The 57,671-nt window shown below is 54.1% G+C and carries 49 protein-coding genes and 2 pseudogenes (1 of these 51 running past the window's edge); 20 read left to right on the top strand and 31 right to left on the bottom strand.

What is annotated here, in order from left to right; all coding sequences use genetic code 11:
* From OGV80_RS20645 to csiE, 6 genes are all read left to right on the top strand, one after another.
* Positions 1 to 1,256: the 3' portion of a sugar ABC transporter ATP-binding protein gene (locus OGV80_RS20645; protein ID WP_047409499.1), read on the top strand. It extends 253 nt beyond the left edge of the window; only the last 1,256 of its 1,509 coding nucleotides appear in the window; the start codon falls outside the window, past its left edge; its stop codon occupies positions 1,254 to 1,256.
* A complete protein-coding gene (locus OGV80_RS20640) occupies positions 1,249 to 2,238 on the top strand; it encodes an ABC transporter permease (RefSeq protein WP_008785467.1) in 990 nt (329 codons plus the stop codon). Before OGV80_RS20645 ends, OGV80_RS20640 begins: the two co-directional genes overlap by 8 nt.
* Before the next feature lies 1 nt (position 2,239).
* The gene (locus OGV80_RS20635; RefSeq protein WP_047409495.1) at positions 2,240 to 3,193 is read left to right on the top strand and encodes an ABC transporter permease; all 954 of its coding nucleotides are present in this window, start codon (positions 2,240 to 2,242) and stop codon (positions 3,191 to 3,193) included.
* Positions 3,194 to 3,210: 17 nt separating this feature from the next.
* Positions 3,211 to 4,848, top strand: a complete 1,638-nt coding sequence (locus OGV80_RS20630) for an FGGY-family carbohydrate kinase (RefSeq protein WP_286515663.1) — start codon at positions 3,211 to 3,213, stop codon at positions 4,846 to 4,848.
* Complete coding sequence (locus OGV80_RS20625; RefSeq protein WP_213733272.1) at positions 4,845 to 5,447, top strand: KpsF/GutQ family sugar-phosphate isomerase; 603 nt, start codon at positions 4,845 to 4,847, stop codon at positions 5,445 to 5,447. Before OGV80_RS20630 ends, OGV80_RS20625 begins: the two co-directional genes overlap by 4 nt.
* 650 nt (positions 5,448 to 6,097) lie before the next feature.
* On the top strand, positions 6,098 to 7,375 hold the full coding sequence (gene csiE, locus OGV80_RS20620; protein WP_047409489.1) for a stationary phase inducible protein CsiE: 1,278 nt from the start codon (positions 6,098 to 6,100) through the stop codon (positions 7,373 to 7,375).
* On the opposite strand, the gene OGV80_RS20615 is transcribed toward csiE, so the two are convergent.
* From OGV80_RS20615 to OGV80_RS20600, 4 genes are all read right to left on the bottom strand, one after another.
* Positions 7,370 to 8,518: a 3-phenylpropionate MFS transporter gene (locus tag OGV80_RS20615; protein ID WP_043017203.1), complete on the bottom strand. Its 1,149-nt coding sequence runs from the start codon at positions 8,516 to 8,518 to the stop codon at positions 7,370 to 7,372. The genes csiE and OGV80_RS20615 overlap by 6 nt on opposite strands.
* A gap of 88 nt (positions 8,519 to 8,606) precedes the next feature.
* A complete protein-coding gene (locus tag OGV80_RS20610) occupies positions 8,607 to 9,449 on the bottom strand; it encodes an aldose 1-epimerase (RefSeq protein WP_286515661.1) in 843 nt (280 codons plus the stop codon).
* Positions 9,449 to 10,888, bottom strand: a complete 1,440-nt coding sequence (locus OGV80_RS20605; RefSeq protein WP_075145820.1) for a sugar porter family MFS transporter — start codon at positions 10,886 to 10,888, stop codon at positions 9,449 to 9,451. The genes OGV80_RS20610 and OGV80_RS20605 overlap by 1 nt, the downstream gene beginning before the upstream one ends.
* A gap of 72 nt (positions 10,889 to 10,960) precedes the next feature.
* Entirely contained in the window at positions 10,961 to 14,227 is a 3,267-nt protein-coding gene (locus OGV80_RS20600; protein WP_286515660.1) for a DUF5107 domain-containing protein, read from the bottom strand.
* A gap of 114 nt (positions 14,228 to 14,341) precedes the next feature.
* Here OGV80_RS20600 and OGV80_RS20595 point away from each other — a divergent pair, with 114 nt between their 5' ends.
* Positions 14,342 to 15,535, top strand: coding sequence for an ROK family transcriptional regulator (locus OGV80_RS20595; RefSeq protein ID WP_047409478.1), 1,194 nt, complete (start codon positions 14,342 to 14,344; stop codon positions 15,533 to 15,535).
* A gap of 3 nt (positions 15,536 to 15,538) precedes the next feature.
* On the opposite strand, the pseudogene OGV80_RS20590 reads toward OGV80_RS20595, so the two are convergent.
* Positions 15,539 to 15,730, bottom strand: a pseudogene (locus tag OGV80_RS20590) (transcriptional regulator); the annotation flags it as partial.
* A 5-nt stretch (positions 15,731 to 15,735) separates the two neighbouring features.
* On the opposite strand from OGV80_RS20590, the pseudogene OGV80_RS20585 reads away from it, so the two are divergent.
* Positions 15,736 to 15,957: pseudogene (locus OGV80_RS20585) on the top strand (oxidoreductase C-terminal domain-containing protein); the annotation flags it as partial.
* On the opposite strand, the gene glyA reads toward OGV80_RS20585, so the two are convergent.
* Positions 15,948 to 17,201: a serine hydroxymethyltransferase gene (glyA, locus tag OGV80_RS20580; RefSeq protein ID WP_043017209.1), complete on the bottom strand. Its 1,254-nt coding sequence runs from the start codon at positions 17,199 to 17,201 to the stop codon at positions 15,948 to 15,950. The pseudogene OGV80_RS20585 and the gene glyA overlap by 10 nt on opposite strands.
* Positions 17,202 to 17,527: 326 nt before the next feature.
* Between glyA and hmpA the strand changes: the two genes are divergently transcribed.
* Positions 17,528 to 18,718, top strand: a complete 1,191-nt coding sequence (hmpA, locus tag OGV80_RS20575; RefSeq protein ID WP_286515659.1) for an NO-inducible flavohemoprotein — start codon at positions 17,528 to 17,530, stop codon at positions 18,716 to 18,718.
* Positions 18,719 to 18,819: 101 nt separating this feature from the next.
* Here hmpA and glnB read toward each other — a convergent pair whose 3' ends face one another.
* From glnB to purL, 5 genes are all read right to left on the bottom strand, one after another.
* Positions 18,820 to 19,158 (bottom strand): nitrogen regulatory protein P-II, encoded by a 339-nt coding sequence (gene glnB, locus OGV80_RS20570; RefSeq protein WP_002914032.1) that lies wholly within the window; start codon positions 19,156 to 19,158, stop codon positions 18,820 to 18,822.
* A 68-nt stretch (positions 19,159 to 19,226) separates the two neighbouring features.
* Positions 19,227 to 20,561 carry a two-component system response regulator GlrR gene (gene glrR / locus OGV80_RS20565; protein ID WP_304502307.1) on the bottom strand — a complete coding sequence of 445 codons (1,335 nt, stop codon included), beginning with the start codon at positions 20,559 to 20,561 and terminating at the stop codon, positions 19,227 to 19,229.
* Entirely contained in the window at positions 20,561 to 21,304 is a 744-nt protein-coding gene (gene qseG, locus OGV80_RS20560) for a two-component system QseEF-associated lipoprotein QseG (RefSeq protein WP_200001016.1), read from the bottom strand. The genes glrR and qseG overlap by 1 nt, the downstream gene beginning before the upstream one ends.
* A 22-nt stretch (positions 21,305 to 21,326) precedes the next feature.
* On the bottom strand, positions 21,327 to 22,757 hold the full coding sequence (gene qseE, locus OGV80_RS20555; protein WP_105179687.1) for a two component system sensor histidine kinase QseE/GlrK: 1,431 nt from the start codon (positions 22,755 to 22,757) through the stop codon (positions 21,327 to 21,329).
* A gap of 589 nt (positions 22,758 to 23,346) precedes the next feature.
* The gene (gene purL / locus OGV80_RS20550) at positions 23,347 to 27,234 is read right to left on the bottom strand and encodes a phosphoribosylformylglycinamidine synthase (RefSeq protein WP_043017213.1); all 3,888 of its coding nucleotides are present in this window, start codon (positions 27,232 to 27,234) and stop codon (positions 23,347 to 23,349) included.
* Positions 27,235 to 27,490: 256 nt separating this feature from the next.
* Here purL and mltF point away from each other — a divergent pair, with 256 nt between their 5' ends.
* Positions 27,491 to 29,041, top strand: a complete 1,551-nt coding sequence (gene mltF, locus OGV80_RS20545) for a membrane-bound lytic murein transglycosylase MltF (RefSeq protein WP_043017214.1) — start codon at positions 27,491 to 27,493, stop codon at positions 29,039 to 29,041.
* 49 nt (positions 29,042 to 29,090) lie between these two features.
* Here the strand turns inward: mltF and tadA are convergent, their stop codons facing one another.
* Genes tadA through murQ form a run of 4 tightly spaced genes read right to left on the bottom strand, consistent with a single transcriptional unit; the run spans position 29,091 to position 32,564 of the window.
* Complete coding sequence (gene tadA, locus OGV80_RS20540) at positions 29,091 to 29,606, bottom strand: tRNA adenosine(34) deaminase TadA (protein WP_072033356.1); 516 nt, start codon at positions 29,604 to 29,606, stop codon at positions 29,091 to 29,093.
* Between the two features lie 51 nt (positions 29,607 to 29,657).
* The gene (yfhb, locus tag OGV80_RS20535) at positions 29,658 to 30,293 is read right to left on the bottom strand and encodes a phosphatidylglycerophosphatase C (protein WP_286515657.1); all 636 of its coding nucleotides are present in this window, start codon (positions 30,291 to 30,293) and stop codon (positions 29,658 to 29,660) included.
* Between the two features lie 3 nt (positions 30,294 to 30,296).
* Positions 30,297 to 31,661, bottom strand: a complete 1,365-nt coding sequence (locus tag OGV80_RS20530; RefSeq protein ID WP_087052425.1) for a PTS transporter subunit EIIC — start codon at positions 31,659 to 31,661, stop codon at positions 30,297 to 30,299.
* A gap of 9 nt (positions 31,662 to 31,670) precedes the next feature.
* Positions 31,671 to 32,564, bottom strand: coding sequence for an N-acetylmuramic acid 6-phosphate etherase (gene murQ / locus OGV80_RS20525; RefSeq protein WP_181231184.1), 894 nt, complete (start codon positions 32,562 to 32,564; stop codon positions 31,671 to 31,673).
* A gap of 116 nt (positions 32,565 to 32,680) precedes the next feature.
* On the opposite strand from murQ, the gene OGV80_RS20520 reads away from it, so the two are divergent.
* Together OGV80_RS20520 and OGV80_RS20515 are read left to right on the top strand one after the other, a co-directional pair.
* Positions 32,681 to 33,529, top strand: a complete 849-nt coding sequence (locus OGV80_RS20520) for a MurR/RpiR family transcriptional regulator (RefSeq protein ID WP_043017218.1) — start codon at positions 32,681 to 32,683, stop codon at positions 33,527 to 33,529.
* A gap of 55 nt (positions 33,530 to 33,584) precedes the next feature.
* Positions 33,585 to 33,845: a YfhL family 4Fe-4S dicluster ferredoxin gene (locus OGV80_RS20515; RefSeq protein WP_003037590.1), complete on the top strand. Its 261-nt coding sequence runs from the start codon at positions 33,585 to 33,587 to the stop codon at positions 33,843 to 33,845.
* 29 nt (positions 33,846 to 33,874) lie between these two features.
* Here OGV80_RS20515 and acpS read toward each other — a convergent pair whose 3' ends face one another.
* From acpS to rseD, 12 genes are all read right to left on the bottom strand, one after another.
* A complete protein-coding gene (gene acpS, locus OGV80_RS20510) occupies positions 33,875 to 34,255 on the bottom strand; it encodes a holo-ACP synthase (RefSeq protein ID WP_003037588.1) in 381 nt (126 codons plus the stop codon).
* On the bottom strand, positions 34,255 to 34,986 hold the full coding sequence (gene pdxJ, locus OGV80_RS20505) for a pyridoxine 5'-phosphate synthase (RefSeq protein WP_043017219.1): 732 nt from the start codon (positions 34,984 to 34,986) through the stop codon (positions 34,255 to 34,257). The genes acpS and pdxJ overlap by 1 nt, the downstream gene beginning before the upstream one ends.
* 15 nt (positions 34,987 to 35,001) lie before the next feature.
* On the bottom strand, positions 35,002 to 35,712 hold the full coding sequence (gene recO, locus OGV80_RS20500; RefSeq protein ID WP_043017220.1) for a DNA repair protein RecO: 711 nt from the start codon (positions 35,710 to 35,712) through the stop codon (positions 35,002 to 35,004).
* Positions 35,713 to 35,723: 11 nt separating this feature from the next.
* Positions 35,724 to 36,629, bottom strand: a complete 906-nt coding sequence (era, locus tag OGV80_RS20495) for a GTPase Era (protein ID WP_080626223.1) — start codon at positions 36,627 to 36,629, stop codon at positions 35,724 to 35,726.
* Positions 36,626 to 37,306 (bottom strand): ribonuclease III, encoded by a 681-nt coding sequence (gene rnc, locus OGV80_RS20490; RefSeq protein WP_003037579.1) that lies wholly within the window; start codon positions 37,304 to 37,306, stop codon positions 36,626 to 36,628. The genes era and rnc overlap by 4 nt, the downstream gene beginning before the upstream one ends.
* A gap of 269 nt (positions 37,307 to 37,575) precedes the next feature.
* On the bottom strand, positions 37,576 to 38,550 hold the full coding sequence (gene lepB / locus OGV80_RS20485) for a signal peptidase I (protein WP_042306654.1): 975 nt from the start codon (positions 38,548 to 38,550) through the stop codon (positions 37,576 to 37,578).
* Between the two features lie 15 nt (positions 38,551 to 38,565).
* A complete protein-coding gene (gene lepA, locus OGV80_RS20480) occupies positions 38,566 to 40,365 on the bottom strand; it encodes a translation elongation factor 4 (protein ID WP_043017221.1) in 1,800 nt (599 codons plus the stop codon).
* Positions 40,366 to 40,635: 270 nt separating this feature from the next.
* A complete protein-coding gene (rseC, locus tag OGV80_RS20475) occupies positions 40,636 to 41,100 on the bottom strand; it encodes a SoxR-reducing system protein RseC (protein WP_286515655.1) in 465 nt (154 codons plus the stop codon).
* The gene (gene rseB / locus OGV80_RS20470; RefSeq protein WP_043017223.1) at positions 41,097 to 42,053 is read right to left on the bottom strand and encodes a sigma-E factor regulatory protein RseB; all 957 of its coding nucleotides are present in this window, start codon (positions 42,051 to 42,053) and stop codon (positions 41,097 to 41,099) included. Before rseB ends, rseC begins: the two co-directional genes overlap by 4 nt.
* The gene (gene rseA / locus OGV80_RS20465) at positions 42,053 to 42,703 is read right to left on the bottom strand and encodes an anti-sigma-E factor RseA (RefSeq protein WP_003037574.1); all 651 of its coding nucleotides are present in this window, start codon (positions 42,701 to 42,703) and stop codon (positions 42,053 to 42,055) included. Before rseA ends, rseB begins: the two co-directional genes overlap by 1 nt.
* A gap of 31 nt (positions 42,704 to 42,734) precedes the next feature.
* Complete coding sequence (gene rpoE, locus OGV80_RS20460) at positions 42,735 to 43,310, bottom strand: RNA polymerase sigma factor RpoE (protein ID WP_003037573.1); 576 nt, start codon at positions 43,308 to 43,310, stop codon at positions 42,735 to 42,737.
* On the bottom strand, positions 43,307 to 43,429 hold the full coding sequence (gene rseD, locus OGV80_RS20455; protein ID WP_223306697.1) for a rpoE leader peptide RseD: 123 nt from the start codon (positions 43,427 to 43,429) through the stop codon (positions 43,307 to 43,309). Before rseD ends, rpoE begins: the two co-directional genes overlap by 4 nt.
* A 305-nt stretch (positions 43,430 to 43,734) precedes the next feature.
* On the opposite strand from rseD, the gene nadB reads away from it, so the two are divergent.
* Positions 43,735 to 45,357: an L-aspartate oxidase gene (nadB, locus tag OGV80_RS20450; protein WP_047409429.1), complete on the top strand. Its 1,623-nt coding sequence runs from the start codon at positions 43,735 to 43,737 to the stop codon at positions 45,355 to 45,357.
* Here the strand turns inward: nadB and trmN are convergent.
* The gene (gene trmN, locus OGV80_RS20445) at positions 45,342 to 46,079 is read right to left on the bottom strand and encodes a tRNA(1)(Val) (adenine(37)-N(6))-methyltransferase TrmN (RefSeq protein ID WP_087050931.1); all 738 of its coding nucleotides are present in this window, start codon (positions 46,077 to 46,079) and stop codon (positions 45,342 to 45,344) included. The two genes, nadB and trmN, sit on opposite strands and share 16 nt — an antisense overlap.
* Positions 46,080 to 46,209: 130 nt before the next feature.
* Here trmN and srmB point away from each other — a divergent pair, with 130 nt between their 5' ends.
* Positions 46,210 to 47,538: an ATP-dependent RNA helicase SrmB gene (srmB, locus tag OGV80_RS20440; RefSeq protein ID WP_003835340.1), complete on the top strand. Its 1,329-nt coding sequence runs from the start codon at positions 46,210 to 46,212 to the stop codon at positions 47,536 to 47,538.
* A 113-nt stretch (positions 47,539 to 47,651) separates the two neighbouring features.
* Here the strand turns inward: srmB and grcA are convergent, their stop codons facing one another.
* Positions 47,652 to 48,035, bottom strand: a complete 384-nt coding sequence (gene grcA / locus OGV80_RS20435; RefSeq protein WP_003037563.1) for an autonomous glycyl radical cofactor GrcA — start codon at positions 48,033 to 48,035, stop codon at positions 47,652 to 47,654.
* Between the two features lie 317 nt (positions 48,036 to 48,352).
* Between grcA and ung the strand changes: the two genes are divergently transcribed.
* Positions 48,353 to 49,042, top strand: coding sequence for a uracil-DNA glycosylase (ung, locus tag OGV80_RS20430; RefSeq protein WP_080626221.1), 690 nt, complete (start codon positions 48,353 to 48,355; stop codon positions 49,040 to 49,042).
* A gap of 34 nt (positions 49,043 to 49,076) precedes the next feature.
* Here ung and OGV80_RS20425 read toward each other — a convergent pair whose 3' ends face one another.
* Positions 49,077 to 50,156 carry a tRNA/rRNA methyltransferase gene (locus OGV80_RS20425; protein WP_286515653.1) on the bottom strand — a complete coding sequence of 360 codons (1,080 nt, stop codon included), beginning with the start codon at positions 50,154 to 50,156 and terminating at the stop codon, positions 49,077 to 49,079.
* A 207-nt stretch (positions 50,157 to 50,363) separates the two neighbouring features.
* Here OGV80_RS20425 and trxC point away from each other — a divergent pair, with 207 nt between their 5' ends.
* From trxC to OGV80_RS20395, 5 genes are all read left to right on the top strand, one after another.
* Entirely contained in the window at positions 50,364 to 50,783 is a 420-nt protein-coding gene (trxC, locus tag OGV80_RS20420) for a thioredoxin TrxC (protein WP_003037559.1), read from the top strand.
* Between the two features lie 69 nt (positions 50,784 to 50,852).
* Positions 50,853 to 51,551 carry a tRNA-uridine aminocarboxypropyltransferase gene (gene tapT, locus OGV80_RS20415; RefSeq protein WP_043017228.1) on the top strand — a complete coding sequence of 233 codons (699 nt, stop codon included), beginning with the start codon at positions 50,853 to 50,855 and terminating at the stop codon, positions 51,549 to 51,551.
* 36 nt (positions 51,552 to 51,587) lie between these two features.
* Positions 51,588 to 54,248, top strand: coding sequence for a bifunctional acetate--CoA ligase family protein/GNAT family N-acetyltransferase (locus OGV80_RS20410; RefSeq protein WP_200001026.1), 2,661 nt, complete (start codon positions 51,588 to 51,590; stop codon positions 54,246 to 54,248).
* Between the two features lie 114 nt (positions 54,249 to 54,362).
* Positions 54,363 to 55,718: a CDP-diacylglycerol--serine O-phosphatidyltransferase gene (gene pssA / locus OGV80_RS20400; protein ID WP_003835350.1), complete on the top strand. Its 1,356-nt coding sequence runs from the start codon at positions 54,363 to 54,365 to the stop codon at positions 55,716 to 55,718.
* Positions 55,719 to 55,750: 32 nt separating this feature from the next.
* Positions 55,751 to 56,086: a YfiM family lipoprotein gene (locus tag OGV80_RS20395; RefSeq protein ID WP_226791943.1), complete on the top strand. Its 336-nt coding sequence runs from the start codon at positions 55,751 to 55,753 to the stop codon at positions 56,084 to 56,086.
* Here the strand turns inward: OGV80_RS20395 and OGV80_RS20390 are convergent.
* Entirely contained in the window at positions 56,083 to 57,381 is a 1,299-nt protein-coding gene (locus OGV80_RS20390; protein WP_043017230.1) for an MFS transporter, read from the bottom strand. The genes OGV80_RS20395 and OGV80_RS20390 overlap by 4 nt on opposite strands.
* Positions 57,382 to 57,671 lie beyond the last annotated feature (290 nt).

The following is a 57,671-nucleotide window of genomic DNA, read 5'->3' as shown; positions in this document are numbered from 1 at the left end:
TTCAGGTTATTTATCAGGACCTGTCGTTGTTCCCCAACTTTAGCGTCGCGGAAAATATCGCCGTCAACCGCTATCTGCCCGGGGGCGATATCTGGGTACGTCGTGGCGCCATGAAACAGCAGGCACTGGCAGCCATGAAGCGTATCGGGGTGAACATTGATCCCGATAAAAAAGTTGAAAAACTCTCGATTGCTGACCGCCAGCTGGTCGCCATTTGCCGGGCGATTGCCGCCGATGCGCGTCTGGTGATTATGGACGAGCCCACCGCCTCGCTAACCCGTCAGGAGGTTAATGGCCTGCTGCGGGTTGTTAACGAACTGAAAGCTGCCGGAATTTGCGTCGTGTTTGTCAGCCATCGTCTGGATGAGGTGATGGAAGTGGCAGACCGCATCAGCGTGATGCGCGACGGCAAACTGGTAGGCACTTACCCTGCCAGCGATCTCGACAGCCACGAGCTGGCCTTCCTGATGACCGGACAACGCTTTCACTACAGTCCACTGCCACAAAGGCCCACAATTGAGCAAGAACCTCTGCTGGAGCTGCGCAATCTGAGCCGCAGAGGCAAATACCAAAACATTAATCTGTCGCTGCACGGCGGCGAGATTGTCTCCATTGTTGGTTTGCTGGGAGCCGGGCGCACCGAGCTTTGTCTGAGCCTGTTTGGCATGACCCACCCGGAAAGCGGCGAGATTCGTATTAACGGCCAGCCGGTTACTCTGCGCAATAACCATGACGCCATCAAACACGGGATCGGCTATGTCTCCGAAGATCGTCTGACACAGGGGCTGATCATGGAGCAGTCGATCTATGACAACACCATCGTCACGGTGTTTGATCAACTGCATACCGGCAGCGGCCTGCTCGATCATCGTAAAGCGCAAAAGCTGGTCGCCGACTTGATCCGCGAACTGAATATCAAAGTGTCCGATCCGCACCTGCCGGTCAAAACCCTTTCCGGCGGTAATGCCCAGCGTATCGCCATTGCCAAATGGGTGGCGACCAATCCCCGCATCCTGATCCTCGACTCCCCTACCGTAGGCGTGGATATCGCCAACAAAGAGGGAATTTACCAGATAGCCCGCGATCTGGCGGAACAAGGTATGGCGGTGCTGATGATTTGCGATGAAATCCCGGAAGCGTATTACAACAGCCACCGCGTGCTGGTGATGCGTCGCGGCAGGCTGGTGGCGGAATTTAATCCTCATCAATGCCGTGAAGAGGAGATTGCTGAAGTGGTCGAGGTAATCAATGAATAAGATGCATCTCTCCCGATTAATCGGGCAACACGAATTCTGGCTGGGCCTGCTGGTCGTAGCCCTGGCCGTTGGGCTGAGTATCAGCACCGATGAGTTCTTGTCTTTGGGGAATCTGACGGATGTGGCCACCAGCTACGCGATTCTCGGCATCCTTGCCTGTGGGCTGTTTGTGGTGCTGATTTCCGGCGGGATCGACATCTCATTTCCGGCGATGACCGCGATAGCCCAATATGCAATGGCCAGTTGGGTTATCGGCCACGGCGGCAACTTCGCGCTGGCGTTAATTATCGCCATTGCGGTAGGTCTGCTGCTTGGACTGATTAACGGCTTCCTGGTCTACTGGCTGCGCGTTCCGGCAATCATCATTACCATTGCCACGCTGAACGTCTACTACGGTCTGCTGGTTTACGCCACTAAAGGTACCTGGCTGTACGGCTTCCCGGACTGGTTTATGAACGGCATTAACTGGTTCTCGTTCACCGCGGCGGATGGCTACGACTACGGTCTGACCCTGCCCCTGCTGTGCCTGGCTGCGGTGATCATCTTTACTGCCGTGCTGATGAACTATACCCGACTTGGCCGTCAGGTTTACGCCATGGGCGGCAACCGCGACGCGGCCTCGCGCCTGGGGCTGAATCTGCTGAAGTTGCATTTCTACGTCTATGGCTACATGGGCATTCTGGCAGGCGTTGCCGCCGTGGTTCAGGCGCAAATTACCCAGTCAGTTGCACCCAATTCGCTGCTCGGCTTTGAGCTGACGGTGCTGGCGGCGGTAGTGCTCGGTGGAACCAGCATGAGCGGCGGACGCGGTACGTTGACCGGAACCCTGCTCGGCGTGGTTCTGCTGGCCTTCTTACAAAATGGGCTGACGCTGCTCAGCGTCTCTTCTTACTGGCACACCGTGTTTAGCGGCGCCATTATCCTGGTCAGCATTAGCGCCACGGCCTGGAACGAAAAACGCAAACTGGCAAGGGAGCTTTGAGATGAAAACAATCGCCAGATTTTTACCCGGTGATGCCATCATTCGTCTGCAATGCGTCATTATAGTGGTCGTCGCTTTAGTCTTCTCGGCCCTGCTCGGCAGCCGTTTTTTCAGCGTCGCTAACTTCCAGTCGATCGGCTCGCAACTGCCAATCCTCGGCATGCTGGCCCTCGGGATGGGCATGACTATGCTGACCGGTGGCATTAACCTGTCGATTATTGCCGGGGCAAATGCCTGCTCGCTGGTGATGGCGGCGATAATTGTCACCCATCCGGATAACCCGCTGTTTCTGGTGCTGGCGCTACTGGCAGGCGCAGCCGTGGCGGTGGCTATCGGCACGCTCAACGGCGCTTTAATTGCCTGGGTCGGCGTCTCGCCTATTCTCGCCACGCTCGGCACGATGACGCTTATCTCCGGGCTGAATATTCTGCTTTCCAACGGGACGGTGATTTCCGGCTTCCCGACCGCCATTCAATACCTTGGTAACGCCACAATTGCCGGTATTCCGGTGGCGCTACTGCTCTTTTTCCTGGTGGCAATCCTGCTGTGGGTACTGCTGGAGCACACCACGCTTGGACGCAGCCTGTATCTCGTCGGTTCCAATGAACAGGCAACCCGCTACAGCGGCGTGAATACCGTACGGGTGCAAATTTCCGTGTACGTGATTTCCGCCCTGCTCGGCTGGGTCGCCGCCATTCTGATGATGGCAAAATTCAACTCGGCAAAAGCCGGATACGGGGAATCCTACCTGCTGGTCACCATCCTCGCTTCCGTGCTCGGCGGAATCAATCCGGATGGCGGCTTCGGGCGCATTGTCGGCCTGGTGCTGGCGCTGATTGTGCTGCAAATGCTGGAAAGCGGCCTTAACTTGCTGGGGGTCAGCAGCTATCTGACGATGGCGCTGTGGGGCGCGGTGCTGATCCTCTTTATCGCATTACAGAATCGTAAAGCCTGATTTCAGGAGAATAAATTATGGCAAGTTACTTTATTGGTGTGGATGTCGGAACCGGAAGCGCCCGTGCTGGCGTGTTTGATCTCAACGGCAGAATGGTCGGTCAGGCCAGTCGGGCCATCGAGATTTACCGTCCGCAGGCCGATTTTGTTGAGCAGTCTTCCGATAACATCTGGCAGGCGGTGTGTAACGCGGTTCGCGATGCGATTAACCAGTCAGATATCAACCCAATCCAGGTGAAAGGTCTGGGCTTTGACGCGACCTGTTCACTGGTGGTGCTGGATAAAGAAGGCAAGCCGCTGACCATCAGTCCGTCCGGGCGCAGCGAACAGAACATCATAGTGTGGATGGATCACCGCGCCATTACCCAGGCCGAACGCATCAACGCCATGCATCATCGCGTGCTGGACTACGTTGGCGGTATTATCTCCCCAGAAATGCAAACGCCCAAGCTGCTGTGGCTGAAGCAGCATATGCCCAATACCTGGGCTAATGCGGGCTACTATTTTGACCTGCCCGATTTCCTGACCTGGCGCGCAACGGGCGATGACACGCGTTCACTGTGCTCGACGGTGTGTAAATGGACCTATATGGGCCATGAAGACAAATGGGATGCCAGCTATTTCCGCCAGATTGGTCTGGAAGATCTGCTGGAGCACGATGCGGCCAAAATTGGTCGCTACGTGAGAACCATGGGCGAACCGCTCGGTCACGGGCTGTCAGCACGCGCCGCCAGCGAAATGGGGCTGATTCCGGGGACCGCAGTCAGCGTTTCGATCATCGATGCCCACGCCGGTACGCTCGGCACGCTCGGGGCAAGCGGCGTTTCCGGCGAGGTGGCGGATTTTGACCGTCGTGTCGCGCTGATTGGCGGCACTTCCACCGGACACATGGCGATTTCCAAAGAGCCGCGTTTTATCGGCGGCGTCTGGGGTCCTTACTACTCAGCGGTGCTGCCGGAATACTGGCTCAACGAAGGCGGGCAGTCGGCTACCGGGGCGTTAATCGACCACGTTATACAGTCGCATCCTTGCTACGAAACTTTGCTGGCGCAAGCTAAGTCTCAGGGACAGACCATTTATGAAGTACTGAATGTGCTGCTGCGTAAAATGGCCGGTGAGCCGGAAGATATCGCATTTTTAACCCGCGACATGCACATCCTGCCCTATTTCCACGGCAACCGTTCACCGCGCGCCAACCCAACGCTCACGGGAGCAATCACCGGACTGAAGCTGTCGCGTACGCCGGAGGATATGGCCCTACAGTATCTTGCGACCATCCAGGCTATTGCGCTCGGAACCCGTCATATCATTGAAACGATGAATCAAAGCGGCTACACCATCGATACGATTATGGCCAGCGGCGGCGGGACGAAAAACCCGATCTTCGTTCAGGAACATGCCAACGCCACCGGCTGCGCGATGTTACTGCCTGAAGAGAGTGAAGCCATGCTGCTGGGTGGAGCCATGATGGGAACTATCGCCGCGGGCGTATTCGATACCTTCCCGGAAGCGATGTCAGCGATGAGCCGGATTGGTAAAACGGTTACCCCGCAGACTAATCGCATTAAGCAGTACTACGATCGCAAATATCGGGTATTCCACGAGATGTATCAGGATCATATGAAATACCGCCAGTTGATGCAGGAGGACGCATGAGTAACTCCTGGTCCCAGGCCACTGGCGTATTTCAGCTCTATAGCGATGCCCTGGCGGGTCTGGGGCAGCATCTGACTGAACCAGTCTGGCAGTCGCTGATGGCGGAGCTGCGCGGTTGCCGGGGCAAAATCGTCGTCACTGGCGTCGGTACCTCCGGCATTGCGGCGCGTAAAGTCGCGCATATGCTTGCGTGCGTGGAACGTCCCGCGATTTACCTCAACGCGACGGACGCGGCGCATGGCGATCTCGGTTTTTTACGCACCGACGACCTGGTCATTATGCTGTCGCGCGGGGGGAATTCAGACGAACTCACCCGGCTGCTGCCCGGGCTGGCAGCGAGAAATGTGCCAATCCTGAGCGTGACTGAAAACGCCGATTCAGCCATTGCCAACGCGTCGAGGCTGGTGATTTCCACCGGCGTCCAGCGTGAGGCCGACCCGCTGAACATGTTAGCCACCACCTCAATTTTACTGGTGCTGGCTATCTTTGACGCCGCCTGCGCCTGCCTGATGAGCGAAAGCGGTTACTCAAAGGAGACGCTGCTGGCGGTGCATCCCGGCGGCGATGTGGGATTAACGCTTAGCCGTGGGCAGGCGTGATGGAGAACATGTAATTCCGGCTCAGGGTTCCGTTCACCTCAGCGCTCTGACTTTCAGCTATATCCTTTTTGCTGTTCAAACATGTTCAAATAAAAATACAGATGGTCCGGCGTGGCTGGTCCGGCTGAAAATTGCCGACGTGTTTCCGTAAGGCCGGGAGAGCCAGCATGGATGCTGGCTCAGGGCGAGCTTTACAGGGACGTTACATCGCGCCCGGCCCGGTAGCCTGGAGGAATAAGCGGAGGGCACCGCGGAGCGGCAATTTTCCCGCCGGGAGCCGGGATTGTTAAGGGTGCGGCGATAGCACCCTTAACACGTTCACTGGCGTTCAGTGTACAGAAAAGCGATGAACATGAGGTGAACGGAACCTTTCTCTAAAAAAGCATATTCATTATGCTCCGCCAACCTATGTTGATGCTGAAGCGTTAACATAACGTCATTGCGCAAAATGCCGGTTTTTTTATATCTAAACAAAAGATAAAACAGTGAAAAAGCGGATTAACGCGCTGCGTTCCACTACCGCTATCTGTTCCGCACGTTAAAAATTCTGTGACGCTCTCCAGCATTCCTGGTGGAAAGCATTCCATTCTCAAAATCTATGAGCAAACTTTAGCTATTCTTATCAAACATACTCACGGGAGGCCCTACAGATGATGTCAACGCTTGCTCCACCATCTGTACTTTCCGTTCCCCAGCGCCGTTGCCAGGTGCTGCTGACCCTTTTCCTGCCGGGACAAATCGCGACTGCGCAAACCTTCAGCAGCCTCAACGGCGTGGATGATGCCACTGTTCAGGAAGATATTATTGGCGCAGGGCTTGAAATCCAGCGCTATCATCGACTCGCCATTACCACCGCGCTCAATGGCGGCTATGCGATCGAAGGGACCCCGCTAAATCAGCGTCTGTGTCTGTTGCAGTGGCTGCGCCGCGGCCTGCGGATCTGCCCAACTTTTATCGCTCAGCATTTCACGCCCACTTTAAAAATGGCGCTAAAACAACAAGGTATCGCACGTACGCTGTATGACGACACCAATCTGCATGCGCTCATTAATCTGTGTTCCCGCCGCTTGCAGAAGCCGTTTGAGTGCCGTGACATCCAGTTCCTGCGCCTGTATTTACAATATTGCCTGCTGCAGCATAATGCGGGGAACACGCCGGAGTTTAATCCGCTCCAGCAGCGCTGGGCGCAATCCTGCGCGGAGTACGCTCTGGCTGAGGAGATTGCCCGTCACTGGCAACGTCACGTCATGCAGAGTGCGCCGCTGGGCGAATCGCTGTTTATGGCTTTGTTGTTCTCAATGATCCGCATCCCCGATCCGATTCGCGATAATCACCAGCAGGATCGCCGCCTGCGCCTTGCTATTGCACGGCTGGTGCTGCGTTTTCGCGAATACGGCAATGTGCGCTTCAGCGATGAGCAAGGGCTGAACGATCAGCTGTATATTCATCTTGCTCAGGCACTTAACCGCAGCATGTTTGCTATCGGCATTGATAACACGTTGCCGGAGGAGTTCAGCCGACTTTATCCCCGGTTAGTTCGAACTACCCGCGAGGCGATACACGGCTTCGAAGCGGAATACGATGTCCAGTTTTCAGAAGAAGAGATCGGCCTGGTCGCCGTTATTTTCGGCGCCTGGCTGATGCAGGAAAAGGATTTGCACGAAAAGCAGATTATCCTGCTGACCGGTAGTAACGAACAACTTGAAGCGCATATAGAGCAACAGCTGCGCGAACTGACGCTGCTGCCGCTCAACGTAAAACATATGCCGATGCAGGACTTTCAAAAAGAGGGTTCGCCGCGCGGTGTAACGCTGATTATTACGCCGTACACCACGCCGCTGCCGCTGTTTTCACCCCCATTGATTCATGCGGATCTGGCGCTTACGCCGCATCAGCAGCAGCAGATCCGCAAAATCCTCGAGTCATAACGTCGCAGGCTGCGCCACTACTTTCGGGCGCAGAACGATTGCCGGGAGCGCCACCAGCGCCATCACCCAGAACACGCCGCTGCCCAGATTCTGGTACAAATAACCCGCGAATACGGTCATGATGGCGATACTGCCGCCCATCGCCACCGCGGAATACACCGCCTGCAAACGAATCACTTCGCTCCCCTGGCGTGCCGCGATATAGCGCATTGCCGCCAGGTGGCAGACAGTAAAGGTTCCACAATGGAGGATTTGCACCACGATAAGCCACGGCAGATCGGTGCTCCAGCCCATCAATCCCCAACGCGCCACGCCGCAAACGGCGGAAAGCAGCAGCAGATCGCGAGCGCTGAAGCGGCGGAACAGCTTGTGGCTGAGCGCGAAAATAATCACTTCCGCCACCACGCCTAATGACCATAAATAGCCCACCGCCGAAGCGGAGTATCCGGCAGACTGCCAGTAGATGGCGCTAAAACCGTAATAAGCGGCATGCGCGCCTTGCAACAAACTCACGCAGGCAAGAAAACGCCAGCTTTGGGTTATCAGCGCGCGCCAGGCAGGCCATCCAGCGCTCTCCTGCTGACGGTTTTCACCCGCTGGCTGCACGCTCGGGCGAATCATCATGCCCAGCAGCATCGAGGCGGCGCCAAGCGATAGCAGGACCAGGATCACCCGATAGTCGAACAGGCTCACCAGTTTGCCGGTCAGCGCGGAGCCGATCACAAAGGCCACGGATCCCCATAGTCGCACCCGACCGTAGTCCATGGTTATCTGTTTTTGCCAGGTGTTGGCCAGCGCGTCAGTCAGCGGTACCAGCGGTGAGAAAAACAGGTTGAAGCCGACCATCACCACCATCAGCCATGCCACGTTGGTTCCCGCCCAGAAGGCCAGCGCAAACACCAGCGTCAACAGAGCCAGAATACGTAAAGCTGAGATCAGCCGGGAGGGATCGCTCACGCGCGGCGCAATCAGCAAACTACCGAGAAAACGGGCAATCAGCCCCGCTCCGAGCAGTAAACCGATGGTTTCCGGCGTCAGCCCCAACCCTTCGAGCCAGACGCTCCAGAAAGGCAGAAAGATACCGTAGCTAAAGAAGTAGGTGAAATAACCGAGCGCCAGCCAGCGCGTGGAATGCAAAGCCATGAATCCCTCCCGTTTGGAGGCGATAGTCTGGCGACAAACGCAGGCTGGCGCAAGAGAGCATTAACAGGCAGATAACATGATTTTTGCCCTATTCAACGCAAATTTGCATCGCAAAATGGCAGCGTTCTCCCTGCGCTAAAACCTGCAATCCCGGCTGCCCCTGCATGTTGTGGGCATTCACCGGATGCGTTTGCGGCTCCAGGCACAGGAACTCCTCACCCGACATTCTGAACAGCATCAACCACGGAGTTTGCGCTAAAATCGTGACTCTCATCACATCTCGCTGAATAACGGCCCGCCCACTCCAGCCTGAATAGCCGACGTTTAGCCAGCTATCCTCACCGTATTGCGCATGCATGAAATCCGCCGCTGACGGGATATCTCGTTGCCATTCCAGCGGCAGATGCTGTTCACCCTCCGGCCAGTAGCCGCTGCTGGAAAACTGCGCCATGCTGTGCTTATCAAAGGCGAAAAACGGATGGAACCCACAGCCATAAATCATTGGCCGCTCACCGCAGTGGGTGAGCGTCAACGAGGCGTGCAGGCTCGAGGTTTCCAGTTGATAGCAAAGCTGTGCCGTATAGTCATAACCGCAGGGATGCCAACTGCGCAACTGCAGCAGACAACCGCTTTGGGTGACGGTGATAACCTGCCAGCGTTGCAGCCAGCCGTCACCGTGCAGGAAAAAGGTGTCGTCTGCGCCATGTTGAGGTAATACGATCTCTTCACCGCGCAGCATAAAACGATTTCCCGCCACCCGATTCGCGACCGGCAGCATCGGGAACAGGCCACAGTCACCGGGCTGCTGACCATGACCTTCGCGTAAAATTGCCTGTTGATGTTGTAACGAAACCAGACTTAACAGCGAAGCACCCTGCGAGTCTACGCACATCTGCAGATGTGCGTTTTGTAGCGTCAGAAGCCTCTCCATTAGCGGGCGCTTCGTTGTTGGGTTGATGCGCCAACCTTCGTATGCCGCGCCGCCAGCTGTTCTTCCAGCGCTTCCAGCGTCACGCCTTTGGTTTCCGGTACATTACGCAGAACATAGATAAAGCCCATCGCACAAATCACACCGTACAGCAGGAAGCTTCCCGACGCGCCCAGACTCGCATTGAGCAGCGGGAAGGTATAGGTCAGCAGGAAGCAGGCAATCCACAGCGCCAGCGTACCCAACGACATTGCCAGCCCACGGACGCGGTTAGGGAAAATTTCAGACAGCAGCACCCAGGTCACCGGGGCCAGCGTCAGGGCATAAATAGCGATCGCCGCCAGCACCAAAACCAGAACCGGCCAGCCCATAATGCCCAACCCGTACGCCCCGGCAATCAGTATATAGATAACCGTTAATCCTGACGCACCGAACAACATCAGTTTACGACGACCAATTTTGTCCACTAACGGCAGAGCGGCCAGGGTAAAGACCAGGTTGATGATCCCTGTCGCCACGATAGATTTTAACGTACCGTTAATATCAAATCCGGCAGAGGCGAAGATCTCCTGCGCATAGTTGAAAATAACGTTGATCCCACACCACTGCTGGAACACTGCCAGCACCATGCCAATAATCACGATCGGTTTGATCTGCGGATGTAACAGCGTTGACCACGCGACCTTGTGATTATCTTTTTGCAGCGTATGTTCAATCTCTTTCAGCGTTTGCCCGGCATATTGCGCCGAACCAATGCGCTGGAGCATGGCACGCGCACGATCGACTTTGCCCGCTTTCACCAGCCAGCGCGGCGATTCAGGGACAAAAAACATCAGCACCAGGAAAATTACCGCGGGCACTAATTCAGCGCCAAACATCCAGCGCCAGCCCGTCTGACCGTTCCAGCTTTCCACAATCGCCTGCTGCGTAGCGCCTGTGGCGACAGGTTCGGCAATCATCAGGTTGATAAGCTGCGCCGCCAGTACGCCAATGACGATGGTGAGCTGGTTAACGGCAACGAAGCGACCACGTTTTTCAGCCGGGCTAACCTCGGCGATATACAGCGGGCTTAGTGCGGACGCCAGACCGATCCCCACGCCGCCAACGATGCGGTAAACAATAAACATGTCGAAATTACTGGCGACGGCGGTTCCCCAGGCGGAGGCGCTAAAGAGGATCGCCGAGAGAATCAGCGGCATCTTTCGGCCAAACTTATCGGCGCACCAACCTGAAATCAACGCGCCAAAGATACAACCGACCAAAGCCGAACTCATCGCCCAGCCCGATTGCGCCGGATCGGTAATCGAGAAATAAGCTTCATAGAAGGGTTTTGCCCCGCCGATCACCACCCAGTCATAGCCAAACAGTAAACCACCGCAGGCCGCAACCAGGCAGATAGTCCAGACGTAACCAATCTTTAAATGTGTCTGCGCGTTATTCATTATGATTCCTCTTTCAGGGAAACGCAGGGGACAGTAGGTTTCGGGTGAGGTTGGCCCCACCCGTTTCGGGTGTTACTGGAAAAGCCTTACGTTAATGGCGTGACGCAGCAGCAATGCCTTGTCATGCGCCGGATTGCGTTGCAGGAGTGCGTCAAGTTCGCGCTGACAAGCGGCACTATTTCCCAACCCCAGATGCCCGAGCGCATTGATAAACAGGCAGTGTTGCTGGTGTTTTGCTTGTGCTGAGGTATCCAGCACCACCAGATCGGGTAGCGAGACGGCAAAGAAATCGACATCCGGGACGTTGTCGCGATGCGACTCTACCCATTGCAGGAAGCTATTGAACAGCGCGTCCGCCTCTGCGTTATCGCCAAGTTTTCTCTGCGCCATCCCCTGCCAGAAGAGATAGTCCACAGGCTGGTCGTTGTAGTAACGTCCGGCATCCAGTGAGCTACCCCCGCGCGTCGCGCGGGAGAAGTAGCGCTGGGATTCCTCGAAATGCCCCTGCAGTTGCGCGCAATGCCCCAGCAAATACCAGATGTCATTATCCGTTTGTCCGGGTAAACGCCCCTCTCCAAGGTTTTGCGGGTAATGCAACGCTTGTTGCAACTGCGCGATGGCGGTTTGCAGGTCACCAGACTGAACGGCAGCCAGTGCGCGATGCATCTGATTCAGCAAATATTGCCCGGTGGCTTTACCTTCACCGCCTTCCCACGGATGGAACTCGCGCTCACGTAAAACTGCCGCAGCATCGTCGTAGCGCCCCAATCCATTCCACAGACTGAGCAGTTCTACCGTCAGGTCGTCACGATGGAAGACAATCTCTTTGCTGGCTTCCAGCCGCTGCAGACGCTGCTCAGCGGGTTGCGCCATCAGCTTCTTGAGATAGTCGAGTTCAAACAAGAAACGGGCATTGTGAGGCTCCAGCGCCACGGCCTGCGACAGATACTGCATCGCCTGCTGCGCATCGTGCAGCTTGTTCCAGGCATAGATCCCCAGTAAACGGTGCACCGGCGCGAAATCCGCTTCCTGCGCAAGCGTAAACTGCCAGCAGGAAACCGCTTCGGCATAGCGCCGTTTGCTGTACCAGAAACAGCCGAGTAAATAGCGGGCAAAAGCGCTCTTTTCGAGGTTTTGCAGCATCTGCACTTCATCCAGCGTGTTGGGGAAACGTACGCGGTTTTGCAGGCATTCACGGGCACGTTCGATGAACGGTTGTGGATTGTCGCTCAGCGAGGCACGCCACAGCATCGGCAGCGTTTCCTGGCTGTCGAGCAGTTCCAGCACGCCTCGGGCAGCATCTTTTTGCCCCAAAGAGGTCAGCCAGCCTGCCAGTTCACACGCATTGGTACCGCGCCGCCCGGTAATCGAGATCAACGCAAGCGCTGTTGCCTCATCCTGGCAAATGGCCCAGCGCGCATAGTGCAGGGTATAGCTCAGCGGATAATCAACCAGCTGCTGGCGAATGTAGTCCAGAGCTTGCGCATTGCGATCAAGCTTCGCCAGCGCCAGCGCTTTCAGCCCCATTGCCAGGTTGTTACTGCCGTTAAATCGCAGGCTCTGCTCGACCTTTTCCAACGCGCCAGCGTAGTCCTGGCGCTTCATCGCCAGACGCGCTAACGACCAGAAAGCCGCATCCCGACAGTTGCCGCTCCAACTGGCCTTATAATAATTATCCCAGGCGCTGTCATCGTCGCCCTGACGTTCCTGTGCGGCGGCCAGTAGCATGCTCGCCTCGCCATCACGCGGGTTTTTATTGAGCTTATGCGCCCGTTCCAGCGCCTTGCCCGCACAATGCGCCGCCAACGCCCAGTCAGCGCGGTTTAGCGCCAGCGTCCCCAGGGCCACATTATTGCGGTAATCCAGCGGATCAACGTCCAGCGCGCGACGATAATAATCTTCAGCATAGCGGCTGGCATGGTTATATTGCTCAAGATGCTGACCAATAAAATAGAGCTCATCGGTATTGGAAAGCGCTTCTGGCAGCGCTGGCGCGACGGCCGCCGAAGGCAGCGGTAACTCTTGCGCAATGTGCTCTTCATACTGCAAAAGCGTAGCGCCATCAGCGCCAGTGACGGTCATCGTCACCCGGGCATCGCCATTGTCTGACACCTCAGCCAACCAGCTCTGCCCCGGCTCAAGGGTGAGGGTATTTTCATAGAACGGCTGCCCGTGTGCGGCAAGCGTAACCTGAACATCGCGTAACGGCGCAATCGCATAAACGCCCACTGAAAGCTGTCCAGGCTCACGCACCAGACGAAGCGCCAACTGCGTGCTGGCGTTTTGCACCATTCCCAGCTCGCTGTAAGGCAGGAAGTTTTGCACGAAGACTTTCTCTTCGTAAGGCGCAAGCCAGGTGAAGTCCGGTTGGTTATCGGTAAAGACCCCGGTCATCAGTTCGATATACGGACCGTTGTCATCGGTGAGATTACGATCCCAGGCGACGCCAAAGTCGCCATACCCCCAGGTCCACTGTTTTTTCCCCGGCGAAACATGGTGATCGGCCACATGCAGCAACCCACCGCGCTCGCCGTGATGCCAGGCGCCAACAAAATCATAATCTGATTTTTCAGCCATATAGGAGGTCGGCACGGGTACGTTTTTGTAGCGCGAGATATCCACGCCAGCCGAGTAGTCTACTTTGTAGTAGGTGCCGGTGGCGATGGGAAATGCAGAGACATCGCGCTTACCGTGGTCGAATACCGCCGTCACATCCGGTGGGAACACGCTCTGGTGATCGTCGCCGCCCTTCACCGCCGGGTTCGCCCACCATAAGAAGTGGCGCGGGGTAGCGTTACCGTTAAATACCTTCCCGGTTATCTCGATCAACGCGCGATCCGGATACAGCGTGAATCCGGTCATGACCTGTAAACCGCGCATAGGCTCTACCTCGCCCATCCACACGGTGTATTCGCCCTGCTCCCCCTGCTGCTGCGTAAAATCCACCGGCATAAAGGTGGTTGGGCGATGATGTTGCGGCCAGTTAAACTCAATACCGCCGGAGATCCACGGCCCAAGCAGACCAACCAGCGCGGGTTTCACCACTTCGTTGTAGTAGACGAAGTCGCGCTGCTGCACTTTGTCATACGCGCGATGAATGCGTCCGCCTAATTCCGGCAGCAGCATGATGCGAATAAAGTCATTCTCCATCCACACCGCCTGATAGTCGCGCATTTCACGTTTGCCGGTCAGCGTATCAATCACGCCGTAGGGATAAACCGCCCCAGAAGATCCCTGATAAACCCGTTTTTCCAGAAACATTGGGTTGGCATCTTCTTCACCCGCCGTCCACGTTGGGAGGGTGATCGTTTCCTGCCAGACTTTAACTGAACCGTACATGCCGCTCTCCACTCAATAAACAAAAGTAAAAATTCAACTTGATGCTATTCTGCGGCAGTTAAGTGGCGTTAAAATGCGCAATGCTCACGCAATATAGTTAAGGGAGTTAAGTAAATGCAGCGTTCGGGGTTCAACAACGCCAGGGTACGTCAGGCGAATAAACAGATTTTTCTGTCACATCTGTGGCGGGAAAAGCAGCTCAGCAAGTCACAGCTGGCGCAGCTCACCGGCCTGTCGATCCCGGCGGTTAGCAATATCCTCGAAGAGCTGATGGATGAAGGGAGAATCAGCCATTCGCGAGAAACCTTAAGCCAGCGTGGTTTGAGCAGCGGCAGTTATCATTTGCCAGAAAAAGGCGCCTGGACGCTGTGTATCAACGTCACCCCCACCAGCATCACCAGTCAACTGGCGGACGCGCGGCTGGTTGCCGTCGGTGACTGGCAGCATGAAGTCATCAACCCCGAGTCGCCAAAAGCGCTGCTGACAGCATTGGCGGCGCACTGGCGGGAATACCGTCGACAATTTCCTGATGTCACGATTAATCTGGCGCTTGGCGTTCACGGTCAGGTTGATCCGATAACCGGCGCATCAAAAACCATGCCTCAGGCCCCGTGGAAAACACCGGTGGAGATAAAGTATCTGCTGGAGGAGATGCTCGGCGTACAGGTCCGGCTGGACAATGACTGCGTAATGCTGGCACTGGCGGAAAAATGGCAAAACCCGGCGGCTAATGGTGATTTTTGCGTGATTAACGTTGATTACGGTATTGGTTCATCGTTTGTGATTAACGATAACATCTGGCGCGGCAGTCTGTACGGCAGCGGTCAGATTGGGCATACCATCATTCATCCCGATGGGGTCGCCTGTGACTGTGGCCGTTATGGCTGTCTGGAAACGGTGGCGTCCTTGAGCGCATTGAAAAAACAGGCCCGCGTGTGGATGAAATCGCAGCCGTCATCCCTTTACGACCCGGAAACGCTCACCACCGACCAGCTTATTGCTGCCTGGCAGAACGGTGATGTACGCATTCAGGCCTGGGCCGAACATGCCGCTAGCGCCATCGGGCTGAGTTTATATAACTTTTTGAATATACTGAACATTAATCAAATATGGTTGTATGGCCGTAGCTGCGCGTTTGGCGATAGCTGGCTCAATACGCTGGTGCAGCAAACCGGGTTTAACCCGTTCGATCACGGCGATAACCCGCGTGCCAGAGCGACTCAGATAAGCTTCGGTCAGCTTAACCGCGCCCAGCAACTAATGGGGATTGGCTATCTGTATGTCGAGTCACAGCTTAGCGAGCTATAGCCATTACTCCGTCAGGCTCACCGCTAAACGTTCATGTACCGTGGCGATCAAATCGGTCAATGCCGGTTTGATTGGCCCTTTTTTCCACGCCATCAGCAGGGCAATGGTCGGGACATCGCCCACACCAGGGCGAAAAACCACCTGTCCGGTATTAAAATTATTCATATAACCGGGTATCAAAGTCCCCTCCAACCCAGACCGATGCGCAGAAAGCAATCTGGTTTAACTCACAGGATGGCGTGATTATCGGGGCAGTAACGTTGAATCAGGGGCGAGAAATACGTTTATTGAGAAAATGGATTCAGGCAAAGAAAAAGCCGCCAGCGGCGGCTTTAGCGATGAAACAATCTTACTTAAGTGAATATAGCTGCCGGATAAGGTGTTTACCCCGCCATCCGGCAATCCGTATTACTTACGCGTAGACCGGGAAGCGTGCGCAGATATCCAGCACTTTACCTTTGACGCGCTCGATAACGGCTTCGTCATTGATGTTGTCCAGAACGTCACACATCCAGCCAGCCAGCTCTTTCACTTCCGCTTCTTTGAAGCCACGGCGAGTCACAGCCGGGGAACCGATACGGATACCGGAGGTCACAAACGGGCTCTTCGGATCGTTCGGCACGCTGTTTTTGTTAACGGTGATGTTAGCGCGACCCAGTGCGGCGTCAGCTTCTTTACCGGTCAGGTTTTTATCAACCAGATCCAGCAGGAACAGGTGGTTTTCAGTACCGCCAGAAACCACTTTGTAGCCACGGTTCAGGAACACTTCCACCATCGCTTTGGCGTTTTTGGCAACCTGCTGCTGGTAAACCTTGAACTCAGGCTCCATCGCTTCTTTCAGCGCCACGGCTTTCGCCGCGATCACGTGCATCAGTGGGCCGCCCTGCGCGCTTGGGAACACAGCGGAGTTCAGTTTTTTGTACAGCTCTTCGTCACCGCCTTTCGCCAGGATCAGGCCGCCGCGCGGACCCGCCAGGGTTTTGTGGGTGGTGGTGGTCACAACGTGTGCGTGTGGAACCGGGTTCGGGTAAACGTCTGCGGCAATCAGGCCGGCAACGTGCGCCATGTCAACGAACAGATATGCGCCGATGCTGTCAGCGATTTCACGCATTTTTGCCCAGTCAACAACACCGGAGTAAGCAGAGAAGCCGCCGATGATCATCTTCGGCTTGTGCTCTTTGGCCTGCTTAGCCATGTCTTCGTAGTCAATTTTACCGGACTCATCAATACCGTAAGGGATGATGTTGTACAGTTTGCCGGAGAAGTTAACCGGGGAGCCGTGAGTCAGGTGGCCGCCTTGCGCCAGGTTCATACCCAGAACGGTATCGCCCGGTTGCAGCAGAGCAGTGTACACGGCAAAGTTAGCCTGAGAGCCGGAGTGCGGTTGTACGTTAGCGTAGTCAGCGCCAAACAGCTCTTTTGCACGATCGATAGCCAGTTGCTCAACGATATCAACGTACTCGCAACCGCCGTAGTAGCGCTTGCCCGGATAACCTTCAGCGTATTTGTTGGTCAGCTGAGAACCCTGCGCCTGCATAACACGCGGGCTGGTGTAGTTTTCGGAGGCGATCAGTTCGATGTGCTCTTCCTGACGTACTTTTTCCTGCTCCATAGCCTGCCACAGTTCGGCATCATAATCGGCAATGTTCATTTCACGCTTTAACATCCGCATCTCCTGACTCAGCTAACAAGTAAATTTTGGCCTGAAAAGGCAGTCTTCCAGGACTTCGGCCAACAGTATAACCGAATCATTCTTCGATAACAGGTCTTGACAAAGGATTTTACGCAAACGATTACCTTCACGGCACACAAGGCTTTGGAGAACAAAGGTCTGCTGAATTTCAACGGATTTCTTTTCAGGTTTGTGATGCAGATTTTTCACGATGTAACCTTTACAACGCAAAGTTACAAAGAACCATTTACAATGCAGGGGTATTTTTTATAAGATGTATTTGACATACATCATTAAAGTCTCAGATAAAGGAAGACCGTATGCTTGACGCACAAACCATCGCTACAGTGAAAGCCACCATTCCCCTGCTGGTTGAAACAGGCCCGAAGCTGACCGCTCATTTCTACGATCGCATGTTTACGCATAACCCAGAGCTGAAAGAAATCTTCAACATGAGTAACCAGCGTAATGGCGATCAGCGTGAAGCGTTGTTTAATGCCATTGCCGCGTATGCCAGCAATATCGAAAACCTGGCGGCGTTGTTGCCAGCCGTTGAGAAAATCGCGCAAAAACATACCAGCTTCCAGATTAAACCGGAGCAGTACAACATCGTGGGTGGCCATTTGCTGGCAACGCTGGACGAAATGTTCAGCCCAGGTCAGGAAGTTCTGGATGCGTGGGGCAAAGCATACGGCGTGCTGGCGAACGTTTTCATCAACCGTGAAGCGCAAATCTACAGCGAAAATGCCAATAAAAATGGCGGCTGGGAAGGTACCCGTCCTTTCCGCATCGTGGCAAAAACCCCGCGTAGTGCACTCATCACCAGCTTTGAGTTTGAACCTGTCGACGATGGCGCAGTGGCTGAATATCATCCGGGGCAATACCTGGGCGTCTGGCTGAAGCCAGAGGGTTTCCCGCATCAGGAAATTCGTCAGTACTCACTGACCCGTAAACCCGATGGCAAAGGCTATCGAATTGCCGTGAAGCGTGAAGACGGTGGTCAGGTTTCCACCTGGCTGCACAACCATGCAAATGTTGGCGACGTTGTTCACTTAGCTGCACCTGCGGGCGATTTCTTTATGGATGTCGCGACCGATACTCCTGTGTCTTTGATTTCCGCAGGCGTGGGCCAGACCCCGATGCTGGCGATGCTGGATACGCTGGCAAAAGCGCATCATACGGCGCAGGTTAACTGGTTCCACGCGGCAGAAAATGGCGATGTACACGCCTTCGCCGATGAAGTGAATGAACTGGGCAAAACGCTGCCACGCTTTAGCGCACACACCTGGTATCGTGAGCCAACCGAAGCCGATCGCGCGAAAGGTGCGTTTGATAGCGTTGGTCTGATGGATTTGAACAAACTGGAAGGCGCAATCAGCGATCCGGCGATGCAGTTTTATCTGTGCGGTCCGGTTGGCTTTATGCAGTTCGCCGCGAAGCAGTTGGTCGGTCTGGGCGTGAAAAACGAGAACATTCATTACGAATGTTTCGGCCCGCATAAAGTGTTGTAATGTATTACGCGAGCAGGCCGGATAAGGCGTTTACGCCGCCATCCGGCAACCACTCTGCCTGATGCGCTACGCTTATCAGGCCTACAAATTAACGGCGCGGCTTAGATTGCCGCGTCGTCTTCTTCGCCGGTACGGATACGAATAACACGCGCCACATCGAAGACAAAAATCTTACCGTCACCGATCTTACCGGTCTGGGCAGTACGAATAATAGTGTCAACGCAGGTATCGACGATGTCGTCGGTGACCACAATTTCAATTTTTACCTTCGGCAGAAAATCCACCATATATTCCGCACCACGGTACAACTCGGTATGGCCTTTCTGACGGCCAAACCCTTTGACTTCTGTTACAGTCATACCGGTAATGCCGACTTCTGCCAGCGCTTCGCGGACGTCGTCCAGCTTGAAGGGTTTAATAATCGCATCAATCTTTTTCATGGTTTTCCTGTCGTTTTTATCGCGTAACCGGTTGCTCACCGTATCATAAATCAGTCGTATTTACGGTGCTACTCTTTAAAGTCGTTTGCATCCAGCTCATGTCGAGAAAGCAATTTATAGAATTCGGTGCGGTTGCGCCCCGCCATTCGCGCTGCGTGGGTCACATTGCCCTTGGTGATTTGCAGCAGCTTACGCAGGTAATTGAGCTCAAACTGGTTACGCGCTTCAACAAAGGTCGGCAGCGCGGTGTTCTCCCCTTCCAGCGCCTGCTCCACCAGCGCGTCGCTGATTACCGGCGAAGAGGTCAACGCCACGCACTGCTCAATCACGTTAACCAACTGACGCACGTTGCCCGGCCAGCTTGCGGTCATTAACCGTTTCATAGCATCGGTCGAAAAGGCGCGCACGAACGGTTTGTGTCGTTCAGCAGACTGACGCAGCAGATGGTTTGCCAGCAGCGGAATATCTTCCGTACGCTCGGCCAGCGCTGGGATCTTCAGGCTCACCACGTTGAGGCGATAGTATAAGTCCTCGCGAAATTCACCTCGCGCCATCGCTTTGGGCAAATCACGGTGAGTGGCGGACACGATCCGCACATCAATGTCGATATCGCGGTTACTGCCCAGCGGTCGGACTTTTCGCTCTTGCAATACGCGCAGCAATTTAACCTGCAACGGCGCGGGCATATCGCCAATCTCATCAAGAAACAGCGTCCCACCCTCCGCGGCCTGAAACAGCCCTTCACGATTGCTCACCGCACCGGTAAAAGCGCCGCGCGCATGACCAAACAGTTCGGACTCGAGCAGTTGTTCCGGCAACGCACCGCAGTTAATGGCAATAAAAGGCTTGTGGCTACGCGGGCTGGCGTTGTGAATGGCCTGGGCAAACACTTCTTTCCCGGTGCCGCTTTGGCCGTTGATCAATACGCTTACGTCCGATTGCGCTACCATACGCGCCTGTTCCAGTAGGCGCAGCATCAGCGGACTGCGGGTGACGATGGACTCACGCCAGCTGTCATCAGTGGCAGGCGCAGACTGTTCCAGCGCCCCGTCGATCGCGTGGTACAACGCGTCTTTATCGACCGGCTTGGTGAGAAAGCTGAACACCCCTTGCTGCGTCGCCGCCACGGCGTCAGGGATGGAGCCGTGCGCGGTGAGGATAATAACCGGCATTCCTGGCTGAACTTTCTGGATTTCAGTAAACAGCTGCATGCCATCCATTTCATCCATACGCAGATCGCTAATAACCAGATCCACTTTTTCACGGTTCAGCACCCGTAACCCTTCCTGCCCACTTTCCGCGGTCACGACGCTATAACCTTCGCTGGTCAGTCGCATTCCAAGTAATTTCAACAGGCCTGGATCGTCATCCACCAGCAGCAGATGCGCGGGCTTACGGCTTATCATGGCGTGACCTCATCAGCAGACGGCGCTGCGCTTTCCTCGTTATCAGGCAGGGTGAGTTTATCGTTCCCGTGCGACGCATCGGGGTTATAGCTACCAGCAGGTTTGCGCGTGGAAAGCTGGCGTTCAATATCGGTCAGATTCTCCAGCTTGCGGGTCGTGAGATCGAGCTGGGACTGTAAATGCTGTTGCTGTTCACGCAGCGTATCAAGATCGCTGTCTGACGCTTGCTGCAGCTTGCTGTAGCGCATACGCTCTTCGGCAAGCTGCAGCTGCAACGTCTGGCTGCTGCGCCAGACCTGATACAGCGGGCGAACCTGTGGCGGAATTTGCGGGCTTAATGCGTCGAGGCGCGTAACAGCCTCCCGTCTTTCAGGTGGCGTAATATTGGCGTTATCGAGCAGGATCCCACGCCTGAAAGCCTCCTGCCAGGTATCTGGCACCATCATACTGGCTTCACTGCGCGCCTGTACCGGCATCAGGCGATTGGCGCAATCCATCGCCCGCAGCCAGTACAGCGGATTGGTGTCTGTGGGCTGACCAGACAGCGACCAGATATCGCTACAGTCGGTTGCCAGGTAGTCCGCCAGTTGATGAGGCGGAATTTTCTCCTGCGAGGGGTCGCCGATAATATGATTCACCGCGTTCGGAACGCAACCTACCAGCGCCAGGCACGGCAGGCTTGCGAGGATGACGCGGCGGAAAAAATGTCGTTTAAGCATTCGGACAACAACGTATGGCATACTCACCAGACTTAGGTTTATTTTAGTGATTTTTCGCAGCAGATAGCGGCAATTCTATGCGAAAACAAACATTTTGCGCATGGTCATCAACCAGATACAGTTTGCCCCGCATACGGCGGATGCAATCTCTGGCAATGCTCAGCCCCAACCCGCTTCCTTTTACCGCCCCTTTTCGCTGATGGCTACCCTGGAAAAAAGGCTCGAAGATCATGGCCTGTTCTGCTTCTGGAATCGGCGTGCCGGTATTCATTACATCAATGTATACCATTGAGCCATGCAAACTGCTGCGGATCCAAATGTTACCGGATTCAGCGCCGTAGTGCACCGCATTGGAATAAAGATTGTCCAGTACGCTCATTAATAGCATCGGTTCTGCCAGACAGGCGTTCACCGCAAGCGCAACATCAGTATGTATCATTTTGGCGCGAGCGGGCAGGCTGTGCGCAGAAACAACGCTTTCCACCAGCGGCGCGATTTCCACACTTTCAAGCTCAACCTCGTCATCCGCCAGCTTGCGGTTGTAATCGAGAAGCTGTTCAATCAGCTTTTGCAGGTTGCGGCTACTGTCATCGAGAATACCGACCACCTCTTTTTGCTCCGGCGTTAACGGTCCAACCACCTGATCGGCTAACAGTTCGGTCCCTTCACGCATGCTCGCCAACGGCGTTTTCAATTCATGGGAAAGATGGCGTAAAAACTGATGCCGTTGCGACTCAAGCCAGGAAAGACGTTCGCTCAGCCAGATAATGCGCTGCCCCACGGAACGCAGCTCCCGGGGGCCGGTAAATAATACGCTATCGCCCAGCGAGCGCCCTTCTCCCAGACGATTAATCATTTTTTCTATGCCCTTCACCGGACCGATTATCATGCGGGTAAACAGCAACACCATCGCCAGGCTGACCAGAAACAGCACCAGTGCCTGCCAGCCAAAGAACTGCCCACGTTCGGCTATTTCCTGCTGGAGCTGCTGCCCACGAGAAAAGACGACGGTGCGCGTCGCTTGTACCATGTCGGTGTTGGCACTGGCGAACGCTTCCAGCCGCGCGGCCGCCACACTGTCAGGACCGCTGTTATTGCACTGCAACTGCGCGAGATCGTTAATGTCCTGTCGCAGTGCCTGGTAAAGCTTGGTGTCTGGCAACACGCCCGCATGCGCATCCAGCATGTCGCTGTAGCGTTTACGCTGACTCTGATAAACCTTAGCCAGCGTGGGGTCATCCAGCACACAATATTGCCGGTAGCTACGCTCCATCTCCAGCGCGGCATTGGTCATCGCTTCGCTGCGTCTGGCGTCAATCAGCGTGGTGCGGTTCGTCAGCGCCGCCTGCGCGCTCAGGGCATTCAGACTTTGCCACGCCTGCCAGGCCAAAACTAACAACGGCAGCAGGATAAGCAAAAATGCCAACGTCACCAATTGACGTAAAGATCGGGGGAAAACTGACCAGCGCTTCAAGGCGTTACTCTCAACGGACAGGAATAGGTTGATGCTAACTGAGGGGAACGCCAGATACAACAAAGCCGGGATCAACCCGGCTTTGTTGTGAAATAAGGCGGTGCCTAACTCGACGTTTCGCCCGAAGGTTGATATGAGCAACGCTAATATCAGATGTTGGACGGCAGGCACCTTGTTGTGCGTCATTCGAAGTTTATGTAGCACGTCCCTAAGGGGCTGACATAAGAAGGTGAATGAGCCACTGAGCGATATTATGCAGCATCTGTGCCAATATTCAAAACACTTTATTAACACAATGATAAATATGGAAAATGTGATTATTCATATGAAAAATGATTTTGGCTGTTTTTTGCACTTTATGTCGCCAATCAGCAACACCTGTAGCACTTAAAAACAAATTCATTTTAAATCAAATAATTAAATGTCTCTTTTTGGCGACAGCTCACCCCCACCCATGTCGGGATTTCCCGACACTTTGCTTTTAGGCGTAAGCGCTGAGTTTATTGCCGGATGGCAACAAAAGCGCCTTATCCAGCCTACAACACAAAAAAGCCCCTCACGGAGAGGGGCTTGATGACGATTGAACTAATTAGCCGAGCTGTTTACGCGCGTTGCGGAAGATACGCATCCACGGGCTGTCCTCGCCCCAGTTTTCCGGATGCCAGGAGTTGCTCACGGTACGGAACACGCGTTCCGGGTGCGGCATCATAATAGTGACGCGACCATTTTCTGTGGTAACGGCTGTAATACCGTTTGGCGAACCGTTCGGGTTAGCCGGATAGGTCTCGGTCACCTTACCGAAGTTATCAACGTAGCGCAGCGCCACCAGACCTTTGCTCTCAAGCTGAGCCAGATGCGCGCCGTCACGCACTTCCACACGACCTTCACCGTGAGAAACGGCAATCGGCATCATCGAACCCACCATATCGGCAAGCAGTAAAGACGGGCTTTGCGTCACTTCGACCAGGCTGAAGCGCGCTTCAAAGCGGTCGGAATGGTTACGCACAAAACGCGGCCACAGGTCGCTTCCCGGGATCAGTTCACGCAGGTTAGACATCATCTGACAACCGTTACATACCCCAAGCGCCAGCGTTTGCGGACGATGGAAGAAGGTTTCGAACTCATCACGAACGCGGTTATTGAACAGAATCGATTTCGCCCAACCTTCCCCTGCGCCGAGTACATCGCCGTAAGAGAAACCGCCGCAGGCTACCAGCGCCTGGAAGTTACCCAGACCGATGCGTCCGCCCAACAGGTCACTCATATGCACATCGATGGCGTCAAAGCCCGCACGGTGGAAGGCTGCCGCCATTTCAACGTGGGAGTTCACGCCCTGCTCACGCAGTACGGCCACTTTTGGACGCGCACCGGTGGCGATGTACGGCGCGGCAACATCTTCGTTGATATCAAACGACAGTTTAACGTTGAGGCCTGGATCGGCATCGTTAGTTTTAGCGTCATGTTCCTGATCGGCACACTCAGGGTTATCGCGCAGACGCTGCATCTGCCAGGTGGTTTCCGCCCACCACATACGAAGCTGTGTGCGGCTTTCGCTGAACACATTCTGACCATTGGCGCTCAGAGTGAAACGATCACCCGTTACCGCCTGACCAAGATAGTGCACGCAATCCGCCAGCCCGTGAGCAGCCAGAGTCGCTTCTACCGCTTCACGCTCAGCAGCGCGAACCTGGATAACCGCGCCCAGCTCTTCGTTAAACAGCGCCGCCAGACGATCGTCGCCCAGAGTGCTGATATCAACCTCAATACCGCAGTGCCCGGCGAAGGCCATTTCAGCCAGCGTCACCAGCAGCCCACCGTCGGAACGGTCATGGTAGGCCAGCAGCTTACGCGCAGCAACCAGCGCCTGAATCGCGTCGTAGAAGCCTTTCAGTTGCTCAACGTTACGCACATCGGCAGGCTTATCGCCCAGTTGACGGTAAACCTGCGCCAGTGCCGTAGCCCCCAGCGCATTATTACCGAGACCGAGGTCAATCAGCAGCAGGGCATTGTCTTCGGTAGAGAGTTGCGGGGTAATAGTGTGGCGCACGTCTTCCACGCGGGCAAAGGCGGTGATCACCAGCGACAGTGGTGAGGTCATTTCACGCTGTTCATTACCTTGCTGCCAGCGGGTTTTCATCGACATAGAGTCTTTGCCCACCGGAATGGTCAGGCCAAGCGCCGGACATAATTCTTCCCCAACGGCTTTTACCGCTTCGTACAGGCCGGCATCTTCACCAGGATGACCCGCAGCCGCCATCCAGTTAGCCGAAAGTTTAATGCGTTTGATATCGCCAATCTGCGTTGCAGCAATGTTGGTCAGCGCTTCACCTACCGCCAGACGCGCAGAGGCCGAGAAATCCAGTAATGCAACCGGCGCACGCTCGCCGAGAGACATCGCTTCACCGTAATAACTATCCAGGCTTGCGGTAGTGACCGCGCAGTTGGCGACCGGAATCTGCCACGGACCAACCATCTGGTCACGCGCCACCATGCCGGTAACGGTACGGTCGCCGATAGTCACGAGGAACGTTTTCTCTGCAACAGTCGGCAGATGCAGCACGCGGTTAACCGCATCTGCAATCGAGATTTCGCCACGATTCAGGGCATCGCCTTTGGCTTTCAGCGTCTGCACATCGCGGGTCATCTTCGGCGTTTTACCCAGCAGCACATCGAGCGGCATGTCGATCGGCTGGTTGTTGAAGTGGCTGTCGCTGAGCGTGAGATGCTGTTCTTCGGTGGCTTCACCGATCACCGCATACGGCGCGCGCTCACGCTTACACAGTTCATCAAACAGCGGCAACTGGTCGGCGGCAACCGCCAGCACGTAGCGCTCCTGGGATTCGTTGCACCAGATTTCCAGCGGGCTCATGCCCGGCTCGTCGCTAAGAATATCGCGCAGTTGGAACTTACCGCCGCGACCGCCATCACTGACCAGCTCCGGCATAGCGTTAGACAGGCCGCCCGCGCCCACGTCGTGGATAAACAGGATCGGGTTCGCATCGCCCATCTGCCAGCAGCGGTCGATAACTTCCTGGCAACGACGTTCCATCTCAGGGTTGTCACGCTGCACGGAAGCGAAATCCAGATCGGCATCAGACTGGCCGGAAGCCATAGAGGAAGCAGCCCCGCCGCCAAGACCGATGTTCATCGCCGGACCGCCAAGGACGATAAGCTTAGCGCCAACGACGATCTCACCTTTCTGCACGTGATCGGCGCGGATGTTACCGATCCCGCCCGCCAGCATGATCGGTTTATGGTAGCCGCGCAGCTCTTCGCCGTTGTGGCTGTTCACTTTCTCTTCATAGGTACGGAAGTAGCCGGTCAGCGCCGGGCGACCAAACTCGTTGTTAAACGCCGCGCCGCCCAGTGGCCCTTCGGTCATGATATCCAGCGCGGTAACAATACGGTCCGGCTTACCAAAGTCTTCTTCCCACGGCTGTTCAAAGCCAGGAATACGCAGGTTGGAAACGGAGAAGCCCACCAGCCCGGCTTTCGGTTTTGCACCGCGACCCGTTGCGCCCTCGTCGCGGATTTCACCGCCGGATCCGGTTGCCGCGCCCGGCCACGGAGAGATAGCCGTCGGGTGGTTGTGAGTTTCAACCTTCATCAGGATGTGGGCTGGCTCCTGATGGAAATCGTAGCGACCCGTTTTGTGGTCGGCAAAATAGCGGCCCACTTCGGAACCTTCCATTACCGCGGCGTTGTCTTTATAGGCAGACAGAACGTGGTCCGGCGTGGTTTCGAATGTATTTTTGATCATCTTGAACAGCGACTTCGGCTGCTGTTTACCGTCGATGATCCAGTCGGCGTTGAAAATCTTGTGGCGACAGTGCTCGGAGTTGGCCTGCGCAAACATGTACAGTTCAATGTCGTTCGGGTTGCGCCCCAGTTTGGTGAACGCATCCTGCAGATAGTCGATTTCGTCTTCCGCCAGCGCCAGACCCAGACGCAGGTTAGCGTCGATCAGCGCCTGGCGTCCCTCACCCAGCAGATCAACGCTGGAAACCGGCGCAGGCTGATGATGAACAAACAGTTTTTCGGCATCGTTCAATGCAGAAAAAACCGTTTCCATCATGCGGTCGTGCAGTTCATCGGCAACCATCTGCCATTGCTCAGCGGTCAGCGTCGAGGCTTCGACATACCAGGCAATACCACGTTCCAGACGGCTAATCTGTTGCAGGCCGCAGTTATGGGCAATATCAGTCGCTTTAGAAGACCACGGGGAGATGGTGCCGGGGCGAGGGGTAACCAGCAGCAGTTTGCCTTCAGGGGCGTGGCTGTGCAGAGCAGGACCATATTTCAGCAGGCGTGCAAGCTGAGCGTGCTCATCCTCATTCAACGGTGCATTCAGATCGGCAAAATGGACGTACTCGGCGTAAATATTGTGGACCTGGAGGTTGGCAGCCTGAAAACGTGCCAGCAGTTTGTTAATACGGAATGCAGACAGTGCAGGTGAACCACGCAGAATTTCCATCATAAGTCTCTCGTCTTCTAAGCTTTCGGTGTGCCCAAGTGGGGAAACGGGCGTCATTATAAAGAATCTACCGCGCCGACGAAACCGTTTGCGTCGAAATAAAATCACGACCTTCTCTTATCATCAAATGCGGTCTGGTTTCTGAATAAGTTGCCAACTGACGCAAGTTTAAGCAAAATGCCGCTCATTAATGACGACTTCACTTCTTAATCAACACCACAGCAGGCAGAGACAACGTACGGTTCAGAGAATTAACTAATTGAAAAAATTAAAGATTAATTATCTGTTCATCGGCATATTAACGCTGTTGTTGGCAGCGGCCCTCTGGCCATCAATTCCCTGGTTCGGTAAAGCCGAAAATCGTATCGCCGCCATTCAGTCGCGGGGAGAGCTGCGCGTCAGTACCATCGACTCACCATTAACTTACGCGACCCTCAACGGCAAAAAATTCGGTCTGGATTATGAACTGGCCCAGGAGTTCGCCAACTACTTAGGCGTGAAGTTAAAAGTCACCGTGCGCCAGAATATCAGCCAGCTTTTTGACGACCTCGATAACGGTAATGCCGATCTGTTAGCCGCAGGCCTGGTCTATAACAGCGAACGGGTGAAAAATTATCAGCCCGGCCCGACCTATTATTCGGTTTCACAACAGTTGGTGTATCGGGTTGGGCAATACCGCCCACGCACGCTTGCCACCGTGAACGAAAATCAACTGACCATCGCCCCGGGGCACGTGGTGGTTAACGATCTCCAGTTGCTTAAAGAGAAAAAATTCCCCGAGCTGAGCTGGAAGGTTGACGACAAAAAGGGCACGACTGAACTGCTTGATGATGTTATCGCCGGAAAGCTGGATTACACCATTGCCGATTCCGTCGCCATCAGCTTATACCAACGCGTACACCCTGAGCTGGCCGTGGCGTTGGACGTCTCTGACGAACAGCCGGTGACCTGGTTTAGTCGTCTGGACGATGACAATACGCTTTCTGCCGCCCTGCTGGATTTCTTCAACACCATGAATGAAGACGGTTCTCTGGCACGGCTGGAAGAGAAATATCTCGGGCATGGCGATGATTTTGACTATGTTGATACCCGCACCTTTTTGCGCGCCGTAGACAGCGTGTTGCCAGACCTTAAGCCGCTGTTTGAGAAATATGCGCAAGAGATAGACTGGCGACTGCTCGCCGCTATCTCGTATCAGGAATCACACTGGGACGCGCAGGCCACATCCCCAACCGGCGTACGCGGACTGATGATGCTGACCAAAAATACTGCTCAAAGTCTCGGGCTGACCGACCGTACAGATGCTGAACAAAGCATTAGCGGCGGCGCGCGATATTTGCAGGACATGATGAGTAAAGTGCCGGATACCGTCCCCGAAGGGGAACGCATCTGGTTTGCGCTCGCAGCCTATAACATGGGTTATGCGCACATGCTGGATGCACGGGCGCTGACGGTGAAAACCAAAGGCAATCCGAATAGCTGGTCCGACGTAAAACAACGACTGCCGCTGCTCAGCCAAAAGCCGTATTACAACAAGCTGACCTATGGTTATGCGCGCGGCCACGAAGCCTACGCCTATGTAGAAAACATCCGTAAATACCAGATTAGCCTGGTGGGGTATCTGCAGGAGAAGGAGAAACAGGCGCTGGAAACGCAGCAACTGGCGCAAGATTACCCGGCTGTAACACCAGCAGAGCTATTAGGTAAAGATGAATTCCCGCTTTCGGCGTTTCTGTCTCAGACGTCGTCAAACTACCTGTCGCACTCGCCTTCCCTGCTGTTTTCACCGCAGAAAAAAGAGGATAAGTAGTCCTGGTGGCGCTGATAAGCGCAGCGTCATCAGGCAATCAGAGCGACATTTACAAACTGGCGGATTTTTTCAGGGCTTTGATTTCCTGCCGGCGCATGCGGAAGAAATCGCTGAGCAGCGTGGCGCATTCATCCCGTAGCACTCCTTCGGTTACTTCAACCCGATGATTCATTCCAGGGTGATGCAGCACATCCATTAATGACCCGGCAGCTCCGGTTTTCGCATCGCGCGCGCCAAAAACGACCCGACCAATACGACTGTGCACCATCGCGCCAGCGCACATCACGCACGGTTCCAGAGTGACGTACAGCGTGGCATCCAACAGCCGGTAATTTTGCAGCACCAGGCCACCCTGACGCAGCGCCATAATTTCAGCGTGGGCAGTCGGGTCATGGTGACCAATCGGACGGTTCCAGCCTTCGCCAATCACACGGTTGTTATGTACCAATACCGCGCCCACCGGGACTTCACGCTCATCCCAGGCGCGCTTAGCCAGCGTTAGAGCATGACGCATCCAGTATTCGTGACTAAATTCAACTTCAGACAAAGAGGTTACTCCACTAATAAAAGCGGACGCATTATACCCGTCATGCTTTAAATTGCATGTGCGTTGGCTTCATTCGAGTTGTTGCAGTTCTCCGCGCGGCGTGACGCGCCAGCGGTGCTGGCAAAAAGAGAGCAGCGGATTGTCCTGATTACTGTCGCTGTAGCCACTGTATAGCTGTAACGGCGCGCCAATGTGGCTTTCAAGCTGCGTCACTTTCTCATGGCCCAGGCAGCGCAGAGGCAACACCCACCCGCCGTATCCCCGCGCCATTTTGCTGGCGATCAGATTGACACGCGGTAACCACGGCGTGTCGAAGTAAACCTGCTCGACCAGTGACTGCGGGGAGCCTGTGATAAGCCAGATATCAGCGTCAGAGCTTAACAGGTAAGTTGTCAGCCGCTGTTGCACGAGCGGAAACGCCGTCACGTTACCACGAAACCAGCGCACAAATTCGGCCTGATGCGCTTTCAGACGCGCCTCGCTACGACCAAATGTGCATCCCCACAGCAGCAGGCTCATTGGCCAGCGCGCGGCGCGTCCTTTTATCAACAACGCCAGCGCAATCACCGGTAACAAAGGTAGCACAAGCAGCGCATTCAGCGGCTGGCGTCGCAGCAGATAACGAATGAAACTACCGAACATATCCTGCTGGTGTAACGTGCCATCTAAATCAAAAAAGACAACGCGGCGCTGGTGATTGGTCAAACCTTATTCCTCTGGATCGTTGAACCCCAATAGCCAGGTAAACAGGAACCCGGCGATAACTGCTACCAGATAGCCTAACAGATAGAACATCACTTTTCCGGCAACAATCGTTAGTGCCAGCGGTAATCCGGAGATGCCAAAGGTGATGACCGTCGCTACCTTCCAGTAGCTAATCAGCGCCCCGCCTACCGCTCCGCCAAGGCAAGCGCCGATAAACGGCTTACCCAACGGCAGCGTGACACCAAAAATCAGCGGCTCGCCAATCCCCAGCAGTCCGACCGGCAGCGCCCCTTTGATCACTTTCTTTAGCCGCGCATTGCGGGTTTTCATCAAAACCGCAATCGCAGCACCTATTTGCCCAACCCCCGCCATCGCCAGGATAGGAAAGAGCGCGTTATAACCGTGCGCCTGAACCAGCTCAACGTGGATAGGTACCAACCCCTGATGAAGCCCGGTAAGCACCAACGGCAGAAAGGTTCCCGCCAGCACGGCACCGACCAGGAAGCCGCCGCGATCGATAGCCCAGGATGCACCGTGAGCGATAGATTCAGAAATCCAGCCGCCAAGCGGTTGCAGCGCTACAATCGCGATGATTCCGGTAATGATAGTAGTCAGCAGCGGGTTAAGGATCAGCTCCAGCGATTCCGGCAACAGCACGCGGAATTTGCGTTCGATCCAGCACATCAGCGCCACCACCAGTAGTACCGCGATCACCCCGCCGCGCCCCGGCTGCAGCGCTTCGCCAAACAGGGTAATTTGCGCCAGCTGCGGACTGGAGAGGATCCCCGCCATCACCCCACCCATCGCCAGAGAGCCGCCGAAGACTTTGGCGGTATTCACCCCAACCAGAATATTCATGATGGCAAACACGGCGCTGCCGAATATGCCCATCAGACCCAGCATATTCGGATAGTGGGTCGCAAAATCCCCGACGATGTCCGGTCGCTTAAGGATGTTAATAATGCCGGTAATCAAACCGGAGGCGATAAACGCCGGAATAAGAGGGATAAAGACGTTCGCCAGCTTGCGCAGCGCATCGCTCATGGGCGCTTTGTACTTCGCTTTGGCCTCTGACTTCGTGCGCTCGATGTCATTGGCGTCTGCTCGCTCGCCGCCATCGGCAATCAGGGAACGCATAGCATCCACCACTTTGGCGGCTTTACCGGGACCGACGATAATCTGGTGCTGTGCGCCCTGCTTCACGTAACCGCTAACACCGGGCAGTTGCCTGAGGCGAGGGATATCAATCTGTCCGTCATCCTGAACTTCCACTCTGACGCGGGTCATACAGTTTTCCAGGCGCAGAATATTCTTTTCTCCGCCAACGCCCAGCAGAATGTCGCTGGCCAGCACCGCCGTCTTATCCATATACACCTCTTAGTGTTCTAACGCCGCGCGTAAAAAACCCTGGTGAGCGGCAAGTTTTTCGCGGGCGGCGGCGGCATCCAGGCCAGTGAGCGCCATTAAAATAGCCGGCTTAACATCAAAATCGGTCTGCTTTAGCAGCGCCTGCGCCTGTTCACGCGCGATGCCGGTGGCTTCAACCACCATGCGACACGCCCGATCGACCAGCTTGACGTTGGTAGCCTGCATATCCACCATCAGGTTCTGGTATACCTTGCCAAATTTCACCATCGCACCGGTGGAGATCATATTGAGCACCAGCTTTTGCGCGGTACCGGATTTCAGTCGCGTTGATCCGGTCAACGCCTCAGGCCCCACTACCGGAGAAATGGCAATATCCGCTTCATGCGCGATAGGGGAATCTGGATTGCAGGAAATCGCCGCCGTCGTACAACCCACCGAACGCGCATATTTCAGCCCGCCAATCACATACGGTGTGCGACCAGAAGCTGCCAGCCCCACCACCAGATCCTGTGCGGTAAGATTGAGCGCACGCAGATCGTCTTCACCTAACTGCGGGTTATCTTCTGCGCCTTCTACCGCCTTCAGCAGCGCGCCCGGTCCGCCAGCAATCAGCCCGACCACCAGACCATGCGGGACGCCAAAGGTCGGTGGGCATTCAGACGCGTCCAGCACCCCAAGACGCCCGCTGGTACCTGCGCCCATGTAAATAATGCGTCCTCCGGCTTTGAGCGCGCCAGCTGCCGCGTCGACCGCGCGCGCAACTTGAGGCAGAGTTGCTTTTACTGCTTGTGCTACCAGCGTATCCTGTTGATTAAAACGATGAACCAACTCCAGCGTGGAGAGCGCATCCAGATCCATGGTCTGTGGATTGCGGGTTTCTGAAACTAATGCACCGAGATTCATTTTTGGTCCTTAGGAATTTTTAATTCATAATAATCTGTCATAATGGAATATTATATTCATCCAGGCGAGTGAAATTTTGTTTTGTAATCGCCATCACGTTTTCGCCAGGAGACAGCATGAACTGTTTAATTCGCATTCGTCAGCGTTACCCGGACCTCGCGCAAAGCGATAAAAAACTTGCGGATTATCTTCTTGCTCAGCCTGATACCGCGCGTCATCTCAGCTCACAGCAGTTGGCTTTTGAAGCGGGCGTCAGCCAGTCCAGCGTGGTGAAGTTCGCACAAAAGATGGGTTTTAAAGGGTTTCCGGCATTGAAACTGGCGATCAGCGAAGCGTTGGCCAGCAACCCCAATCCCCATTCCATTCCGGTGCATAATCAGATTCGCGGTGACGACCCCATGCGGATGGTGGGCGAGAAGCTGATTAAAGAGAATGTGGCGGCGATGCATGCGACGCTGGACGTCAACAGCGAAGAGAAACTGATGGAGAGCGTCACGATGCTGCGCTCAGCCCGACGCATTATCGTAACCGGGATTGGCGCATCGGGTCTGGTTGCGCAGAATTTTGCCTGGAAGCTGCTGAAGATTGGTTTTAACGCGGTGGTAGAACGCGATATGCACGCCCTGCTGGCAGCGGTGCAGGCGCTTTCGCCCAATGATCTACTGCTGGCCATTTCGTATACCGGAGAGCGGCGCGAGCTCAACCTGGCTGCGGACGAAACATTGCGCACCGGAGCCAAAATTCTCGCCATCACTGGATTTACACCAAACGCCCTGCAGCAACGGGCAAGTCATTGTCTGTATACGATTGCTGAGGAGCAGGCCACACGCAGCGCAGCGATTTCCTCCACCCACGCGCAAATGATGCTCACTGATTTACTGTTTATGGCGCTAGTGCAGCAGGATCTGGAACATGCTCCGGAACGTATTCGCCACAGCGAAGCACTGGTAAAAAAACTGGTCTGAGCAAAGAATGCGCGTATAATGCCCGCCCGATTTGTGATGTTTTGAGAGTTTCCTGATGGCCCTGTTAATCACTAAAAAATGCATCAATTGCGATATGTGCGAGCCCGAATGCCCGAATGAGGCGATTTCGATGGGTGACAGCATTTACGAGATTAACAGCGACAAGTGTACGGAATGCGTAGGCCATTACGACACGCCAACCTGCCAGAAGGTGTGCCCGATCCCCAATACTATTTTGAAAGATCCGGCACACGTCGAAACAGAAGAGCAGTTGTGGGATAAGTTTGTGCTGATGCACCACGCCGATAAACTATAACCGCGTCGCCATCCGGCAATGTCCTGTATCTAACTTTCGATAATCACCGTGGCGCAGGCGTAGTGACGCTCATCGGCCAGCGTCACATGCATATGTGCGACGCCGAGTTTTTCCGCCAGTTTTAACGCCTCCCCCCATAACCGCAGACGCGGCTTACCGAGTTCGTCGTTAAAGACCTCAAACTGATTAAACGCCAGACCGTTGCGAATACCCGTCCCGAAGGCTTTTGCTGCCGCCTCTTTGACCGCAAAACGCTTCGCCAGAAAACGCACCGGCTGCTGATGCGTCTCCCAGATTGCCCATTCGTTGTCGCTGAGCACGCGTCTTGCCAGACGGTCGCCGGAACGGGAGATCACCGCTTCAATGCGGGCAATCTCCACAATATCCGTACCTAATCCCAGAATAGCCATTAACCACGCGCTTCCAGCATCAGGCGTTTCATTTCTACTACGGCATCTTTAAGGCCGCTCATCACCGCGCGCCCGATAATGGCATGGCCAATGTTCAGTTCGTGCATTTCCGGGATCCGGGCGATGGCTTTAACGTTGTGATACGTCAGGCCATGACCCGCATTCACCTTCAGGCCAAGGCTGGCCGCAAAAGTCGCCGCTTTGGCGATACGCGCCAGTTCACTGGCCTGTTCCGCATCGGTTTTCGCATCGGCGTAACAGCCGGTGTGAATTTCAATAAACGGTGCGCCCACTTCTGCAGCGGCCTTAATCTGCTCTTCATCGGCGTCGATAAACAGCGAAACCAGAATACCTGCGTCCGCCAGGCGTTGGCAGGCATCGCGCATCTTGTCGCGCTGACCGGCGACGTCCAGACCACCTTCAGTGGTAACTTCCTGACGCTTTTCCGGCACCAGGCAGCAAAAATGCGGCTTAGTCTCAACGGCAATCGCCAGCATCTCTTCGGTGACCGCCATTTCCAGATTCATGCGCGTATCCAGCGTCTGGCGCAGAATACGCACGTCACGGTCGGTGATATGGCGACGGTCTTCACGCAGATGTACGGTAATACCGTCTGCGCCCGCCTGTTCAACGATAAACGCTGCCTGAACCGGATCCGGGTATGCGGTACCGCGTGCATTACGTAAAGTGGCAATGTGGTCAATGTTGACGCCTAACAGTAATTCGGACATGACAATCCTCGTATTTTATTTTCGCTTCGGCATAAACTGCCGGAATAATTCACGGCTCTTTAGGGGCTTACCACCAAGATACGGCTTTAACGCCATACGGGTAAAGCGTTTCGCGGCGCGCAACGTATCAGCATCCGGAAATTCTCGCGATTCAAGTGCTTTCAGATGGCGTCCGGTAAAGGTGGAGTTATCAATTACGACGCTTGCAATAAACCCTTTTTCTTCCCGGTAGCGATAGGTCATGGTGTCGTCTACCGGCTCGCCGCTACCCGCACAGTGGGTAAAATCAACGCCGTAGCCCAGATGCCCAAGCAAGGCCAGCTCAAAGCGACGTAACGCAGGTTCTGGCGAACCGGTCGCGCCAGCCAGCGCCTGAATACAGTTCAGGTAATCGAAAAAGAGTTCAGAAAAGCGGGTCTCGTACTCAAGAACGCGAGAAATAAGCTCGTTGATATACAAGCCGCTGTACAGCGTGATACCGCTAAGAGGGAGTGCCAGAGAAACGGCTTCGGCGCTGCGCAAAGTTTTGACCTCACCACGTCCACCAAAGCGAAGCAATAAGGGAGTAAAAGGCTGGAGTGCGCCTTTGAGATTAGAACGTTTGGAACGTGCACCTTTAGCCACAAGGCGCACGCGGCCCGACTCTTCCGTGAAGACGTCCAGCACGAGACTGGTTTCGCTCCACGGGCGGCTGTGCAGGACAAAAGCGCGTTGCCAGCCCTCCATCGGGGTTATTCTCAGAGATCGTCGCCGTAACCGAGGCTGCGCAGCGCGCGTTCGTCATCGGCCCAGCCGGATTTCACTTTCACCCACAGTTCGAGGTGAACGGGCGCTTCGAACATTTCCTGCATGTCTTTACGCGCTTCAATACCGATGGTTTTAATCTTGGCCCCTTTGTTGCCAATAACCATCTTCTTCTGCCCTTCACGTTCAACGAGGATCAGACCGTTAATGTCGTAGCCACCGCGCTCGTTGGAGATAAAACGCTCAATCTCCACGGTAACGGAGTACGGCAGCTCAGCCCCCAGAAAACGCATCAGCTTTTCACGGATGATTTCAGAGGCCATAAAGCGCTGAGAACGGTCGGTGATGTAATCTTCCGGGAAGTGATGAATAGCTTCCGGCAAATGCTTACGCACGATGCCCGCAACGGTATCGACATTCAAGCCGGTTTCGGCAGAAATCGGTACGATATCAAGGAAGTTCATCTGGCTTGCCAGGAACTGCAGGTGCGGCAGCAGATCGGCTTTTTCCTGAACGTTGTCTACTTTGTTCACAGCCAGAATAACCGGGGCTTTACCATCACGCAGCTTGTTGAGCACCATTTCGTCGTCCGGCGTCCAGCGGGTGCCTTCGACAACGAAAATAACCAGTTCAACATCACCGATAGAGCTGCTCGCCGCTTTGTTCATCAGACGGTTGATCGCACGTTTTTCTTCCATATGCAGACCCGGAGTATCAACATAAATCGCCTGATACGCGCCTTCGGTATGGATGCCAACAATACGGTGACGTGTTGTCTGAGCCTTACGTGAGGTAATGGAAATCTTCTGCCCAAGCAGATTATTCAACAGAGTGGATTTGCCGACGTTCGGGCGGCCGACGATGGCAATAAATCCACAGTAAGTTTTATCGATACTCATTCCAGCTCCAGTTTTTTCAACGCCTGTTCGGCGGCAGCCTGCTCAGCCTTACGACGGCTCGAACCTGTGCCAACCACCGGTTCACTCAGGCCGCTGACCTGGCAGTGGATAGTAAATTCTTGATCGTGTGCTTCACCACGCACCTGCACCACCAAATAAGACGGTAGAGGCAGGTGGCGACCCTGCAAATATTCCTGCAGGCGCGTTTTCGGATCTTTTTGTTTGTCGCCTGGGCTAATTTCATCCAGACGAGTTTGATACCAGTTCAGGATCAATTGCTCAACGGTTTGAATATCGCTGTCGAGGAAGACGCCGCCAATTAAAGCTTCAACGGTATCCGCCAGGATCGATTCACGACGGAAGCCGCCGCTTTTCAGCTCGCCGGGCCCCAAACGTAAACATTCACCGAGGTCAAACTCACGGGCTAATTCAGCCAGCGTATTGCCGCGAACCAGCGTTGCGCGCATGCGGCTCATATCACCTTCATCCACACGCGGGAAACGGTGATACAGCGCATTAGCGATAACAAAGCTCAAAATAGAGTCGCCTAAAAATTCTAAACGCTCGTTATGTTTGCTGCTGGCACTCCGGTGAGTTAATGCCTGCTGCAACAGCTCCTGATGATTAAAAGTGTAGCCCAGCTTCCGTTGAAGCCGATTAATTACGATGGGGTTCATGCGATACCAATAAATGAATGCGTCAACAATTCAGCACACGAAACAGACCTGATATACGCACTTCGCTTAGCCGTCTGGCTTCACTTGAATGCATTTGTATACAAACCAACGCTGTTTCGTGTGCCGTGGCAACCTGTCGGTGCCAACCTAAAACTTCGGGGGAATATTCTATACACAACGACAAGGGATGTCGTTAGTCTGCGGGAATTTATCCGAGAAATAATTCACGCTGTCGCCATAATGACGACAGCGTGAACGATTATCGGCAATTAGTGAATGCCGCCAATACGGCTTAAACGCACACCGGTCGGCCATTCGCCTTCTTGCTTGTCGAAACTCATCCAGATAGCGGTCGCTTTACCAACCAGATTCGCTTCAGGCACAAATCCCCAGTAACGGCTGTCCGCGCTATTGTCACGGTTATCACCCATCATGAAGTAGTGTCCCGGTGGGACGATCCAGGTTGCCAGTTGCTGACCTGGCTGGCGGTAATACATCCCCACCTGATCCTGGGCGATTGGCACAGTCAGAATGCGGTGCGTTACCTCACCCAGCGTTTCTTTACGCTCGGAGAGCCGAATACCGTTCTCTTTCGTTTCGTTCAGCGGAACTTCAAAGAAACCGCTGGTCGCTTCACCGCCGTTACGACGAGCAAAGGTCTGTACAAAATCACTTGGCTGAACATCAGAGTACGTTACCGGCAGCGCGTTTTCACACGCCTGACCTGAACTGCATCCTGGCTGAATAGTGACCTCTTTCGCCACCGGATCGTACGTCACTTTGTCTCCCGGTAAACCGACAGCACGTTTGATGTAGTCCAGACGGGGATCTTCCGGGTATTTAAACACCACGATATCTCCACGTTTCGGATGGCCAGTTTCGATCAACGTTTTCTGGTAAATCGGATCTTTAATCCCGTAGGCGAATTTCTCCACCAGGATAAAGTCACCGATAAGCAGCGTCGGCATCATCGAACCAGACGGGATCTGGAACGGCTCATAAATAAATGAACGCACCACCAGTACAATAGCTAAAACCGGGAAAACGGATGCCCCAGTTTCCAGCCAACCCGGCTTAGGGGCCACTTTTTTCAGCGTTGCTTTATCCAGTGAATCACCTGCAGCAGCTTGCGCTGCTGCCTGACGCTCCCGGCGTTTTGGTGCGAAGATGAATTTATCTACGCACCATAAAATGCCCGTCACCAGTGTGGCAATCACCAGAATCAGGGCAAACATGTTCGCCATGCCAACTCCTTAAGATTATTTGCTGTCTTTACCGACATGCAGAATGGCGAGGAACGCTTCCTGCGGCAGTTCGACGTTACCGATCTGCTTCATGCGCTTTTTACCCTCTTTCTGTTTTTGCAGCAGCTTTTTCTTACGGCTGATATCGCCACCGTAGCATTTCGCCAGAACGTTTTTACGCAGCTGCTTAACCGTTGAACGCGCGATGATGTGCGTGCCGATGGCCGCCTGAATCGCGATATCAAACTGCTGACGAGGGATCAGATCTTTCATCTTCTCGACCAGCTCACGGCCACGGCTCTGGGAGTTGTCGCGGTGAGTGATCAGCGCCAGCGCATCGACACGTTCGTTGTTGATGAGGACATCAACGCGTACCATGTCAGACGCTTGGAAGCGTTTGAAGTTATAGTCCAGCGACGCATAGCCGCGAGAGGTTGACTTCAGACGGTCGAAGAAGTCGAGTACCACTTCCGCCATCGGAATTTCATAGGTCAGCGCCACCTGGTTACCGTGGTAAACCATGTTGGTCTGGACGCCACGCTTCTCGATACACAGGGTGATGACGTTACCAAGGTAAGCCTGCGGCAGCAGCATGTGACACTCAGCGATCGGCTCACGCAGTTCGTAGATGTTATTCAACGGCGGCAGCTTGGACGGGCTATCGACGTAAATAGTCTCCTTCGCCGTGGTTTCTACTTCGTAGACTACGGTCGGCGCGGTAGTGATCAGATCCAGATCGTATTCACGTTCCAGACGTTCCTGAATGATCTCCATGTGCAGCAGGCCGAGGAAGCCGCAGCGGAAGCCAAAGCCAAGCGCGGTTGAGCTTTCCGGCTCGTAGAACAGGGAGGCGTCGTTGAGGCTCAACTTACCAAGCGCGTCACGGAAGTTTTCGTAGTCGTCAGAGCTCACCGGGAACAGACCGGCGTAAACCTGCGGCTTCACTTTTTTAAAGCCTGGCAGCGGTTTGTCCGCCGGGTTACGCGCCTGCGTCAGGGTATCGCCAACCGGTGCGCCGAGAATGTCTTTAATCGCGCAAACCAACCAACCTACCTCGCCGCATTTCAGCTCGGTACGGTCAACCTGTTTTGGCGTGAAGATGCCCAGACGGTCGGCGTTATAGACCTGACCGGTGCTCATCACTTTAATTTTGTCGCCTTTACGCATGGTGCCATTTTTAATACGCACCAGTGACACCACGCCCAGGTAGTTATCGAACCAGGAGTCGATGATCAGCGCCTGCAATGGACCTTCCGGGTCGCCTTCCGGCGCCGGGATATCGCGCACCAGACGTTCAAGTACGTCAGTGACGCCAACACCGGTTTTCGCCGAACAGCGAACAGCATCAGTTGCATCAATACCGACGATATCTTCGATCTCTTCCGCTACGCGCTCAGGATCGGCGGCTGGCAAGTCAATTTTGTTCAGTACCGGCACCACTTCCAGATCCATTTCCATGGCGGTATAGCAGTTAGCCAGGGTCTGCGCTTCTACGCCCTGTCCGGCATCAACCACCAGCAATGCGCCTTCACAGGCAGCAAGCGAGCGGGAAACTTCATACGAGAAGTCAACGTGACCCGGGGTGTCGATAAAGTTAAGCTGATAGGTTTCACCATCAGATGCTTTGAAATCGAGCGTCACGCTCTGCGCTTTGATAGTAATACCGCGCTCACGCTCCAGATCCATCGAGTCGAGAACCTGCGCTTCCATTTCACGGTCAGACAGGCCACCGCAGATCTGGATAATACGGTCAGACAGCGTCGATTTACCGTGGTCGATGTGAGCTATGATTGAAAAGTTACGTATGTTCTTCATATAGTGTAATTATTGTGCCTTACGCCCGCCGGAGCAGGCTCTGAGAAGTCGCTGATCTGAGCTTAACGTCTGTTTAAGTGAAACGCCGCATTCTACACTACAACGCTGAGGCGAGGAAATGTTCATAGAGCAAGGATAGCGGGAACTGGAAACGACCATGCAAAGCCGGTAAAACTTTTGCAGGGTGACGGCATAAACGCCTTATCCGGCCTACGCCTGCATCTGATGACGCCGTAGGCCTGATAAGCGCAGCGCCATCAGGCAAAGATATCACTGCTGGGTTTCGACGCGAATAAGATCGGGTGGGAGAGCAACGTTCAGAATGACCGGCTGCCAGGCCTCACGCTCAGCAAGCTTACGAGAGAATCCACGAGCAATCAGGAACCCGCCCACGCCCCCCAGCACGGCGCCGCTTAATGCCGCAAGATCGGAACCAAACAGCACCTGGAAAAGCGCCGCGAAAAGAAACAGTCCCGCCAACGGAGACATATAGACCAGCATCGCCGAACCCAACAGGCTACCCTCGGCAATGCCCAGTTCAACTTTTTGACCAGGCGCTAAGGGTTCGTCGCAGGGTACCACGATGGTGTGCGTGGTCTGCGGCCCAAGTTTGTTCAGCACGCGACTCCCGCATCCGACCCTGGAAGCACAGCTGCTACATGATGCTTTAACATCGCAGCTGACCGTCGCCAGACCATTTTGCCAGGAGACGACCGTCGCCCACTCTTTAATCATTGCGCAGCCCTGAACTTAATATTATCCGCGATACGCTTCGCCGTTTGCGGTGGGAGTTCGCCCACTATCGTAATTTCCGCGTTATCACGTACGCTGGTGCTGACCGTTCTACGCCCGGTTCGTAACAGTTGATCGGCGCTGTTTTGCATCGCACGGTTTACGTTCACGGAGAAACTAAACAGGCCATCAGAATAAAGGCGCGATTCGATCGGCATGTTATCCATTGTCGGCAGCGGACGTCGACTGCTGGAGACTTCGCTGAAGCCTTGCGGCAACCACGACGGACTCCAGTTAAAGTTGGTTTTCTCACCTGCAGGAACCGACAGCAGCGGCGGCAGATTGGCTTTCGCCAGCGCCTGCATACTGTCGCTGACGCCGTTGTTTACGGTAAAGGCGATGACGCGGAACTGTTCCAGCGTTTCGCCATCACGGTCGAGAAGATCGACACGCATCGGCAGCTTGGTCTCCGTATCCATCCAGACGATATAGCTGTAACGCGTCCCGTCACGGGCGACAACGCGGATCACTTCACAGAGCCGATCGGCAATGCGGGTGCGACCTACTGAGATAAAATCATAGTAGGGAGCAAGGCGTTTAAAGTCGGTGTAAATCAGAGATGGCAGAGAGTCAACGATATAGTCGCCGTTTAGCGTGAACGGTTCGAGACCAGGCTCAAAATAGCTGATTTCGTTGCCACGTTGCACCACTTCCCGGCGCGGTCCATCCATTTGCAACAGTTGCGCTAGCGGACGGTTATCCTGGCGGGCATGGCGATAACGTAGGGATTCAACACCCTGCTTATTGATGCTGACAAATGACAGCTCATAGGTTAGCGACTGGCTGGCCAGATTCATCTGCTGCAACAACGCCCCGGACGCAGGATTGGCCGAGGCGTTTACAGAGAAGAACAGGCTACCAGCCACAAGTGACATGGCAAACCAAAGTTGCTTCATTACTGCGATTGCGTTCCTAAAGTTTGAATTCCTGGCACCTGCACAGCGGCTTGCTGTGTTTGGGCCTGCTCAAACTGAAGCTGTTCAGAGTGCAGTCGACGTTGCAGTTCGTAATCCTGCAACATGGCATTAATACGACGACGCTGCTCCTGTACCTGCTGTTGCTGACCGCCGCTGGCCGTCGCGTCAGATGGTACACCCAGGCTAACCGGACTGGCCTTACCCATCATCGGTAATGTATTAAATACCGGCGTTTCGGGCTGCTGGGACGTTTCAGATTGCCCATTATAGTGCTGGACGCCAACAATAACTGCAAGTGATACACACGCGGCGACACCCATTTGGGTAAGCTGCGCGGCCCACGGACGCATTTTCTTCCAGAATGGCATTTTCTGCCACTGGTGCGGTGCTGGCTGGGCCTCAGGAATCAATGGCGCCGTCTGACGTACTGGCTCATCCTGGATGGCAGCCATTACGCGGGCGGAAATATCGAAATGGAGAACGTCGGCGGTATCACCTCGCATGGAATCGCGAATCAGGTGATAACTCTCCCAGGTTTTTTGCATTTCCGGGTCGTGAGCCAGCTCTTTGAGTAACTCAGTATCCAGCGTTTCGCCATCCATTAAAGCGGAAAGTTTTTCTTTCTGCATGCCTAATACCTTTTCCAGTATCCCGCTATCGTCAACGCCTGATAAGCGGTTGAACTTTATTATCAATAGCTTCCCTCGCTCGGAAGATACGTGAACGCACCGTACCTACCGGACAATCCATGATAGCGGCTATCTCTTCATAGCTCAGGCCATCCAGCTCCCGCAAGGTTATTGCCATGCGTAAATCTTCCGGGAGGGACTCAATAGTTCGGAAAACTATCTGTCTCAGTTCTTCTGACAACATTAAGTTCTCAGGGTTCGAAATTTCTTTCAGCGCACCGCCACTTTCGTAATTTTCTGCTTCAATCGCATCAATATCACTGGAAGGTGGACGACGCCCCTGAGCGACCAGGTAATTCTTCGCTGTATTGACTGCAATACGATACAGCCAGGTATAAAAAGCACTATCTCCCCGGAACGAGTCCAGCGCACGATAGGCCTTGATAAATGCTTCTTGTACTACATCGGGTACATCGCCCGACGGTACATAGCGAGAAACCAGACTCGCCACCTTATGCTGATAGCGCACTACCAGTAGGTTAAAGGCTTTCTGATCTCCCTTCTGGACCCGTTCTACCAGGACCTGGTCCGTTAACTGCTCGCTCATCCGAGGTAAAGTCTCCCCAAACCAAATTTCCACGCGCCTTCGAAACGCCACTCCATCAGCTTCACTATGAGCAAGCAAATGCTTAGAGTGCTCAAGTTTCGTAAAGTTCCGTTACGCATTGTTTTTTGTTTGTCATGTTGTAGACAGGTCTTATCTCTCATTATAAGTCTACATAACCCGATCAACGCACTATCTGTTTAGAAATGCCCATTTCACCGCTTGCAGAGTAACCCAACGGCTACTTTATTTCACCACATAATCTGATGCTAACGGTCTGCTTCACAAAATATTTTTGCTCTTTTCACCCTCGTTATGCTTTTCTTTCTTGTTTAGTCATTGCAACACATTTAAAAATAAAACGTGCAGTATCGCGCAATGTGGTGCTATGGTGACCAAACACTGTTTAGTAAATTAAACAAAAATCATGAATACGACTCCTGAATTATCCTGTGACGTGCTGATCATTGGCAGCGGGGCTGCCGGACTTTCACTGGCGCTGCGCCTGGCTGAAAAACATCAGGTTATTGTCCTGAGCAAAGGCCCGGTCAGCGAAGGCTCGACATTTTATGCCCAGGGCGGTATTGCCGCGGTATTTGATGAAACCGACAGTATCGACTCTCACGTTGAAGATACCCTGATTGCCGGGGCCGGTTTGTGCGATCGCCATGCGGTTGAGTTTGTCGCCAGCAATGCCCGCACCTGCGTTCAGTGGCTAATCGATCAGGGCGTCTTGTTTGATACGCAGGTTCAGCCCAACGGTGAAGAAAGCTATCACCTGACCCGTGAAGGCGGTCATAGCCATCGACGTATCCTGCACGCTGCGGATGCTACCGGCAAAGAAGTCGAAACCACCCTCGTCAGCCAGGCGCAAAATCACCCCAACATCCGGGTTCTCGAGCGGAGTAATGCCGTCGATCTGATTGTCTCTGACAAAATCGGTCTGCCGGGAACGCGTCGGGTTGTTGGTGCCTGGATCTGGAATCGTAATAAAGAAGCCGTCGAAACCTGCCATGCGAAATCAGTCGTGTTGGCCACCGGCGGCGCATCAAAGGTCTATCAATACACCACTAATCCGGATATTTCCTCGGGCGACGGGATTGCGATGGCCTGGCGCGCGGGATGCCGCGTCGCCAACCTGGAGTTTAACCAGTTTCACCCGACGGCGCTGTATCACCCTCAGGCGCGCAATTTTCTGCTGACCGAGGCGCTGCGTGGCGAAGGCGCGCACCTGAAGCGCCCGGACGGCTCGCGCTTTATGCCCGATTTTGACGAGCGTGGCGAACTGGCTCCCCGCGATATTGTCGCCCGCGCCATTGACCACGAGATGAAACGCCTGGGCGCTGACTGCATGTTCCTCGACATCAGCCATAAACCAGAAGAATTTGTTCGTCAGCATTTTCCGATGATTTATGAAAAATTACTGGGACTGGGCATCGATCTGACTAAAGAGCCGGTTCCTATCGTTCCTGCCGCACACTATACCTGTGGCGGCGTGATGGTTGATGACTTTGGCCGCACCGATGTCGACGGGCTGTATGCGATCGGCGAAGTGAGTTACACCGGCCTGCATGGCGCCAACCGGATGGCATCGAACTCATTGCTGGAATGCCTGGTTTACGGCTGGTCCGCGGCTGAAGATATCGACAGGCGCATGCCTTATGCTCGCGGCGTTAGCACGCTCCCGGACTGGGATGAAAGCCGGGTAGAAAACCCGGATGAACTGGTTGTCATTCAGCATAACTGGCATGAGCTGCGGCTGTTTATGTGGGATTACGTCGGCATTGTGCGCACAACCAAGCGTCTGGAGCGCGCCCTGCGCCGTATCACCATGCTACAACAGGAAATCGACGAGTATTACGCCCATTTCCGTGTTTCGAACAACCTACTGGAACTGCGCAATCTGGTGCAGGTTGCTGAACTGATTGTCCGCTGCGCAATGATGCGCAAAGAGAGTCGGGGCCTGCACTACACGCTGGATTACCCGGAACAGCTTCCAGAGGCGGGCCCATCCATTCTCTCGCCGCTAAGTCATCACATAAACAGATAAAACGCCTGGGTCAGCGCCGTGTAACCTTCAGAGTAACGTTGGTCTGGCCCACGGATCACCAGCCTGTCGCTAAAGCACTCCCCGGCCTGCGGGGAGAATGCCAGCAATACCCGATGAGGTAGTCGGGCTTCCGTTTCTGCAACATCCGTGCGCAATCGCAGATGCCAGCCCATACTGAGTGCCTGCTGGGTAAATGCATTGCCGATCTGTTCCGGCAGCACCACACAGAAAAAACCTTCTTCCGTTATGCTGTCCGCTGCCAGCGTAAGTAATGCCTGATGATCGAGCGTAGTGGTGTAGCGTGCCTGCTCGCGCTGCGGCGTGGCGCATTCCACCCCTTGTTCATAATAGGGAGGGTTGCTGATAATCAAATCAAAACGCACGGTCTGGCGCGGTACCCACTGCTGCGCATCTTCCGTATGGACGCTCACGCGATGCATCCACGGAGATTGCTCGATGTTCTCCTGCGCCTGCTGCGCGGCGTCAACATCAAGCTCCACGGCGTCAATGATGACGTTTTCATCAGTGCGTTGGGCCAGCATCAGCGCCAACAAGCCGCTTCCGGTACCAATATCCAGGATCCGTTTTACGCCCGCAACAGGGGCCCAGGCCCCCAATAAAATGCCGTCTGTTCCGACTTTCATTGCACAACGATCGTGTGCCACAAAAAACTGCTTAAAAGTAAATCCATTACGTCTAAGTACGGATGTAGACTGGGGCATGAAGAACAACCTTCCTGGAAAAAAAACGATAACATAGGATAAAAACAATACCTGAGAAGGTATATCCATACAAACAGATGAAGATTGCAGCCGTAACGTCTATAATCAGCGCCCCACTCAGAGGTAGAACATGACTGTAACGACTTTTTCCGAACTTGAACTCGATGAAAGCCTTCTGGATGCCCTCCAGGAAAAAGGTTTCACTCGCCCGACCGCCATTCAGGCTGCCGCCATTCCGCCTGCGCTCGATGGCCGTGATGTACTCGGTTCTGCGCCGACAGGCACCGGTAAAACGGCGGCATATTTGCTGCCAGCGTTGCAGCACCTGCTCGACTTCCCGCGCAAGAAATCTGGTCCGCCGCGCATTTTAATTTTGACACCGACGCGCGAACTGGCGATGCAGGTTGCCGAACACGCCCGTGAGCTGGCGAAGAATACGCATCTGGATATCGCAACGATTACCGGCGGCGTGGCTTACATGAACCACATGGAAGTCTTTAGCGAAAACCAGGACATCGTGGTCGCCACTACCGGTCGTCTGCTGCAGTACATTAAAGAAGAGAACTTCGACTGTCATGCCGTTGAGACGTTGATCCTCGATGAAGCAGACCGCATGCTGGACATGGGCTTTGCCCAGGACATCGAGCATATCGCCGGTGAAACCCGGTGGCGTAAGCAAACCATGCTGTTCTCCGCCACGCTGGAAGGCGATGCGATTAAAGATTTTGCCGAGCGTCTGCTGGAAGATCCGGTCGAAGTCTCAGCGGATCCGTCCACCCGTGAACGCAAGAAGATCCATCAATTTTACTACCGTGCCGATGATATCGAGCACAAAACTGCCATGCTGATCCATCTGTTAAAACAGCCGGAAGCGACCCGCTCAATTGTCTTTGTACGCAAACGCGAGCGTGTACACGAGCTGGCAGGCTGGCTGCGCCAGGCAGGCATTAATAACTGCTATCTCGAAGGCGAGATGGTGCAGAACAAACGTAACGAAGCGATCAAACGTCTGACCGATGGTCGCGTGAACGTACTGGTAGCAACCGACGTTGCCGCACGCGGGATCGATATTCCTGACGTTAGCCACGTGTTTAACTTCGACATGCCACGCAGTGGCGATGCCTATCTGCACCGCATTGGTCGCACCGGTCGCGCAGGCCGTAAAGGTACAGCGATCTCTTTGGTTGAAGCGCACGACCATCTGCTGCTCGGCAAAGCGAGCCGCTATATTGACGAGCCACTGAAAGCACGCGTCATCGACGAACTGCGTCCAACCACGCGCGCGCCAAGTGAGAAATCTAACGGTAAGCCATCCAAGAAAGTGCTGGCAAAGCGCGCCGAGAAAAAAGCCAAAGAGAAAGAGAAGCCGCGGGTGAAAAAACGTCACCGCGACGCCAAAAATATCGGCAAACGTCGTAAGCCGAGCGGAGCTGCGACTCAGCAGTCCGACAAAGAGTAAACCGAATGCCGGGCCGTCTAGCCCGGCATTTTTTGTGCACAGAAAAGCGGAAGACGCACTGGCATCTTCCGCTTTCAGATTCTCTGCTGAACGGGGGTTATTCCCCGATAGCCTTACAGGCTCTCAGTAAAGGTACGAGCAATAACGTCGCGCTGCTGTTCTGGGGTCAGAGAGTTGAAACGCACGGCATAACCAGAAACACGGATGGTCAGCTGTGGATATTTCTCCGGATGCTTAACCGCATCTTCCAGCGTTTCGCGACGCAGAACGTTTACGTTCAGGTGTTGACCACCTTCCACGCGGACTTCCGGCTGTACGTCTACCGGCACTTCACGGTATTCGATTTCACCCAGTTTGCTGACGGCAACGACTTCATCAGCATTGAAACCTGCTTTCGCAACGATGCAGCGTGCTTCGCCTTTTTCGCTGTCCAGCAGCCAGAAAGAGTTCAGCAGGTCGTCGTTTGCAGCTTTAGTAATCTGGATACCTGTAATCATTTGATGCCTCCCCGGCAAAATTATTTGATCTCGGTTGGCCGTCATCCGGCCAATTGGTAAAACCATTGTTGCTTGAGTGTATATATACCCCTCACACACCCTTGAATCTTTGATTTAAATCAATAAAAAACACACATGGAAAGTGGTGATAGATGGATTTTATTGTTTTACATCAACTTACGCCATACATGCAGCTAAACTTTTTACATAAATTTTCAACTATCTTTAAGGGGTAGTCCCTTGAGAAACGTACAGAATTTTGCGACGCCGAAAGAAGCAGTTAAGCTAGGGGGATTGAAAATTCGCAGGAGAGCGAAATGGCTACCGAATTAACCTGGCACGATGTACTGGCAGAAGAGAAACAGCAGCCTTATTTTGTTAACACGCTGCATACTGTGGCGGGCGAGCGTCAGTCGGGTATGACAATTTACCCGCCGCAAAAAGATGTATTTAATGCTTTTCGCTTTACCGAGCTTGGCGACGTGAAAGTCGTCATCCTGGGTCAGGACCCTTACCACGGTCCAGGCCAGGCACATGGTCTCGCGTTCTCTGTCCGCCCCGGCATTGCCACTCCGCCTTCGTTGCTGAACATGTACAAAGAGCTGGAAGCGACGATTCCAGGCTTCACGCGCCCAACCCACGGGTATCTGGAAAGTTGGGCACGCCAGGGCGTGCTGTTACTCAACACCGTACTCACCGTCCGCGCCGGTCAGGCACATTCGCACGCCAGCCTGGGGTGGGAAACATTTACTGATAAAGTTATCAGCCTGATTAACCAACATCGGGAAGGCGTGGTTTTCCTGCTCTGGGGTTCTCACGCACAGAAGAAAGGCGCGATTATTGATACGCAGCGTCACCATGTATTGAAAGCGCCCCACCCATCACCGCTCTCTGCGCATCGCGGTTTCTTTGGCTGCAATCACTTTGTACTGGCGAATGAGTGGCTGGAACAACGAGGTGAAAAGCCAATTGACTGGACGCCGGTATTACCTGCAGAAAGCGAGTAAAAAAAATGCCAGCGATTCGCTGGCATTTTTATGATCAGGCTTTGTTCTGACGCCACCACTCCGCGAGCAGCACGCCGGTCGCGACAGAAACGTTGAGCGTTTCTACCTTGCCCGTACCGTCAATCGCTACGCACAGATCGTCGGCTGAGCATGCTGCTTCTGGCAGAGCTTCACGCTCACGCCCTAATACCAGCACCATTTTTTCCGGCAACGTGGTAGTAAACAACGGTTTGCCTTTCACGCTTGAGGTCATCACTACCGTGTAACCCGCGTTACGGAAGTCGTCCAGCACATCGACAATGCTGTCACCGGTGATCGGCTGAACGTGCTCAGCTCCACCTTCGGCTGTACGGATAGCCGCACCCGATTCCAGCAGCGCCGCATCCTGAACTACCACGCCTTTCACACCAAAGTGGGCGCAGCTACGCATCATGCCGCCCAGGTTATGCGGGTTAGCAATATCTTCCAGGGCCAGCACGCAATCCTGCGCCCCTGCCTGACCAACCCACTGCTTAACGGTGGTGCCGTTACGCTTTTTGATCAGGAAGCAAACGCCGCCATGGTGTTCAGTACCAGAGGCTTTCGCCAGCTCGGCTTCGTCAACCACGTGGTAGGCTTTGCGGTTTGCCGCCATCCAGCGTAATGCTTCTTTAAAGCACGGGGTTACGCTCTGAACAAACCAGGCGCGAACAATAGCGTCCGGACGACTCTGGAACAGAGCCTGACAGGCATTCTCACCGTAAACGCGAGTTTCTTCCGCGCGCTGACGGCGTAATACTTCAGGATCGATAAAGCTTTTGCCGCTAATACCGCCGTGATCGGCTTTGTCCGCTGCGTCATCACTCGGTGCGCGGGACACGGTACGCCATGGTGAATCTTCACGTCTGCGGTCGCGTTCTACATCGCGGTCACGACCACGTTCACGGCCACGTTCGCTGTTCGGACCCTTTCTGTCATCACGGGCAGGGCGACGACCGCCTTCGGCTCGGGAGGTACCGGGGCGACCGCCGCCTTTACCAGTACGTGGATTTTGGGTGCGTTTGTCCGAGTCATCGTCACTGCGGACGTACATCACTTTGACCTTGCCGTTTTTATTCTTCAGTTCGTCGCTCATGTTTTTCTCCACCTGCTCTGCGCGAAGCGCGCAGATTACCCGATGTGCACGTCGTTAGCCATTATTTCATTTAAAAGCTAAGGACTATTGTACTCATTGAATAAAACGCATTGTTGTTTAGAACAGACTCCCCGATAATATGTAACATAATAGAAACATACTGGCGTTACTGCCGTGAAGTCCACTCCACTCATCCAGAGGTTAGTTATGAATACCGTTTGTACCAGCTGCCAGGCTATCAACCGTATCCCCGACGATCGTGTCCAGGAAGCGGCTAAATGCGGACGCTGTGGTCACGACCTGTTTGATGGGGAGGTGATCAATGCGACCGGTGAAACACTGGATAAACTGTTAAAAGACGATCTCCCGGTGGTGGTTGATTTTTGGGCCCCCTGGTGTGGTCCATGTCGTAACTTCGCCCCGATTTTTGAAGATGTCGCGGAAGAGCGTAGCGGTAAAGTGCGTTTTGTTAAAGTGAATACGGAAGCCGAGCGTGAACTCAGCGCCCGTTTCGGTATCCGCAGCATTCCGACCATCATGATCTTCAGAAAAGGTGAAATCGTCGACATGCTTAACGGCGCTGTACCAAAAGCCCCGTTTGATAGCTGGCTTAACGAATCATTATAATCTCTACGGGGCGCATCTTGTGCCCCGTTTTCACCTCTGCGACAATAGCGTTTTTCAACGTGTTTCCCCATGACCGATAACGCTGTTCTTCTGTTACGCGCTGAGCGCCTTGCGCGCGCCACGCGCCCTTTCCTTGCCCGAGGTAATCGCATTCGCCGCTGTCAGCGCTGCCTGCTGCCGCTGAAGCTCTGCTTGTGCGCAACGCTAATGCCCTCTGAGGCAAAAAGTCGCTTTTGTCTGGTTATGTTTGACACCGAGCCGATGAAGCCCAGTAACACGGGACGTTTGATTGCCGATATTCTGCCCGATACCACGGCTTTTCAGTGGTCACGCACCGAACCGCCTCAGGCGCTGCTCGAACTGGTGAAAAATCCGGATTACCAGCCGATGGTTGTATTCCCGGCCTCTTATGCAGGCGAAGAGCGTGAAGTGATTTTCACGCCACCAGCCGGTAAACCACCGTTGTTTATTATGCTTGATGGTACCTGGCCTGAGGCGCGTAAAATGTTCCGCAAAAGCCCGTACCTTGATAACCTGCCGGTAATCTCCGTTGATTTATCGCGTCTTTCTGCTTACCACCTGCGCGGCGTTCACGCCGAAGGGCAATACTGTACCGCCGAAGTGGCCATCGCCTTATTGGATCTGGCGGGTGATACGCAAGCCGCGGAAGGGTTAAGCGATCATTTCACTCGCTTTAAAACCCGCTACCTGGCAGGAAAAACCCAACATCAGGGAAGCGTCACAGCAGACTCGCCAGAAAGCGTTTAAAATCATTCGGTCACTGGTGTCATTAAGGAAGCCGATATGAGTCAGCGTGGTCTGGAAGCACTACTGCGACCGAAATCCATTGCAGTGATTGGGGCGTCAATGAAACCTAATCGCGCGGGTTACCTGATGATGCGTAACCTGCTTGCCGGGGGATTCAATGGACCTGTTTTACCGGTGACGCCCGCATGGAAAGCGGTGTTGGGCGTACTGGCCTGGCCCAATATCAGTAGCCTGCCTTTTAGCCCGGACCTCGCCGTATTGTGCACCAATGCCAGCCGTAACCTGGCGTTACTCGAAGCGCTTGGCGAGAAAGGCTGTAAAACCTGCATTATTCTCTCGGCTCCCGCGGCACAGCACGCAGAACTGCTGGCCTGCGCATCACGCTACAACATACGTTTGCTGGGCCCCAACAGCCTGGGACTTCTCGCCCCCTGGCAGGGACTTAACGCCAGCTTTTCCCCTGTCCCGATTAAGCGCGGCAAGCTGGCTTTTATCTCTCAATCCGCTGCCGTATCCAATACCATACTCGACTGGGCACAGCAGAGAGAAATGGGCTTTTCTTACTTTATCGCGCTGGGTGACAGCCTGGATATCGACGTTGATGAACTGCTGGATTACCTGGCGCGCGACAGCAAAACCAGCGCAATATTGCTGTATCTCGAACATTTAAGCGATGCCCGGCGCTTTGTTTCCGCCGCCCGTAGCGCCTCGCGCAATAAACCCATTCTGGTGATTAAGAGCGGTCGCAGTCCAGCGGCGCAGCGTTTACTGCATACCAGCGCAGGGATGGACCCCGCCTGGGACGCGGCTATCCAGCGCGCCGGTTTATTACGCGTGCAAGATACTCACGAACTGTTCTCGGCGGTCGAAACCCTGAGCCACATGCGTCCGCTGCGTGGCGACAGACTGATGATCATCAGCAATGGGGCCGCGCCAGCCGCACTGGCATTAGATGAACTGTGGTCAAAAAATGGCAAGCTGGCGACGCTGAGTGAAGATACCAGCCAGAAATTACGCGATGCCTTGCCTGAACATGTTGATATCGCCAACCCGCTGGATCTGCGTGATGATGCCAGCAGCGAACACTACGTTAAAACGCTGGATATTTTGCTCGCCAGCCAGGATTTCGACGCGCTGATGGTAATTCACTCCCCCAGCGCGGCCGCTCCCGGCACCGAAAGCGCGCAAGCATTAATCGAAGCGGTAAAGCGACATCCACGCGGTAAGTTCGTCTCGTTGCTGACCAACTGGTGCGGAGAGTTTTCCTCTCAGGAGGCCCGTAGACTGTTTAGCGAAGCCGGATTACCTACCTACCGTACGCCGGAAGGCACCATCACTGCGTTTATGCATATGGTGGAGTATCGGCGTAACCAGAAGCAGTTGCGGGAAACGCCTGCGCTGCCGGACTACCTGACCACCAACACCGCCGAAGCGCATAATCTGTTACAGCAGGCGATTGCTGAAGGAGCAACGTCGCTGGATACCCATGAAGTGCAGCCGATTTTACAGGCCTATGGCTTACACACTCTGCCAACGTGGATCGCCAGCGACAGCGCAGAAGCCGTACACATCGCGGAGCAAATCGGCTACCCGGTGGCGCTAAAGCTGCGTTCTCCTGATATACCGCATAAATCAGAAGTTCAGGGGGTAATGCTCTACCTGCGTACGGCAATAGAAGTGCAGCAGGCAGCCAATGCGATTTTTGATCGGGTAAAAATGGCCTGGCCGCAGGCACGCATTCACGGTTTATTAGTACAAAGTATGGCGAATCGCGCTGGCGCTCAGGAGCTTCGCGTCGTTGTTGAACACGACCCGGTATTTGGCCCATTGATTATGCTGGGTGAAGGTGGGGTTGAGTGGCGACCGGAAGAGCAAGCCGTAGTGGCATTGCCGCCATTGAATATGAATCTGGCGCGTTATCTGGTGATCCAGGGGATCAAAAATAAGAAGATCCGCGCTCGTAGCGCACTACGCCCACTGGATATCGCCGGGTTAAGCCAGCTTCTGGTGCAGGTCTCCAACCTAATCGTCGATTGTCCGGAAATTCAGCGTCTGGATATTCATCCGCTGCTGGCCTCCGCCGGTGAATTTACCGCACTGGATGTCACGCTGGACATTGCCCCATTCACGGGCGATAACGAAAGCAGACTGGCGGTACGTCCCTACCCCCATCAGCTAGAAGAATGGGTAGAGTTGAAAAACGGCGAGCGCTGCCTGTTCCGCCCCATTTTGCCAGAGGATGAGCCTCATCTGCAGCAGTTCATTTCTCAGGTAACCAAAGAAGATCTTTATTATCGCTATTTCAGTGAGATCAACGAATTTACCCACGAAGATTTAGCCAATATGACGCAGATCGACTACGATCGGGAAATGGCCTTTGTTGCGGTACGGTGTAAAGATAATCGGCAAGAGATCCTCGGCGTAACGAGGGCAATCTCGGATCCTGATAACGTTGACGCCGAGTTTGCCGTGCTGGTACGTTCAGATCTCAAAGGGCTCGGACTGGGCCGTAGGTTGATGGAAAAGTTAATTGCATATACCCGAGATCACGGACTTATGCGTTTGAATGGTATTACGATGCCAAACAATCGTGGGATGGTCGCCCTGGCCCGAAAACTCGGGTTTGTTGTTGACGTCCAGCTCGAAGAGGGAATTGTTGGGCTAACGCTTAATCTGGCCCAATTTGAGGAATCGTGAGTAAGGTACTGGAAATGTTGACCACATTAATGGGTACTGGTGGTATCATTGCCCGCTTATGTCGTCTGCATAGCACAGAGGACCCTTCAATGAACAGAGAAGAAATGCACTGTGATGTTGTCAAAATTTAAGCGTAATAAACATCAACAACACCTTGCCCAACTACCCAAGATTTCTCAGTCAGTTGATGATGTAGATTTCTTTTATGCTCCCGCTAATTTCAGGGAGACTCTGCTGGAAAAAATAGCCAGCGCGACGCGACGGATCTGCATTATTGCGCTGTACCTGGAACAGGATGACGGTGGCAAAGGCATACTCGACGCGCTCTATGCGGCAAAACGGCAGCGTCCTGAGCTGGATGTCCGGGTGCTTGTGGACTGGCACCGAGCCCAGCGCGGACGTATTGGTGCTGCGGCGTCGAATACCAACGCTGACTGGTATTGCCGAATGGCGCAAGAAAACCCTGGTATCGATATTCCTGTCTACGGCGTTCCGATTAACACCCGAGAAGCACTTGGCGTCCTGCATTTTAAAGGCTTTATCATTGATGACAGCGTCCTGTACAGCGGGGCCAGTCTGAACGATGTTTATCTGCATCAGCATGATAAATATCGCTATGACCGCTATCAGTTGATTCGCAACGCGCAAATGGCCGATATCATGTTCGATTGGGTTACACAGAACCTGATGAATGGTCGCGGCGTTAATCGCCTTGATGATATCAATCGCCCTAAAAGCCCGGAAATTAAAAATGACATCCGCCTGTACCGTCAGGAACTGCGCGATGCGTCATTCCATTTTCAGGGTGATGCGGATAATGAACAGCTTTCGGTTACGCCTCTGGTGGGACTTGGTAAATCCAGTCTGTTAAATAAGACCATTTTTCACCTCATGCCCTGCGCGGAGCACAAGCTCACAATCTGCACCCCTTATTTCAACCTGCCTGCCATACTGGTGCGCAATATCATTCAGCTGCTGCGTGAAGGGAAAAAGGTCGAAATCATTGTCGGTGATAAAACCGCCAACGACTTTTTCATTCCGGAAGATGAGCCATTCAAGATCATCGGTGCGCTGCCATATCTGTATGAAATCAATCTGCGCCGTTTCCTGAGCAGATTGCAGTATTACGTGAATACCGACCAGCTGGTCGTGCGCTTATGGAAAGATGATGACAATACCTATCATCTGAAAGGTATGTGGGTTGATGATAAATGGATGCTGCTCACCGGCAACAACCTTAACCCTCGCGCCTGGCGTCTGGATCTGGAAAACGCCATCCTTATCCACGATCCTAAGCAAGAGCTGACTCCCCAGCGCGATAAAGAGCTGGAGCTTATCCGCACGCATACCACAGTGGTTAAGCACTATCGCGACCTGCAAAGCATTGCTGACTATCCAGTCAAAGTGCGTAAGCTCATCCGTCGACTACGCCGTATTCGTATCGACAGATTAATTAGCCGTATTCTGTAACCAAGACCCCGTCCAGTGACGGGGTTTTTCATATGGAGGTAACGGTGCGCCTGTTTATTCTTACCAGTATCCTGGCCATTTCTGGCTGCAGCCACATGGCAAATGACCGCTGGAGCGGACAAGACAAAGCTCAACACTTCATCGCCTCCGCCATGCTTGCCGCAGCCGGAAATGAATATGCCCAACATCAGGGTAACAGCCGCGATCGCAGTGCGGCTATCGGCCTGATGTTCTCAGTCAGCCTGGGCGCGTCAAAAGAGTTGTGGGACAGCCGCCCCGCAGGGAGCGGCTGGAGCTGGAAGGACTTCGCCTGGGATGTTGCAGGCGCGTCTACCGGCTATGCGGTCTGGCAACTGGCACATTACTAGAGGCGCAGACCTTTCCCCTTCCCATGCAACATCAGCGATACTAAAAACGCGACGACAGCCAGCGCTGTAACGTACCAGAAGAATGTCGTTTCCATACCGACAGACTTCAGGGATAACGCCACATATTCGGCTGAGCCGCCAAACAGGGCATTAGCTACCGCATAAGATAAGCCAACTCCCAAAGCGCGCACCTGCGCCGGGAACATTTCAGCCTTCAGAATACCGCTGATTGACGTATAGAAACTCACGATCAACAAAGCGCACATCACCAGAGCAAACGCCATATACGGGGACGTTACGCTTTGCAATGCTGTCAGAATGGGAACGGTGAAAATCGCGGCCAACGCGCCAAAACACAACATTGAAGTACGTCGGCCAATTTTATCTGACAAGGCACCAAACAGCGGCTGTACCAGCATGAACACACACAGTGCCGCTGTCATAATCCCGCTGGCTACGTTGGCATGCATACCGGCGGTGTTAACCAGATACTTCTGCATATAGGTTGTGAAGGTATAAAAACACAGCGAGCCTGCAGCGGTAAAGCCAAGCACCATGATAAAGGCTTTACGATTACGCCACAGCCCTTTCAGAGAACCTGCTTCTTTCAGCGCGCGAACGTCCTGTTTCGAGGTTTCATCTAACTGGCGACGTAGCCATAGCGCAACAATAGCCAGTACGGCACCCAACGCAAATGGAATACGCCACCCCCACGATCTTAGCGCTGAGTCTTCTAACGTTTGCTGTAATATGACCACAACCAGCAATGCCAGTAACTGCCCACCAATTAACGTCACATACTGGAATGAAGCATAAAAACCTTTCTTACCTTCAACGGCTACTTCACTCATATAGGTAGCGCTGGTTCCGTATTCGCCACCAACAGACAGCCCCTGAAATAGTCTGGCCAGCAGCAATAGCGCAGGAGCCCAGGTACCGATAGTTTCATACCCCGGTAGACAAGCGATCACCAACGATCCCATACACATCATACAAACTGACAGCAGCATAGACTTTTTACGCCCATGCTTATCTGCGATGCGACCAAACAACCAGCCGCCAATCGGTCGCATCAGAAAGCCTGCAGCAAAAACGCCTGCAGTTTGTAAGAGTTGTGTGGTGGTGTTTCCGGAGGGAAAAAAGATATGAGCGAAATAGAGGGAGCAGAAAGAGTAGATATAGAAATCAAACCATTCGACCAGATTCCCTGATGATGCTCCGACAATCGCCCATATACGACGACGGGTATCGCCGTCTGCCAGCATCCCGTTCTCAGTTACACTGCTATCAGCCATTAGAATTGTACCCCTGCCAACGATCGCGTTAATTTATCAACGAAGGTTATGTCTATTTTGGTGAACTAAATGTTATATAATTGTTATAACTCATTGTGCGAGAAAGATCACGGTTTTAATTAGCAGGAAAATGATTCAGATATGTTCGAGGGAGAGAGCCGAGTTATCGGCCAGAAATAGTGTGAGTTTTGTAGGACGGATAAGGCGGGACGCCGCATCCGGCGGTTTTCACTCCGTACAGACGCAAAAAAGCCCATCCGTCAGGATGGGCTTCTTCACTTGTTTGATGC

Source organism: Citrobacter sp. Ce119 (assembly GCF_030334525.1).
Classification (GTDB): Bacteria; Pseudomonadota; Gammaproteobacteria; order Enterobacterales; family Enterobacteriaceae; genus Citrobacter; species Citrobacter europaeus.
Note: the sequence above shows the minus strand (reverse complement) of the source record. Positions and strands in the feature narration are given on the sequence as shown.

Bases quoted from the DNA above. Each gene is read 5' to 3' on its own strand.
- OGV80_RS20640 (WP_008785467.1), top strand. From the start codon at position 1,249: ATGAATAAGATGCATCTCTCCCGATTAATCGGGCAACACGAATTCTGG.
- OGV80_RS20635 (WP_047409495.1), top strand. From the start codon at position 2,240: ATGAAAACAATCGCCAGATTTTTACCCGGTGATGCCATCATTCGTCTG.
- OGV80_RS20630 (WP_286515663.1), top strand. From the start codon at position 3,211: ATGGCAAGTTACTTTATTGGTGTGGATGTCGGAACCGGAAGCGCCCGT.
- OGV80_RS20625 (WP_213733272.1), top strand. From the start codon at position 4,845: ATGAGTAACTCCTGGTCCCAGGCCACTGGCGTATTTCAGCTCTATAGC.
- csiE (WP_047409489.1), top strand. From the start codon at position 6,098: ATGATGTCAACGCTTGCTCCACCATCTGTACTTTCCGTTCCCCAGCGC.
- OGV80_RS20615 (WP_043017203.1), bottom strand. From the start codon at position 8,518: ATGGCTTTGCATTCCACGCGCTGGCTGGCGCTCGGTTATTTCACCTAC.
- OGV80_RS20610 (WP_286515661.1), bottom strand. From the start codon at position 9,449: ATGGAGAGGCTTCTGACGCTACAAAACGCACATCTGCAGATGTGCGTA.
- OGV80_RS20605 (WP_075145820.1), bottom strand. From the start codon at position 10,888: ATGAATAACGCGCAGACACATTTAAAGATTGGTTACGTCTGGACTATC.
- OGV80_RS20600 (WP_286515660.1), bottom strand. From the start codon at position 14,227: ATGTACGGTTCAGTTAAAGTCTGGCAGGAAACGATCACCCTCCCAACG.
- OGV80_RS20595 (WP_047409478.1), top strand. From the start codon at position 14,342: ATGCAGCGTTCGGGGTTCAACAACGCCAGGGTACGTCAGGCGAATAAA.
- glyA (WP_043017209.1), bottom strand. From the start codon at position 17,201: ATGTTAAAGCGTGAAATGAACATTGCCGATTATGATGCCGAACTGTGG.
- hmpA (WP_286515659.1), top strand. From the start codon at position 17,528: ATGCTTGACGCACAAACCATCGCTACAGTGAAAGCCACCATTCCCCTG.
- glnB (WP_002914032.1), bottom strand. From the start codon at position 19,158: ATGAAAAAGATTGATGCGATTATTAAACCCTTCAAGCTGGACGACGTC.
- qseG (WP_200001016.1), bottom strand. From the start codon at position 21,304: ATGCCATACGTTGTTGTCCGAATGCTTAAACGACATTTTTTCCGCCGC.
- purL (WP_043017213.1), bottom strand. From the start codon at position 27,234: ATGATGGAAATTCTGCGTGGTTCACCTGCACTGTCTGCATTCCGTATT.
- OGV80_RS20530 (WP_087052425.1), bottom strand. From the start codon at position 31,661: ATGGATAAGACGGCGGTGCTGGCCAGCGACATTCTGCTGGGCGTTGGC.
- murQ (WP_181231184.1), bottom strand. From the start codon at position 32,564: ATGAATCTCGGTGCATTAGTTTCAGAAACCCGCAATCCACAGACCATG.
- OGV80_RS20520 (WP_043017218.1), top strand. From the start codon at position 32,681: ATGAACTGTTTAATTCGCATTCGTCAGCGTTACCCGGACCTCGCGCAA.
- OGV80_RS20515 (WP_003037590.1), top strand. From the start codon at position 33,585: ATGGCCCTGTTAATCACTAAAAAATGCATCAATTGCGATATGTGCGAG.
- acpS (WP_003037588.1), bottom strand. From the start codon at position 34,255: ATGGCTATTCTGGGATTAGGTACGGATATTGTGGAGATTGCCCGCATT.
- pdxJ (WP_043017219.1), bottom strand. From the start codon at position 34,986: ATGTCCGAATTACTGTTAGGCGTCAACATTGACCACATTGCCACTTTA.
- recO (WP_043017220.1), bottom strand. From the start codon at position 35,712: ATGGAGGGCTGGCAACGCGCTTTTGTCCTGCACAGCCGCCCGTGGAGC.
- era (WP_080626223.1), bottom strand. From the start codon at position 36,629: ATGAGTATCGATAAAACTTACTGTGGATTTATTGCCATCGTCGGCCGC.
- rnc (WP_003037579.1), bottom strand. From the start codon at position 37,306: ATGAACCCCATCGTAATTAATCGGCTTCAACGGAAGCTGGGCTACACT.
- lepB (WP_042306654.1), bottom strand. From the start codon at position 38,550: ATGGCGAACATGTTTGCCCTGATTCTGGTGATTGCCACACTGGTGACG.
- lepA (WP_043017221.1), bottom strand. From the start codon at position 40,365: ATGAAGAACATACGTAACTTTTCAATCATAGCTCACATCGACCACGGT.
- rseC (WP_286515655.1), bottom strand. From the start codon at position 41,100: ATGATTAAAGAGTGGGCGACGGTCGTCTCCTGGCAAAATGGTCTGGCG.
- rseB (WP_043017223.1), bottom strand. From the start codon at position 42,053: ATGAAGCAACTTTGGTTTGCCATGTCACTTGTGGCTGGTAGCCTGTTC.
- rseA (WP_003037574.1), bottom strand. From the start codon at position 42,703: ATGCAGAAAGAAAAACTTTCCGCTTTAATGGATGGCGAAACGCTGGAT.
- rpoE (WP_003037573.1), bottom strand. From the start codon at position 43,310: ATGAGCGAGCAGTTAACGGACCAGGTCCTGGTAGAACGGGTCCAGAAG.
- rseD (WP_223306697.1), bottom strand. From the start codon at position 43,429: ATGCGTAACGGAACTTTACGAAACTTGAGCACTCTAAGCATTTGCTTG.
- nadB (WP_047409429.1), top strand. From the start codon at position 43,735: ATGAATACGACTCCTGAATTATCCTGTGACGTGCTGATCATTGGCAGC.
- trmN (WP_087050931.1), bottom strand. From the start codon at position 46,079: ATGCCCCAGTCTACATCCGTACTTAGACGTAATGGATTTACTTTTAAG.
- srmB (WP_003835340.1), top strand. From the start codon at position 46,210: ATGACTGTAACGACTTTTTCCGAACTTGAACTCGATGAAAGCCTTCTG.
- grcA (WP_003037563.1), bottom strand. From the start codon at position 48,035: ATGATTACAGGTATCCAGATTACTAAAGCTGCAAACGACGACCTGCTG.
- ung (WP_080626221.1), top strand. From the start codon at position 48,353: ATGGCTACCGAATTAACCTGGCACGATGTACTGGCAGAAGAGAAACAG.
- OGV80_RS20425 (WP_286515653.1), bottom strand. From the start codon at position 50,156: ATGAGCGACGAACTGAAGAATAAAAACGGCAAGGTCAAAGTGATGTAC.
- trxC (WP_003037559.1), top strand. From the start codon at position 50,364: ATGAATACCGTTTGTACCAGCTGCCAGGCTATCAACCGTATCCCCGAC.
- tapT (WP_043017228.1), top strand. From the start codon at position 50,853: ATGACCGATAACGCTGTTCTTCTGTTACGCGCTGAGCGCCTTGCGCGC.
- OGV80_RS20410 (WP_200001026.1), top strand. From the start codon at position 51,588: ATGAGTCAGCGTGGTCTGGAAGCACTACTGCGACCGAAATCCATTGCA.
- pssA (WP_003835350.1), top strand. From the start codon at position 54,363: ATGTTGTCAAAATTTAAGCGTAATAAACATCAACAACACCTTGCCCAA.
- OGV80_RS20395 (WP_226791943.1), top strand. From the start codon at position 55,751: ATGGAGGTAACGGTGCGCCTGTTTATTCTTACCAGTATCCTGGCCATT.
- OGV80_RS20390 (WP_043017230.1), bottom strand. From the start codon at position 57,381: ATGGCTGATAGCAGTGTAACTGAGAACGGGATGCTGGCAGACGGCGAT.